The organism is Butyrivibrio sp. ob235 (genome assembly GCF_900109475.1).
Lineage (GTDB): Bacteria > Bacillota > Clostridia > Lachnospirales > Lachnospiraceae > Butyrivibrio.
Genome location: NZ_FOBE01000003.1, coordinates 1 through 57,671, shown reverse-complemented (window position 1 = coordinate 57,671; position 57,671 = coordinate 1). Strand labels below are relative to the sequence as shown.

49 protein-coding genes and 1 pseudogene (1 of these 50 running past the window's edge) are annotated in these 57,671 nt (G+C 46.0%); 10 read left to right on the top strand and 40 right to left on the bottom strand.

Features of this window, described 5'->3' with window-relative positions; genetic code table 11:
* The 10 genes from BMW61_RS04425 to mtaB all read right to left on the bottom strand — a co-directional run.
* Window positions 1–1,150: the 5' portion of an MATE family efflux transporter gene (locus tag BMW61_RS04425; RefSeq protein WP_091820017.1), read on the bottom strand. Its footprint begins 224 nt before the window's first position; the window shows 1,150 of its 1,374 coding nt (coding positions 1–1,150); its start codon is at window positions 1,148–1,150; the stop codon falls past the left edge of the window.
* Between the two features lie 386 nt (window positions 1,151–1,536).
* Window positions 1,537–3,648: a glutamine synthetase III family protein gene (locus BMW61_RS04420; protein WP_091820016.1), complete on the bottom strand. Its 2,112-nt coding sequence runs from the start codon at window positions 3,646–3,648 to the stop codon at window positions 1,537–1,539.
* Between the two features lie 292 nt (window positions 3,649–3,940).
* On the bottom strand, window positions 3,941–5,197 hold the full coding sequence (locus BMW61_RS04415; RefSeq protein WP_026498335.1) for a peptidase U32 family protein: 1,257 nt from the start codon (window positions 5,195–5,197) through the stop codon (window positions 3,941–3,943).
* Window positions 5,198–5,283: 86 nt separating this feature from the next.
* Entirely contained in the window at window positions 5,284–5,925 is a 642-nt protein-coding gene (locus tag BMW61_RS04410; RefSeq protein WP_091820014.1) for an O-methyltransferase, read from the bottom strand.
* The gene (locus BMW61_RS04405; RefSeq protein ID WP_091820013.1) at window positions 5,915–6,313 is read right to left on the bottom strand and encodes an endolytic transglycosylase MltG; all 399 of its coding nucleotides are present in this window, start codon (window positions 6,311–6,313) and stop codon (window positions 5,915–5,917) included. The genes BMW61_RS04410 and BMW61_RS04405 overlap by 11 nt, the downstream gene beginning before the upstream one ends.
* Before the next feature lie 18 nt (window positions 6,314–6,331).
* Window positions 6,332–8,014: a ribonuclease J gene (locus tag BMW61_RS04400; RefSeq protein WP_022760357.1), complete on the bottom strand. Its 1,683-nt coding sequence runs from the start codon at window positions 8,012–8,014 to the stop codon at window positions 6,332–6,334.
* A 120-nt stretch (window positions 8,015–8,134) separates the two neighbouring features.
* Window positions 8,135–8,395, bottom strand: a complete 261-nt coding sequence (locus tag BMW61_RS04395) for a DUF1292 domain-containing protein (protein WP_022760358.1) — start codon at window positions 8,393–8,395, stop codon at window positions 8,135–8,137.
* 3 nt (window positions 8,396–8,398) lie between these two features.
* Window positions 8,399–8,833 (bottom strand): Holliday junction resolvase RuvX, encoded by a 435-nt coding sequence (gene ruvX / locus BMW61_RS04390; protein ID WP_022760359.1) that lies wholly within the window; start codon window positions 8,831–8,833, stop codon window positions 8,399–8,401.
* Window positions 8,833–9,108: an IreB family regulatory phosphoprotein gene (locus BMW61_RS04385; protein ID WP_026498337.1), complete on the bottom strand. Its 276-nt coding sequence runs from the start codon at window positions 9,106–9,108 to the stop codon at window positions 8,833–8,835. The genes ruvX and BMW61_RS04385 overlap by 1 nt, the downstream gene beginning before the upstream one ends.
* A gap of 82 nt (window positions 9,109–9,190) precedes the next feature.
* Window positions 9,191–10,540 (bottom strand): tRNA (N(6)-L-threonylcarbamoyladenosine(37)-C(2))-methylthiotransferase MtaB, encoded by a 1,350-nt coding sequence (mtaB, locus tag BMW61_RS04380; protein WP_091820012.1) that lies wholly within the window; start codon window positions 10,538–10,540, stop codon window positions 9,191–9,193.
* An 89-nt stretch (window positions 10,541–10,629) separates the two neighbouring features.
* Here mtaB and BMW61_RS04375 point away from each other — a divergent pair, with 89 nt between their 5' ends.
* A complete protein-coding gene (locus tag BMW61_RS04375; RefSeq protein ID WP_022760362.1) occupies window positions 10,630–10,860 on the top strand; it encodes an HPr family phosphocarrier protein in 231 nt (76 codons plus the stop codon).
* 117 nt (window positions 10,861–10,977) lie between these two features.
* Here the strand turns inward: BMW61_RS04375 and thiI are convergent, their stop codons facing one another.
* The 15 genes from thiI to asnB form a co-directional block, all read right to left on the bottom strand.
* Entirely contained in the window at window positions 10,978–12,180 is a 1,203-nt protein-coding gene (gene thiI / locus BMW61_RS04370; protein ID WP_022760363.1) for a tRNA uracil 4-sulfurtransferase ThiI, read from the bottom strand.
* 3 nt (window positions 12,181–12,183) lie between these two features.
* Window positions 12,184–13,392 carry a cysteine desulfurase family protein gene (locus BMW61_RS04365; protein ID WP_091820133.1) on the bottom strand — a complete coding sequence of 403 codons (1,209 nt, stop codon included), beginning with the start codon at window positions 13,390–13,392 and terminating at the stop codon, window positions 12,184–12,186.
* Window positions 13,393–13,466: 74 nt separating this feature from the next.
* Entirely contained in the window at window positions 13,467–14,225 is a 759-nt protein-coding gene (locus BMW61_RS04360; protein WP_091820011.1) for an RsmE family RNA methyltransferase, read from the bottom strand.
* A 7-nt stretch (window positions 14,226–14,232) separates the two neighbouring features.
* Entirely contained in the window at window positions 14,233–15,294 is a 1,062-nt protein-coding gene (locus BMW61_RS04355; protein ID WP_091820010.1) for a 50S ribosomal protein L11 methyltransferase, read from the bottom strand.
* 100 nt (window positions 15,295–15,394) lie between these two features.
* On the bottom strand, window positions 15,395–16,573 hold the full coding sequence (gene dnaJ, locus BMW61_RS04350; RefSeq protein WP_022760367.1) for a molecular chaperone DnaJ: 1,179 nt from the start codon (window positions 16,571–16,573) through the stop codon (window positions 15,395–15,397).
* Window positions 16,574–16,766: 193 nt separating this feature from the next.
* A complete protein-coding gene (gene dnaK, locus BMW61_RS04345) occupies window positions 16,767–18,647 on the bottom strand; it encodes a molecular chaperone DnaK (protein WP_022760368.1) in 1,881 nt (626 codons plus the stop codon).
* A 111-nt stretch (window positions 18,648–18,758) separates the two neighbouring features.
* On the bottom strand, window positions 18,759–19,439 hold the full coding sequence (gene grpE / locus BMW61_RS04340) for a nucleotide exchange factor GrpE (protein WP_242829918.1): 681 nt from the start codon (window positions 19,437–19,439) through the stop codon (window positions 18,759–18,761).
* A 19-nt stretch (window positions 19,440–19,458) separates the two neighbouring features.
* On the bottom strand, window positions 19,459–20,490 hold the full coding sequence (hrcA, locus tag BMW61_RS04335) for a heat-inducible transcriptional repressor HrcA (RefSeq protein WP_044959000.1): 1,032 nt from the start codon (window positions 20,488–20,490) through the stop codon (window positions 19,459–19,461).
* A 202-nt stretch (window positions 20,491–20,692) separates the two neighbouring features.
* Complete coding sequence (locus BMW61_RS21800) at window positions 20,693–21,349, bottom strand: DUF6465 family protein (protein WP_175475098.1); 657 nt, start codon at window positions 21,347–21,349, stop codon at window positions 20,693–20,695.
* Window positions 21,350–21,439: 90 nt separating this feature from the next.
* Window positions 21,440–22,636, bottom strand: a complete 1,197-nt coding sequence (locus tag BMW61_RS04325) for a pyridoxal phosphate-dependent aminotransferase (RefSeq protein ID WP_242876617.1) — start codon at window positions 22,634–22,636, stop codon at window positions 21,440–21,442.
* Between the two features lie 72 nt (window positions 22,637–22,708).
* Complete coding sequence (locus BMW61_RS04320) at window positions 22,709–23,662, bottom strand: glycosyltransferase family 17 protein (RefSeq protein ID WP_091820009.1); 954 nt, start codon at window positions 23,660–23,662, stop codon at window positions 22,709–22,711.
* Window positions 23,652–24,707: a glycosyltransferase family 2 protein gene (locus tag BMW61_RS04315; protein WP_091820008.1), complete on the bottom strand. Its 1,056-nt coding sequence runs from the start codon at window positions 24,705–24,707 to the stop codon at window positions 23,652–23,654. The genes BMW61_RS04320 and BMW61_RS04315 overlap by 11 nt, the downstream gene beginning before the upstream one ends.
* A complete protein-coding gene (locus tag BMW61_RS04310) occupies window positions 24,704–25,471 on the bottom strand; it encodes a DUF5672 family protein (protein ID WP_242876616.1) in 768 nt (255 codons plus the stop codon). The genes BMW61_RS04315 and BMW61_RS04310 overlap by 4 nt, the downstream gene beginning before the upstream one ends.
* 11 nt (window positions 25,472–25,482) lie before the next feature.
* A complete protein-coding gene (locus BMW61_RS04305; protein ID WP_091820007.1) occupies window positions 25,483–26,523 on the bottom strand; it encodes an O-fucosyltransferase family protein in 1,041 nt (346 codons plus the stop codon).
* Window positions 26,520–28,403, bottom strand: a complete 1,884-nt coding sequence (asnB, locus tag BMW61_RS04300; RefSeq protein ID WP_091820006.1) for an asparagine synthase (glutamine-hydrolyzing) — start codon at window positions 28,401–28,403, stop codon at window positions 26,520–26,522. The genes BMW61_RS04305 and asnB overlap by 4 nt, the downstream gene beginning before the upstream one ends.
* A gap of 231 nt (window positions 28,404–28,634) precedes the next feature.
* Between asnB and BMW61_RS04295 the strand changes: the two genes are divergently transcribed.
* Window positions 28,635–29,324 carry a hypothetical protein gene (locus BMW61_RS04295; protein ID WP_091820004.1) on the top strand — a complete coding sequence of 230 codons (690 nt, stop codon included), beginning with the start codon at window positions 28,635–28,637 and terminating at the stop codon, window positions 29,322–29,324.
* Window positions 29,325–29,397: 73 nt separating this feature from the next.
* On the opposite strand, the gene BMW61_RS04290 is transcribed toward BMW61_RS04295, so the two are convergent.
* Complete coding sequence (locus tag BMW61_RS04290; protein WP_022760379.1) at window positions 29,398–29,919, bottom strand: DUF4256 domain-containing protein; 522 nt, start codon at window positions 29,917–29,919, stop codon at window positions 29,398–29,400.
* 485 nt (window positions 29,920–30,404) lie between these two features.
* Between BMW61_RS04290 and BMW61_RS04285 the strand changes: the two genes are divergently transcribed.
* Window positions 30,405–32,162 (top strand): MATE family efflux transporter, encoded by a 1,758-nt coding sequence (locus BMW61_RS04285; RefSeq protein ID WP_044959006.1) that lies wholly within the window; start codon window positions 30,405–30,407, stop codon window positions 32,160–32,162.
* A gap of 10 nt (window positions 32,163–32,172) precedes the next feature.
* Here the strand turns inward: BMW61_RS04285 and BMW61_RS23040 are convergent, their stop codons facing one another.
* Complete coding sequence (locus BMW61_RS23040) at window positions 32,173–32,349, bottom strand: TIGR03943 family putative permease subunit (protein WP_442857293.1); 177 nt, start codon at window positions 32,347–32,349, stop codon at window positions 32,173–32,175.
* A 122-nt stretch (window positions 32,350–32,471) separates the two neighbouring features.
* On the opposite strand from BMW61_RS23040, the gene BMW61_RS04280 reads away from it, so the two are divergent.
* Together BMW61_RS04280 and BMW61_RS04275 are read left to right on the top strand one after the other, a co-directional pair.
* Window positions 32,472–32,774, top strand: coding sequence for a hypothetical protein (locus tag BMW61_RS04280; protein WP_022760382.1), 303 nt, complete (start codon window positions 32,472–32,474; stop codon window positions 32,772–32,774).
* A 231-nt stretch (window positions 32,775–33,005) separates the two neighbouring features.
* The gene (locus BMW61_RS04275; protein ID WP_091820003.1) at window positions 33,006–34,691 is read left to right on the top strand and encodes a hypothetical protein; all 1,686 of its coding nucleotides are present in this window, start codon (window positions 33,006–33,008) and stop codon (window positions 34,689–34,691) included.
* An 86-nt stretch (window positions 34,692–34,777) separates the two neighbouring features.
* Here BMW61_RS04275 and BMW61_RS04270 read toward each other — a convergent pair whose 3' ends face one another.
* From BMW61_RS04270 to BMW61_RS04245, 6 genes are all read right to left on the bottom strand, one after another.
* On the bottom strand, window positions 34,778–35,737 hold the full coding sequence (locus BMW61_RS04270) for a prephenate dehydratase (protein ID WP_091820001.1): 960 nt from the start codon (window positions 35,735–35,737) through the stop codon (window positions 34,778–34,780).
* Entirely contained in the window at window positions 35,734–39,303 is a 3,570-nt protein-coding gene (gene mfd, locus BMW61_RS04265; protein ID WP_091820000.1) for a transcription-repair coupling factor, read from the bottom strand. Before mfd ends, BMW61_RS04270 begins: the two co-directional genes overlap by 4 nt.
* Before the next feature lie 7 nt (window positions 39,304–39,310).
* Window positions 39,311–39,886 (bottom strand): aminoacyl-tRNA hydrolase, encoded by a 576-nt coding sequence (gene pth / locus BMW61_RS04260; RefSeq protein ID WP_022760386.1) that lies wholly within the window; start codon window positions 39,884–39,886, stop codon window positions 39,311–39,313.
* Between the two features lie 187 nt (window positions 39,887–40,073).
* Window positions 40,074–40,394, bottom strand: coding sequence for a septation regulator SpoVG (gene spoVG, locus BMW61_RS04255; protein ID WP_022760387.1), 321 nt, complete (start codon window positions 40,392–40,394; stop codon window positions 40,074–40,076).
* A 40-nt stretch (window positions 40,395–40,434) separates the two neighbouring features.
* On the bottom strand, window positions 40,435–41,553 hold the full coding sequence (gene glgD / locus BMW61_RS04250; protein ID WP_022760388.1) for a glucose-1-phosphate adenylyltransferase subunit GlgD: 1,119 nt from the start codon (window positions 41,551–41,553) through the stop codon (window positions 40,435–40,437).
* On the bottom strand, window positions 41,553–42,824 hold the full coding sequence (locus tag BMW61_RS04245; RefSeq protein WP_022760389.1) for a glucose-1-phosphate adenylyltransferase: 1,272 nt from the start codon (window positions 42,822–42,824) through the stop codon (window positions 41,553–41,555). Before BMW61_RS04245 ends, glgD begins: the two co-directional genes overlap by 1 nt.
* Window positions 42,825–43,119: 295 nt before the next feature.
* Here BMW61_RS04245 and murC point away from each other — a divergent pair, with 295 nt between their 5' ends.
* The 4 genes from murC to BMW61_RS04225 all read left to right on the top strand — a co-directional run bounded on the left by murC (window position 43,120) and on the right by BMW61_RS04225 (window position 48,015).
* Window positions 43,120–44,505, top strand: coding sequence for a UDP-N-acetylmuramate--L-alanine ligase (gene murC / locus BMW61_RS04240; RefSeq protein ID WP_091820128.1), 1,386 nt, complete (start codon window positions 43,120–43,122; stop codon window positions 44,503–44,505).
* A 285-nt stretch (window positions 44,506–44,790) separates the two neighbouring features.
* Complete coding sequence (locus BMW61_RS04235; protein ID WP_081646619.1) at window positions 44,791–45,822, top strand: DnaD domain protein; 1,032 nt, start codon at window positions 44,791–44,793, stop codon at window positions 45,820–45,822.
* Between the two features lie 21 nt (window positions 45,823–45,843).
* Complete coding sequence (locus tag BMW61_RS04230) at window positions 45,844–46,812, top strand: ATP-binding protein (protein WP_022760393.1); 969 nt, start codon at window positions 45,844–45,846, stop codon at window positions 46,810–46,812.
* Between the two features lie 12 nt (window positions 46,813–46,824).
* On the top strand, window positions 46,825–48,015 hold the full coding sequence (locus BMW61_RS04225; protein ID WP_022760394.1) for a ribose-phosphate pyrophosphokinase: 1,191 nt from the start codon (window positions 46,825–46,827) through the stop codon (window positions 48,013–48,015).
* Between the two features lie 104 nt (window positions 48,016–48,119).
* On the opposite strand, the gene BMW61_RS04220 is transcribed toward BMW61_RS04225, so the two are convergent.
* Window positions 48,120–50,678, bottom strand: coding sequence for a hypothetical protein (locus tag BMW61_RS04220; RefSeq protein WP_091819998.1), 2,559 nt, complete (start codon window positions 50,676–50,678; stop codon window positions 48,120–48,122).
* Window positions 50,679–50,787: 109 nt separating this feature from the next.
* On the opposite strand from BMW61_RS04220, the gene BMW61_RS04215 reads away from it, so the two are divergent.
* Window positions 50,788–51,267: a ribonuclease FAU-1 family protein gene (locus tag BMW61_RS04215; protein WP_091819997.1), complete on the top strand. Its 480-nt coding sequence runs from the start codon at window positions 50,788–50,790 to the stop codon at window positions 51,265–51,267.
* Here BMW61_RS04215 and BMW61_RS04210 read toward each other — a convergent pair.
* The 6 genes and pseudogenes from BMW61_RS04210 to BMW61_RS22265 all read right to left on the bottom strand — a co-directional run.
* Entirely contained in the window at window positions 51,264–52,481 is a 1,218-nt protein-coding gene (locus BMW61_RS04210; RefSeq protein WP_242876615.1) for a cell wall hydrolase, read from the bottom strand. The genes BMW61_RS04215 and BMW61_RS04210 overlap by 4 nt on opposite strands.
* 14 nt (window positions 52,482–52,495) lie before the next feature.
* A complete protein-coding gene (locus BMW61_RS04205; RefSeq protein ID WP_022760398.1) occupies window positions 52,496–52,978 on the bottom strand; it encodes a deoxycytidylate deaminase in 483 nt (160 codons plus the stop codon).
* A gap of 106 nt (window positions 52,979–53,084) precedes the next feature.
* Window positions 53,085–53,522 carry a ribose 5-phosphate isomerase B gene (gene rpiB, locus BMW61_RS04200; protein ID WP_022760399.1) on the bottom strand — a complete coding sequence of 146 codons (438 nt, stop codon included), beginning with the start codon at window positions 53,520–53,522 and terminating at the stop codon, window positions 53,085–53,087.
* An 80-nt stretch (window positions 53,523–53,602) separates the two neighbouring features.
* The gene (locus BMW61_RS04195) at window positions 53,603–54,661 is read right to left on the bottom strand and encodes an L-threonylcarbamoyladenylate synthase (RefSeq protein ID WP_091819994.1); all 1,059 of its coding nucleotides are present in this window, start codon (window positions 54,659–54,661) and stop codon (window positions 53,603–53,605) included.
* Between the two features lie 120 nt (window positions 54,662–54,781).
* Entirely contained in the window at window positions 54,782–56,500 is a 1,719-nt protein-coding gene (locus BMW61_RS04190; protein ID WP_091819993.1) for a glycosyl hydrolase family 18 protein, read from the bottom strand.
* Between the two features lie 989 nt (window positions 56,501–57,489).
* Window positions 57,490–57,671 (bottom strand): annotated as a pseudogene (locus BMW61_RS22265) (ISNCY family transposase); the annotation flags it as partial.

The window sequence follows — 57,671 nt, the reverse complement described above, 5'->3', positions numbered from 1 at the left end:
TTGTCATCGTGAACTTCGCATCTCCAGCACTCCTAAGCACGCTTGCTATTGTGAAGGACAGTGGCCAGATTGCCATGCAGCAGATGCTGTGATATCTGATTAGCTGCAATGCGTAATGTGTTCCAAGCTCTGTCAGGTTGTACATTCCGGCTATATTTCCCGCCAGTATGAAAAGGATAATATTAAGTGTTATCAAAAATGCGTAGGTGATTTTCAAAAGCTTTTTCACATATCCTCTTGCCAGATCATATCTTCCGGCTCCGACGCACTGACCAACTACTGTTACAAGTGCGAGTCCCATTGCCGATCCGGGGATATCCGCCAGCATCTCAACTGTGTTAGCACAGGCATTTGCGGCAATTGCAGCAGTTCCAAAACCGGAAATGAGCGATTGTGTAAGGAGTTTTCCAATCTGGAACATGCTGTTTTCCATTGCCTGCGGTACTCCGATTGATAAGACCTTCCTAAGCATGTCCGGATGCCATCCGAATCTGAAGTACTTATCTATATGAACCGGAAGCGTCTGCTTCCTGATCATAGTCAGGATCACTGTTGCTGCTACTGCTCTTGATACGAGTGTTGCATAGGCCACACCGGAAACCTGCATTCCCATTTTGAATACCAGGATGTAATTCAGTCCGATGTTAATGCCGTTCATTATTGCTGACATGACCATTGATATATGTGCATTGTTCATTACTCTGAAAAGTGCTGCCCCTGCGTTATAGGTTGCAAGGAAAGGAAAAGAACAAGCTACAATGTAGAAATAGGTGATAGCATTTTTCATTACCAGCTCATCTACATTTCCATATATAAGCTTTAATATCTGTCTGTTGAAAAGAAGTGCCACCACTGTGAGTACCCCTGAAAGGAGTATGCAGATAAACATCTGCTGGTTGGCGCCTTCGCAGGCCTTCTTTTTATCTCCCGCTCCGATGAGCTGTGCTACTACTACAGATCCTCCGGATGCCATAGCTGCAAATGCCATGATCAGGAGTACGCATATGGAATTGACAAGTGATATTCCCGATACTGCTTCCTCACCGGCTCCCGATACCATGATCATGTCTGCCATGCCTACCGTAACTGCCAGGAGCTGTTCTATTACCATCGGGATAATCAGCTTCATAAGTTTTTCTCTGCTAAACATTTCCTGCTCTCCTCCCTGTCAAACTTTCCGTATCTTTATAACAAAAAAGGCGCCGGATGTTTTATCTCCGACGCCGTTGTCTTTGCTATGGGTGTATTATATGGGCATCTGTTTTATATGACAAATACCTGTTAATTTATACCTCATAATTTTTTTGTTATACCGCTATCTTCCGATATTGCCTCCCGCTTTCTCCTATTGGTAAATTACAAATACATTTCAATAAGAGAAAAAGGCGCAACCTCTTACTGAGATTACGCCTTTGCATCTGTAATGCTTGTATTATAATTAGCACAATATTACAAAAATAAATATCTGTTGTTTTATACCTTATAACTATTTAGTTATAGGGCTTTGTCATTATCCGGGATGCGAATATGTTTATATCAGCCTTCAAAGAGAAGATCCGCATAGGTCGGGAACGGCCAGTCGTTCTTATCCACAAGCATTTCAAGCTTATCTGCGGGAGTTCTGAGCGCTGTCATTGCAGGAACTACCTTATCCTTGCAGTAATATGCTCTCTTTCTGGGTTCGGATATGCTTCTTGCCTTCTCCTCTTCCTTAATAAGCTTATCAAGAGCTTTCTTCATTGCTCCGAGCTGCTTTGTAACTTCTGTAAGTTCACTTGTCATAACCGAAACATCGCAGCCTGCTGTCTTAACTTCGTTGATATTTGAAGCAAGCCCGCCTGCGTACTTCATAACCGCAGGAATGATCTGCTTACTTGCCATATCAATCATGGTGAGTGCTTCGATATTGATAGTCTTGGAGTATGTCTCGAAAATAATCTCCTGACGTGCCTCCAGCTCTGTCTTTGTAAATACGCCGAACTTCTTAAAGAGATCGATTGCCTTCTTTGTTGTGAGGACTTCAGCTGCCTCGATGGTTGAAGGGATGTTGGGAAGGCCTCTTCTCTCTGCCTCCTTCTTCCACTCCTCGGAGTAACCGTCGCCGTTGAAGATTACTCTCTGATGCTTTGTCAGGTACTCCTTGATAATATCGTGTACTTCCATATCAAAATCGGAAGCCTTCTCAAGTCTGTCTGCTGCCTCACTGAAAGCCTCTGCAACAATTGTATTAAGCGCTGTATTTGAGCTTGCCATAGAGTCGGAGGAACCAACCATACGGAACTCAAACTTATTTCCGGTAAAGGCGAAGGGTGAAGTACGGTTTCTGTCCGTAGCATCCTTCTCAAATTCGGGAAGGGTTGAAACACCTGTCTTGAGCTTTCCGCCGCGCTTGGATCTCTTGGCTTCACCTGTCTCAATAAGCTGGTGAACAACATCCTCAAGCTGCTCTCCAAGGAACATGGAAATAATAGCCGGAGGTGCCTCATCAGCACCGAGACGGTGGTCGTTTCCAACGTCAGATGCGCTCTGTCTAAGGATATCAGCATGTCTGTCGACAGCCTTAACTATACAGGCAAGTACAAACAAAAACTGAATATTTTCATTTGGTGTATCACCGGGATCAAGGAGATTAACTCCGGTATCCGTGCAAAGTGACCAGTTATCGTGCTTACCCGAACCGTTAACGCCCTGGAACGGCTTTTCGTGCAAAAGACATCTCATGTTGTGATGCTCCGCAACTCTCTTCATGGTCTCCATGATGATCTGGTTGTGATCTACTGCGATATTAGCTTCCTCGTAAATCGGGGCAAGCTCGTGCTGTCCGGGAGCAACCTCGTTGTGCTGAGTTTTTCCGGGAACTCCGAGCTTCCAGAGCTCGTTGTTAAGATCCTTCATGAACTCTCCGACGCGCTCTCTGATTACGCCGAAGTAATGATCCTCCATCTCCTGCCCCTTGGGCGGCTGAGCTCCGAAAAGTGTACGGCCCGTGAAGATAAGGTCGGGGCGCTGCAGGCTCTTCTTCCAGTCCACAAGGAAGTACTCCTGCTCGGGACCAACTGATACATTTATTTTCTTTGCCTCAGTATTGCCGAAAAGATGAACGATCCTTAAAGCCTGCTCACTTACAGCCTGCATGGATCTAAGAAGGGGAGTCTTTTTATCAAGAGCCTCTCCGTTATAAGAACAAAATGCGGTGGGTATGCAGAGTGTTACGCCTGCACCTGTCTCCTTAAGGAAAGCGGGAGATGTGATATCCCATGCTGTATAACCTCTTGCCTCAAAGGTTGCGCGAAGTCCTCCTGAAGGGAAGGATGAAGCATCCGGCTCTCCCTTAATGAGATCTTTTCCTGAAAAAGATGTCATCATGTGTCCGTCGCCTCTGGCGCTTGTGATAAATGCATCGTGCTTCTCGGCAGTAATACCGGTAAGCGGCTGGAACCAGTGAGTATAGTGCGTTGCACCGTGCTCCATTGCCCAGTTTTTCATTGCGTTTGCTACAGCATCCGCAGAAGCCAGTGAGAGATCTCCGCCCTTTTCCATGACCTGGATGACCTCTTTGTACACACTCTTGGGCAGACGCTCGCGCATTCTCTCAAGTGTGAACACATTTTTACCGAAAAGTTCCTCAACCATGACCTGCTTACTCATATACACCTCATTTTCATTTTTTGATATTCAAGAGTATTTCGCCAATGATTGTACTATATTAGTTCGAATTACACAAACTACATTTTGCCTTTCACGTATTCTTTGAAATATGGCAGGCAGAACTGCACTTTACCGTAAGCAGACTCTTTTGAAATGACACCGCTTTTCATTTTGGTATCCCTGTTTTGAAAATTCATGGATACCAAAGTCCCCAAAAAGCCTTTTTATTTACTTTCAACATAAAAACACCGACTAATCTAAATTCAAACTTTAGATTAGTCGGTGACTCAAATCAACACGAAATATTCTCGCTTGAACCGGTATGAACTCTCAAGATATCGTACTTCTCGGTCTCCTGATCAAGCTTGATATAAAGTACCTGCTTGGGATGAGGACAGCTCTCCATCTCATCTCCGTCTTCGTTAATGATCCCGAGGACCTTGGTCTCGATGTCGCGTCCGTCTGGCTTCATTATCTCAATGGTATCGCCCACGCAGAACTTATTTCTCTGCTCGATCTTGGCAAGGCCGCGCTCATTGACCTCACCGACGATGCCGAGGTAGGTATACTCATTGACATAAGTATTTGCATCATAGATTTGGGCGTCGTCAGAGGGCTTGCCAAAATAGAAGCCTGTGGTGAACTGTCTGTAGGTACATCTTGATATTTCATCAAGATACCAGGGCATGTTCTCACGATATTTTTCTTCGGACTCGAAATAATCATCGATAGCCTTGCGATAGGTTCTGGCAACGGTTGCAACATAAAGAGCAGTTTTCATGCGGCCCTCAATCTTGCAGCTGTCGACACCTGCATCCACAAGCTCCGGAATATGCTCAATCATGCACAGATCCTTGGAGTTGAAAATGAAAGAACCTCTCTCGTTCTCGTATACCGGAAGGTATTCTCCCGGTCTTGTCTCCTCAACCACCGCATATTTCCAGCGGCAGGGATGTGTACACTCGCCGTGGTTGGCATCGCGGCCCGTGAAATAGTTTGATAAAAGGCAGCGGCCGGAATAGCTTATGCACATTGCGCCGTGGATAAAGCTCTCAATCTCAAGATCATCGGGGATATTTTCACGGATCTCCTTGATTTCCTTAAGAGAAAGCTCTCTTGCGGCAACTACTCTCTTTGCGCCCTGGTCTGCCCAGAACTTGTAGGTCTCGTAGTTTGTATTATTGGCCTGAGTTGATACGTGGATATCAATTTCGGGACAAATTCTTCTTGCCATCATGAACATGCCGGGATCTGCGATTATAAGTGCGTCAGGTCCAAGCTCCTTTAATTCATGAAAATATTCCTCTGCCCCTTTAAGGTCATCGTTGTGCGCAAGAATATTTGCAGTTACATGCACATGTACTCCATGCTCATGGGCAAACTTAATGCCCTCAGCCATATCGTCGTGGCTGAAGTTTTTAGCCTTTGCGCGAAGGCCAAAGGAGTTTCCGCCGATGTAAACGGCATCTGCTCCGAAAATTACTGCAGTTTTTAATACTTCAAGGCTGCTGGCAGGGATTAGCAGCTCTGGTTTGTGTTTTTCTCTCATATAACCCTCATCCGGCGCTTCGCGCCACCTTCCCCCAGTGGGGGAAGGCATATTATCTACTTCCTACCCTCTCAGGGAAGGCTTGTTTACAATTTCAGCGACATGGCCATGCCGTCGCCTACGTTCAAAATAACACTTTGGAGCTCGGGATCGTGCTTGATTGCAAACAGGTACTCCCGCATTCTCTCGTGGATAGTGCGGTTGCGCCTGGTTACGGCAAATCTCGACTCCATCACATCTCCGTCCTGGAGCACGTTGTCGGACAAAAGGAGTCCTCCCTTTACGAGGAGCTTCTTGCAGTCCGGCAAAAAGTTGATATATTGACCCTTTGCGGCGTCCATAAAAATAAAATCATACTGCCCGGAAAGATCCGCTAAAATATCGGCTGCATCCCCCTCAAGCAGTGTGATTTTATGGTTTGTATCATATTTATCGAAGTTCGCATGAGCAACAGGTATGCGCTTTTCAAACTTCTCTATTGTGGTTATCTTTGTATCATCGTCTGAATAGGTCGCCATCAGAAGTGCGGAGAAACCCACCGCACAGCCGACTTCGAGAATATTCTTCGGATGATTCATCTGAAGGAGGAACCTTATAAGGCTCTGGGTATCCTTCCTTATTATCGGCACGTCATCCGCAAGAGATTTTCTCTCAAGCTCATCAAGAAAAGGGGCATTGCCCTGATCAAGCGAATTGATGAAGGTGCTTATTCTCTCATCACTGATCACCTGAATCCTCCTCGCTCTCTGCGATGGAAGACGCACTCATTATCCCTATAATCTCATCCGGCGTCATTGACGGGCTGAGTTCATAGGTACCGGGTGCTATCATTCCGTGATACTCCGAAAATCTCTCCTGAAGCCAAAACAGCTTGCTGTTATTGATGATTCCCCTGTTTTCAAGGAGCTCCGCTATCTCTCCCACAGACATGCTGTCCGTTATCGATACCGACACGGTTCTGGTATCATACTTAGAAACCGGAACCTGATTATAAATATTGTATCCGTATGTATAGGCCTCAGATGCATACTTACTTATCAGCATCACAGCAACTATTACAAGCAGAACCTTGACTAAAGTATCAAGAATTCCAAGTCCTATTCCCCTTGCGTCCATAGTTCCTCTTTTCTGTCATTAGTAATTAGAATCCATGATAATAGGAAGAATCATGGGTCTTCTCTTTGTCTTCTTCCAGATAAAATCTGATAAAACATCTTTAACTATGTTCTTAAGCTTATTCCAGTCTGTAATATTTCTGTCGAGCGCCTCGGTGACCTCATCAAGCACAAGATCCGTTGCATCCTCGATCAGCTGATCGGACTCTCTAACGTATACGAATCCCCTGGATACAATGCTGGGCCCTGATACGAGCTGCGCATTTTCTCTGTCTATTCCGAACACAACAATTACAATACCATCCTCGGCAAGTCTTTGTCTATCACGGAGCACCACATTTCCAACGTCTCCGACACCGAGACCGTCAACGAGAATTGTACCTACAGGCACTTTTCCAACAACCTTGGCCTTCTCCTCGGTCAGCTCCAGAATATCTCCGGACTTTATTATGAAAATATCATCCTTATCCATTCCGAGGCCCATCGCAATGTTCTTCTGGGCTATCAGATGTTTGTACTCACCGTGAACGGGAATTGCGTACTTAGGATGAACAAGTGTGTAGATAAGCTTTATATCCTCCTGGCAGGCATGCCCGGAAACATGAACATCCTGGAAAATAACATCAGCGCCTCTCACAAGGAGGTCGTTTATGATATTTGTAACCGCCTTCTCATTACCCGGAATCGGATGTGATGAAAAGATGATTGTATCGCCGGGTCTGATGCTTATCTTCTTGTGCTGTCCGCTCGCCATACGGCTAAGAGCAGCCATGGACTCACCCTGGCTTCCCGTTGTGATAATAACTGTCTTGTTATCGGGATAATTGTTAAGCTGATCAATCTCAATCAGCGTATTGTCCGGTATCTTGATGCATTCGAGCTTCTGGGCAATATCGATGATATTGACCATACTTCTGCCCTCGACTACAACCTTCCTGCCAAATTTATAGGCAGTATTTATGATCTGCTGAACACGGTCAACGTTGGATGCAAAGGTTGCGACAATAATTCTCGAATCCGAATGCTCCTCAAAAAGTGAATCGAAGGTCTTACCCACGGTTCTCTCAGACGCCGTAAATCCGGGTCTCTCGGCATTGGTGGAATCACACATAAGTGCAAGAACGCCCTTTTTACCAATCTCTCCAAATCTCTGAAGATCAATGGGATCTCCGAAAACAGGAGTATAATCCACCTTGAAGTCACCGGTGTGAACCACGATTCCTGCAGGTGAATATATAGCAAGTGCAGCCGCATCAACAATCGAATGGTTGGTGCGAATAAACTCAACTCTGAAATCTCCAAGGTTGATGGACTGTCCGAATTTAACAACCTTTCTTCTGACCTTCTTTAAAAGTCCGTGCTCTTCAAGCTTATGCTCAATGATGCCCATTGTAAGCCTTGTGGCGTAAATCGGAACCCCTATCTCTTTAAGTACATAGGGAAGCGCACCGATATGATCCTCATGTCCGTGAGTTATCACAAAGCCCTTTATTTTATCAATGTTGTTCTTAAGATAAGTAATGTCGGGGATTACCAGGTCGATTCCCAGCATATCATCATCGGGGAATGACAAACCGCAATCCACTACAATAATACTGTCCTCATATCTGAAGGCAGTAATGTTCATTCCAATCTGCTCAAGGCCTCCAAGCGGTATAACCTGAAGCCCTGACGCGGATTTATTAGTATTCTTTTTATTCAATCAGTTTTCCTCCAAAATTGTTTCGATGGCCGAAAAGATAATCCCATGATCTGAGCCTGCCGGTCTTTTCCCCAGTCCTGAACTACCGGTATAAAGCGATTCACGGATTAAATCCCCGGATCAATCGAGTCCTATATCATCTTCTTCAAGAAGTTTTCTGAAAACAACAGCAACTGCTTCAAGCTCACTGTCATCATCTACAATTGTATAATTAGCCTCGGTTTCACCCTCAGCTGAATCATCGCGAAGTATCAGCGCCTCGCCGTCTCCATCCTCGACATCAGTCACAAGAATGTAGGATTTGGCACCTATCACAGTCTGTTCCAAAACAAAAAAATCCACCGGCTCCTCACCTTCGGGACGAAATGTTATTTTTTCCATTTATTACTCTTTTACCTCTTTATCCCTGTTATCAAGGTAGTCCTGTAAAATGATCTGAGCTGCGATCATATCCACATACTCCTTGCGGTCTGCTTTTTTAATTCCAACCTCGTCCATTATAGCGTCGGCTTCAACAGTAGTAAGCCTCTCATCCCACATGATCACGGGAAGAGATGTGCGTCTCTCGAGCTTCTCCTTAAACTCCAAGGATAAACCTGAGCGCACAGATTCAGACTGATCCATGTGCAAAGGCAACCCCAAAACTATAAGCTCAACCTTGTACTCCTGAATCAGCTCTTCAATTCTAGCCAGTGTTTTACGAAGCTTATTCTCTTCTTTTCTACGGATAATCTCTTTGGCCTGTGCCGTCATCAAAAGCTCATCACTAAGAGCAACGCCCACAGTCCTTGATCCGTAATCCAATCCCATTATTCGCATTATTTTCTGGACCAGTTATTATTCTTTATATACTCCGTGAGCATCTCTTCCACAAGCTCATCACGCTCAACCTTCATAATAAGACTTCTGGCGCCCATATGGCTCGTAATATATGTAGGATCTCCGGACATGATATATCCGACGATCTGGTTTACCGGATTGTACCCCTTCTCCAGAAGCGCCTCATATACAACGGAGAGAACCTTCTTGACCCCTGTCTCAGGATCAACATCTACTTTAAAAAATTGTGTATTTCCAAGATTAGTATCAGACATATAGCTATCCTCACATATTAAAATTGCGCCTTTTTCTCCATCAATATCGGCACATACTTGATTTTATCATAACGCATAAAGCCTAAATAAGCAATGTATCGTCTCTTAAGAAACTATTAAACGTGTGCTCCGTTATATCTCCGGACTTTATTCCGAGCTCCTCAGCTTTATCCTTCGGCACCGCAATCCTGATGTATCTAGTGGTTAGACCTATCAGATATTCCTTGCCGTCAATGGTTTCAAAGTCCTCCCAGAGCACCTTCTCCGTAGCTCCTATAAAGCTCTCTCTGTAGCGTTTTGACTGCTCTTTGGTCATTGTGAGAAGAACATTACTTCTTGCGGTCTTTTCCCTGTCAGTCAGCTGATCCTCCATCTTGGCAGCCACTGTGCCCTTTCTCGGAGAGTATTTGAACACGTGCATCTCATAAAAATCGATATCCTCTGCGAACTTCCTGCTCTCCTCGAAGGTCTCCTTTGTTTCACCGGGGAATCCAACGATAATATCCGTCGTTATTGCGGGCTTATCGTAAACCTTCCTCAAAAGACGTACGCTCTCGGCATATTCCTCAGCGCTGTAATGTCTGTTCATGCGCTTAAGGGTGTCATTGCTGCCGCTTTGAAGTGAGAGGTGGAAATGCGGACAAACCTTGGGAAGCGCCGCCATACCTTCCGCCATCTCCTCAGTGATAATGCGGGGTTCAAGGGAACTAAGTCTTATTCTGTCGATGCCTTCTATATCATTGAGCTTTTGTAAAAGTGAAAGCAGCGCTGATTCTCCCTTATCAAGGCCATAGGAGCTGATATGTATTCCGGTGAGAACTATCTCCCTGCAGCCATCAGCCGCAAGCTTCCTGACCTCACACAGAATCTCAGCCTCATCCCTGCTCCTGATGCGCCCTCTTGCATAAGGAATTATGCAGTAGCTGCAGAACTGGTTACAGCCGTCCTGAATCTTAATATAGGCTCTTGTGTGCCCGGGCATGCTTTTTAATTCCATGCGCTCATATTCCTGCGCAGGATCGTTAATCTCAGTCATGCTCTCGCCGCCAAGAAGCTTATCCACCTTAAGACCGGTCTGTTCTTCTTTCTTATCAAAATAGTCCCTTAAAATCTCGACTATTTCTGCCTTCTTATTGTTTCCGACAATAAGATCGATGCTGTCATCGGCCTTCACACCCTCTTTATCAGTCTCAACATAACATCCGCATGCCACAACCACGGCCTCGGGGTTCTTCCTCTTAGCCCTGTGGAGCATCTGCCTGCTCTTATGATCCGCGATCGAGGTAACAGAACAGGTATTGATGATATACACATCTGCCTTCTCATCAAATGTAACAATATTGTATCCGCTCTCTTGTAACTTTTGCCCCATAACATCTGTCTCATATCGGTTTACTTTACAACCGAGACTGTGTAAGGCGACACTTTTCATATTAAACCTCCGCTAATTTTGACGTATTATATCATTGACTTTTAACGTCCTTCCGTTTATCATGAAGAAAAGAAGGAGGTATTTGCGCAATGAAAACCGTAAAAATTTCTTTAAATTCTATCGATAAGGTTAAGTCTTTTGTAAACGATATTACAAAGTTCGATTATGATTTCGACCTTGTATCCGGTAGATATGTAATTGACGCAAAGTCCATCATGGGTATTTTCTCACTTGATCTTTCTAAGCCGATTGATCTTAACATCCATGCTGAAGACGGCGCCGATGAAGTGCTTTCAATCTTAAAGCCTTACATGATCTAATTTTAAAATCTACTGAAACCTGCGACAGCGTCGCAGGTTTTTTTAGATTAATAGCCTTCTGGTCCCTTGCCTTCCCCCTGGGGGGAAGGTGTCAGCGAAGCTGACGGATGAGGGGTTTTATGCCTCTAACACAATTATCTCATCCGTATCCAGTGCGGTCTGCACCAGTTCATCAATCTTCTCATCAAGTCTGTGCTCATGAGCCCTGATAACCTCAAGCCTCGGCTTTGTTACGGGATGCTTTGCCACGAAAATTGTACAGCAATCCTCGTAAGGAAGTATCGAAGTCTCATAGGCATCAATTTTCAGTGAAATATCAACAATATCCTGCTTATCAAATGCGATCAAAGGTCTGTATACAGGCATATCCGTTACAACCTCGTTGGTCGCCATAAGGCTCTCCATAGTCTGTGATGCAACCTGCCCGATACTCTCACCGGTTACAAGTCCCATGCACTTATTCTGAGCTGCAATTGTATCTGCAATTCTCATCATATATCTGCGCATGATGATAGTAAGCTCATCGTGCGGACACTGCTTATAGATATACATCTGAATATCGGTAAAGTTGATAACGTGAAGTCTGACTTTCCCCGTAAATCTCGCGATAACCTTAGCAAGGTCAACAACCTTCTGCTTTGCTCTCTCACTTGTATAAGGCGGAGCATTGAAATAAACCGCCTCAATCTCGGCACCGCGCTTTGCGATCATGTAGCCCGCAACGGGAGAATCGATACCGCCTGAAAGAAGAAGGCAAGCCTTGCCGCTGGTTCCTATCGGCATTCCGCCGGGACCGGGAATGATCTCGGAGTATATATTAACCTTCTCACGGATCTCGACACTTACGAGAATATCGGGCTCTCTGACATCAACCTTCATCTCCGGGAATGCATCAAGTACCTGTGCGCCGATTTCGGCTGCTGCCTCCATCGAATCAAGAGGATAGGTCTTATCCACTCGTCTGCACTTAATCTTGAAGGTCTTGTTTTTATCCGGATAAACTCCGTCAAGGAACTTTATAACCTCAGCTGACAAGCCGTTAATATCGGGAAGCTTTCCATCTCCGTCCCTCTCGATGCATACAGCGGGACAAATTCCGGTGATTCCGAACACTGTCTGAAGAGCAGCCACTGTCTCATCAAAGTCAAAGCCCTTCGCATTTAAGTAAATTCTTCCGGAAACCCTGAAAATGCTGAACTCACCCTCGCACTTTTCAAGAACGCGCTCCATCTGTTTTACCAGCGCCTCCTCGAAGAGGTATCTGTTCTTACCCTTAATTCCTATCTCTGCGTACTTAATTATAAATGCATGGTACTGCATGGTTTATCTCCTTGAAAACTGTCTGAGCATAGGCACTATCTCGGCAAATGCTTTCACTGTGGTATCAATCTCTTCCTTAGTCGTAAGTTCCGACATGCTGATTCTGACGGTGCTTCCGTAGAAATCCTTGGAAATCCCGATAGCCTTTAAGGTACCGGATACTGAAGGGTGACTTGACGAGCAGGCGCTTCCCGCTGATACGTAAATCTCCTTATCCTCCAGGGCATGGAGCAACACCTCTGCCCTCACGCCTTTAACAGACACACTGATGATATGCGGAGCTGTCTCCCCGATAGCTTCTGTCAGCTCGTCCTCTGAAAAATCGTAAATGCGCTTTTCCGAGGTATCAAGTCCGTTAATCCTTATATCCTGAAGAGCCCCTGCAAGGCCTGTAATAAGCTGCTTTTTGCGAGCATAGAGAGTCTCTATTTTTTCATCAAAACCCTTGTAAATCTCCTGCGCTGCTCTGCCAAGTCCAACAATTCCGGGAACGTTCAGTGTACCCGAGCGCATGCCGCCCTGCTGGCCGCCGCCGTAGCTTATGGGAAGAATTCGAACTCCGTCTCTTACATATAAAAAGCCGATGCCCTTGGGACCGTGTATCTTATGACCGCTGACGGACATCATATCTATTCCGAGGTTCTTGGGAATAATCATCTGTTTCCCGTATCCCTGAACGGCGTCCACATGGAATAGAATCTTGGGATTAGCCGCATGAATGATTTTTCCTGCTTCCTCAAGAGGCATCACTGAGCCAAGCTCATTGTTGACCGCCATGATTGAGACAAGGATAGTGTCCTCTCTGATAGAATTCTTAAGCTCATCAAGGTCTATGACGCCCTTCTCATTGACGCCAAGGTAAGTCACCTCAAAGCCCTGATCCTCAAGATACTTCATGGAGTTCAGGATTGCCGGATGCTCAACGCTTGTGGTGATGAGGTGCTTCCCCTCTCTGTGATGAGCCATTGCTCCGCCGATTATGGCTGTATTATCGGACTCTGTGCCGCCTGAAGTGAAAAGTATTTCCTTCGGCTTCGCCTTGAGAGTCTTTGCAATTTTCTCTGTTGCTTCCTTTACAAATTGTTCTGCCACAACTCCCTTGTGATGCATGCTGGAAGGATTACCGTAATCCTCGGTCATCATTTGGAGAGTCAGCTTCGCCACGTCGTCATAAACGCGCGTAGTGGCGGAATTATCTAAATATATTTCCATTGTTTGCCTTTCATTCCCCTCATCCGTCAGCTTCGCTGACACCTTCTCCCCTAGAAGAAGGCATAGCATTGTATTCAAACTTCAAGATTATACATTAACCATGCGAGCATTGTAAAGCCTGCGGTTTCTGTGCGCAAAATGCGCTTGCCCATGGTGATGGTCTTAAAACCTGCCTCACCGGCATAGCTTACCTCTTCATCGGCGAAGCCGCCCTCAGGTCCGACGAATATTCCGATGCTCTGTCCTGGCTCAATCGAATCGATGACTTCCCTGGTGTATTCCATGCCCTCTGCCATCTCATAGGGAAGAAGCTTCACATCAAGACTCTCAGCATATTTAACTGCTTCCTTGAAGGTCATGGGCGCTTTAACCTCGGGTATAACTCCGCGCTTACTCTGCTTAGCAGCGGCTTCCGATATGGCATTCCATCTCTTAATTTTATTCGCCGCGCGCTTTTCATCGAGCTTCACAACGCTTCTTTTCATGGAAACCGGTATTATCTCAAAAGCACCAAGCTCCACGGCCTTCTGGATTATGAGTTCCATCTTGTCCGCCTTGGGAAGTCCCTGGAACAGATATATCTTAGAAGGAAGCTCTGCGCCGGATTCCTTAATGAAGCGCAGTTCCCCGATAAGTTCGGTGTCGGAGATCGATTCGATGCCGAATCTGTATTCCTTCTGATCGGCGGCGTCCTCATCCATCAGGCTTACCGAGAATTCCTCGCCCGGTTTCATCCTAAGGACATTGACCATATGATTATAGTCATCGCCTGTGATTACTATTCTTTTTTGGTTGTCTATAAGTTGGGTGCTGCTTGTAAAAAAATGGTACATAGGCCCCTCAATTCTTCTTGGAAATCACACTGACCCACTCGCCCTGCTTGCAGACCTCGATAATATCAAGGCCGGCGTCCTCGTGAGCCTTTCTGATAACATCTTCCTTGGCTTCAATGATTCCGGAGGTAATGTAAATGCCGCCGGTTTTCAGAAGGCCGGGAACGATGGGTGTGAGCGGAACAAGAACGTAGGGAAGGATATTGGCTACGACGATGTCATACTTCTCCTTGCCAACCTCTTCCTGAACCTTCTCATCATCTATAATGTTTCCGATTATAAGGTCAAAATCCTTATCTGCGATGTCGTTGTTTTTCTTATTATCATCTACTGCCGGCTCTGAGCAGGGATCAAGGTCTGTTCCGACGCAGTGGCCTGCTCCGAATTTCATTGCAAGAATGGATAGCACTCCGCTTCCGGTTCCGATGTCGAGCACCTCTGCTTCGGGAGTCATATATTTCCTAAGAGCCCTTATGCAAAGCTGAGTGGTCTCGTGCATTCCTGTACCAAACGCGGTTCCGGGATCAATATGAAGTGTGATGTTCGCTTTTTTCTTATCCTCCTCGTCGGGAGTCTCCCAGGAAGGAATTACCAGAACATCATCCACCAGGAACTTATGGAAATACTGCTTCCAGTTGTTAATCCAGTCGATATCCTCAGTCACATCAACGGAAATCGTTCCGTCGCCTATATCGGAAAAGCTTGAAAGCTCATCGAGAACTCCCCTAATCTCCTGCTTTATCTGATCGGGAGTCTTCTTTATTTCAACCTCTTCACCGTTATCATCATACTCGTGGACGGTCAGCATATTGTCGTCGTCGACTTCGAGAAAAAAGTTCAGATATGCAACACCCTCCTCACCCGGAGCTATTACCGCGCAGCTGTCAACACCTGTCTCCTCATCATCCGCATCCTGAAGATCATCCGTAAACATCTGCTCCTTGTCGGCAGCTGTGAGAGGGGCATTATCCTCTATCTGCGCACCTTCAAGACCGATATCCATCATACTGCTGACAATGATATCCTCTGACTCTTCGTTTGTTCTGATTCTAAAACGCATCCACTTCATAGTTTTACTCCGTTTTTCTAATCTATTTTCAGGAAAAGTATATATAAGTACAATAACAGAAATAGCGGGGAGCTTGTACTCCCCGCTCTGTAATTATGTTTTATTTCTTCTTACCGAAAAATCCGCCCTTTTTCTTACCGCCATCATCATTTCCATCCTTATCTCCGGAAATGCTGTCGGCAGCATGCAAGCTGTCTCCGGTCTTCTCATCAAACTGCTTAAGGAGCTCCTTCGCTTCCTTGGAAAGCTTATCCGGAACCTGAACTACAAGAGTAACATAGTGGTCACCTCTTACATCCTTGTTCCTGAGTGTCGGAACACCCTTTCCGCGAAGTCTTACTCTCGTATCTGTCTGAGTACCTGCCTTAACATCATAGAGCACCTTACCGTCAACGGTATCAATAGCAACCGTTCCGCCGAGTGCAGCTATTGCATAAGACATAGGAACTGTTGAGAAAATATCATAATCCTGTCTCTGGAAAATAGGATGATCCTGTACGATAACCTCTACAAGAAGATCTCCTCTCGGTCCGCCGTTTCTGCCGGGCTCACCCTTTTCACGGATACGAACGCTCTGTCCGTTATCAATACCTGCGGGGATTGAAACCTGAATTCTCTTGTTGCTTGCAACATATCCTGTTCCGCCGCAATCGGTACACTTATCCTTAATTACCTTACCGCTTCCGTTACAGTCGGGACATGTCTGAACATTTCTGACTGTGCCGAAGAAGGACTGCTGTGTGAATACAACCTGACCTTTACCACCGCACTTGGGACACATCTGAGCTGTTGTTCCCGGCTTAGCACCGGTTCCCTTACAGGTCGGGCAGGGATCCTTAAGTCTAAGTTCCAGTTCCTTCTCACATCCGAAAACTGCTTCCTCAAAGGTTATACGAACGCTGGCACGAATATTTGCTCCCTTTGCAGGGCCGCTCCTCGCACCCTGGCTCCTTCTGCCACCTCCGAAGAAATCTCCGAATATATCACCGAATATATCGCCAAAGTCTGCTCCACCGAAGTCGAATCCGCCATATCCGCCGGCACCGCCCTCAAATGCAGCGTGACCGAACTGATCATACTGACGTCTCTTCTCAGGATCGCTCAAAACCGCATACGCCTCGGATGCCTCCTTGAACTTGTCTGCTGCAGCTGCATCTCCGGGGTTCATATCCGGATGGTACTTCTTTGCAAGCACACGGTATGCTTTTTTTATTTCATCATCACTGGCTCCCTTGCTAACTCCAAGGACCTCGTAATAATCGCGCTTCTGATCTGCCATGTGTCTCTCCTAATTTACGCTAATTGCCCAATACATCTTATCTGATGTATTGGGCATTAGCAATCATTAAATTATTAAACTTTTATAAACCCCTCATCCGGCGCTTCGCGCCACCTGTCTACGCTCCGCTTCGGTCCGCGCTAAACCGACGTCCCCCGGACGTCGAGCGCCCCCAGGGGGAAGGCTATGGGTTTTAAACTTCCCTATAGTCGCCGTCAACTACGTCGTCTGCATTACCTGCATCTGAGCTCTGAGCTGAGCCGCCCATGCCGCTCATGTCAGGGCCTGCACCCTGAGCACCTGCTGCGCCCTGAGCACTCTCATAAACCTTAGCGAAGAGAGCCTGAGCATCAGTCATGAGTTTCTCCTTCTGGCTCTTGATTGTGTCGATCTCGCTGTCTGTAAGCTCACGATCCTTAGTCTGCTCAAGAGTATCCTTGAGAGCCTTGAGGTCATCCTCTACAGTCTGCTTCTGAGAAGGATCGATCTTGTCGCCAACTTCCTGAATAGCCTTCTCTGTCTGGAATACGAAGGAATCAGCTTCGTTTCTAGCGTCAATGCCTTCCTTACGCTTCTTATCCTGAGCTTCGTACTCAGCAGCTTCCTTGATAGCCTTATCGATATCCTCGTCAGACATGTTGGAGCCAGCTGTGATTGTGATGTGCTGCTCTTTACCTGTTCCAAGATCCTTAGCGGATACGTTAACGATACCGTTTGCATCGATATCAAATGTAACCTCGATCTGCGGAACACCTCTCATTGCCGGAGGGATTCCATCAAGACGGAACTGTCCGAGTGACTTGTTGTCCTTAGCGAACTGTCTCTCACCCTGAAGAACGTTGATATCAACGGCTGTCTGGTTATCAGCTGCAGTTGAGAATACCTGGCTCTTCTTTGTAGGAATAGTTGTGTTACGCTCGATAAGTCTTGTAGCAACACCACCCATTGTCTCGATTGAAAGTGAAAGAGGTGTTACATCAAGAAGAAGGATATCGCCTGCACCTGTATCGCCTGCAAGTTTACCACCCTGGATACCTGCACCTACTGCTACGCACTCATCGGGATTAAGGTTCTTTGACGGCTCATGTCCTGTGAGCTGCTTAACCTTCTCAACTACGCAGGGAACACGTGTTGAACCACCTACAAGGAGAACTTTTCCAAGGTCTGAATAGTTAAGGCCTGCATCCTTCATAGCGTTCTGTACCGGAATAGCACTTCTCTCTACGAGGTCGTGGATAAGCTCCTCGAACTTAGCTCTTGTGAGATCCATATCAAAGTGCTTGGGGCCTTCTGCTGTAGCTGTGATGAAAGGAAGGTTGATGTTGGTTGTTGTGGAAGAAGAAAGTTCCTTCTTAGCCTTCTCAGCTGCTTCCTTAAGTCTCTGCATAGCCATCTTATCGCTTGAAAGGTCTACGCCTTCCTTAGCCTTGAACTCAGATACCATCCAGTCGATGATCTTCTGGTCAAAGTCGTCACCACCGAGGTGTGTGTCACCGTTTGTTGAAAGAACTTCGATAACACCGTCACCTATATCGATGATTGATACGTCGAAGGTACCACCACCAAGGTCGTATACCATGATCTTCTGCTCTTTTTCGTTATCAAGACCGTAAGCAAGAGCTGCTGCTGTAGGCTCGTTGATAATACGCTTTACTTCAAGACCTGCAATCTTACCTGCATCCTTTGTAGCCTGACGCTGTGCGTCATTGAAGTATGCGGGAACTGTGATTACTGCCTCTGTTACTTTTTCGCCGAGATACTGTTCTGCGTCTGCCTTCAGCTTCTGGAGAATCATAGCTGAAATCTGCTGAGGTGAATACTTCTTGCCGTCGATTGTGCGGCCGTTGTCTGTACCCATATCTCTCTTGATTGATGAGATTGTGTTCTCAGCGTTTGTTACTGCCTGACGCTTAGCGGGCTCACCTACGAGACGCTCGCCATTCTTTGTGAAAGCTACAATTGAAGGTGTTGTTCTTGCACCCTCAGCGTTAGCGATAACGGTGGGCTGACCACCTTCCATAACAGCTACGCAGCTGTTGGTTGTTCCTAAATCGATACCTATGATCTTACTCATTTTATTTTCCTCCGTTTAATTTCAAGACCCCTCATCCGGCACTTCGTGCCACCTTCTCCCAAGGGAGAAGGCTTATTTGAGGTGGCATTTCTTGTAAAATTGTTCTATATATTACTTCGCAACGGCAACCATGCTGTGTCTGAGCACTGTGTCGTGATACATATAACCCTTCTGAAGCTCCTGTGCCACGAATCCTTCCTCGACATCTTCGCTCTCAACCTGCATTACAGCGTTGTGGAAATTAGGATCAAATTCCTTTCCAACGGCTTCGATGGGAGTTACACCAAGATCCTCAATCTGCTTCATAAGCTGCTTGTATATCATATTCATTCCGTCTGCAAAAGCGGAATTCTTCTCTTCTTCAGGGACAGCAGCAAGTCCTCTTTCGAAGTTATCTACAACAGGGAGAATTTTCTCAAGTACACTGGATGCTCCCTGGTTGAACATCTGCGCCTTTTCTCTGTCGGTTCTTGTTCTGAAGTTCTCAAACTCAGCAAGCTGGCGCATGTACTTATCCTGCATCTCTTCAAATTTTTCTTTGTAAGGGTTCTTCTTTTCCTTTTTACCGAAAAGACCTTTCTTCTCACCCTCGGCGTTTTCAGTGTTCTCGGCACCTTCTACGCTCTCAGCAGCCTCTGCTACAGCTTCGGCAGCCTCTTCCTCTGCGGCCTCGGCAACCTTGTTTGCTGCATCAGCTACCTTTTTAGCCTTCTCGGCAACTTCCTGCTGAAGTTCCTTTGCAGTTTTCTTACCGGACACTGTATTTGTATCCTTCTTAACTTCCTTACTCACTTAAATACTCCTTATGGTTCTATTCTTTTTTATATAAATCATCCAGAGCTCTCATCATATTCTTAAGTGCTCCGACAACTTTGTCGTAATCCATTCGCTTAGGTCCGATAACTCCTACCGTTCCTCTCATGCCCTCTCCGAGATCGTAGGTCGCTGTTACAACGCTGCAATCCTTCATGGACTGAACCGGAGACTCATTACCGATGTAAACCTGTATACCTGTCTCCTCTGAGGAGGACTGAAGCGCATTCTCAACGATACTTGTAAGATCGCTCTTATCCTCAAAAGTGGTTATGAGGTCACTTGCTCTCTCCTTATCAGCAAGCTCGGGATATCTGAAAATGTTGTTCGCACCGCTGGTGTAAATCTGAAGGTCCTCATCCTCCGTAATGGCATCTCCGGCTGTATCGAGTATCTTGTCGATTATCTCGCTGTGGATACCCGCCTCCTGCTTCATCGCAGTTATAAGTCCGAGGTTAATGTCCTCTACGGAAAGTCCTGCAAGTCTGGTATTAAGCAGGATATTGAGCTTAAGCATATCCGCTTCGGAAAGCTCCTGCTCCACCTCAACCATTCGGTTCTTAATTACGTTTCCTTCTATTACTATAGTGGTAAGAATGTGTTCCTCATCCACTCTGGAAAGCTGTACGAATTTCAGCTTATTCCTTCTGATCATGGGTGCTGAGATCATTGAAGCGTAGTTGGTATCAACCGCCAGGGTCTTGGCAACCTGCTTAAGGAGCTTCTCAAGCTTCTCTTCTTTATCAAGAAGCATCTCCTTCATGTTCTCAACTTCCTGTTCCTTCTCAGCGAGCATCTCATCTACATAAACTCTGTAGCCCTGATCTGACGGAATACGTCCCGCGGAAGTATGAGGCTGCAATATAAGTCCCATCTCCTCAAGATCCGCCATCTCGTTTCTGATGGTAGCCGAACTGAGATTAAGATCCGTGTACTTGGAAATCGTCCTACTGCCCACCGGCTCGCCTGTCTCGAGGTAATTGCGAACAATTGCATGCAGTATTTTCTTTTTTCTGTCATCCAGTTGCATCACAAACCTCCTTTTTGATGTGTTAGCACTCAACGTCATTGAGTGCTAACATCTTCTGAGAATAAATTACCACTATAAATTATTAATGTCAATAAAAAACCCCAAGGATTTCTCCCTGGGGACGAATAATCTACATATATGTGATAAAGTCCCGGCCTGCAGCAAGCAAGCTTGCCAGGCCGGGACCTTCCATCCTTGTTTATCACATCCCAAAATCAGCATGAACCTCGCCGTTAACAACGAAGTATACTCTTTCCTCTTCGGGCTTTACATAAAGCTCAAGAGTCTTGATCTCGGAAACTTTTCTTCCCATATCATACTGCCATACATTCTTGGCATTCTCGATAAAGGTGTCATATGTAACGCTCTTATCAGCATACTGAAGAACGATATTTGTCTTTGTTGCAGGAGCCTTTGCAGCTGTTGTCTTCTTTGCTGCGGGCTTCTTAGCTGCTGTAGCTTTCTTTGCTGCTGTAGCTTTCTTTGCTGCAGGCTTCTTAGCTGCGGGCTTAGCTGCTGCCTTAGTCTCAGTCTTCTTGGCTGCTGCCTTGGTTGCTGTAGCCTTTTTAGCAGGTGCTGCCTTCTTTGCTGCAGGCTTCTTCTCTTCCTTCTTATCAGCTGCCTTGGTCTCAGTCTTCTTAGCTGCTGCCTTAGTTGCTGTAGCCTTCTTTGCTGCGGGCTTCTTTGCTGCTGCCTTCTTTGCTGCAGGCTTCTTAGCTGCTGTAGCCTTCTTCTCCTCAGCCTTAGGTGCCTCTGCCTCAGCAGGCTTTACTTCATCCTTCTTTTCTGCAGCAATTACCGGTTTCTTGATAGTCGCAATCGGCTTTAAAGCTGCTTCTCTCAACTTGTCTTCAGCCATATCTCCCTCTCTTTCCGTAAGGAACGCGTGTTATGCGTTTTTGCAAATTTATCATTACGTTTTTGAGTTTAGTACATATTCTAAAAAAAGTCAACATTTATGCGCTTTTAGACCAGATTCTATTCTTGAAAGCGCCTTTTTAAGCACTTCCATGGAGGACGCAAACGAAATTCTCACGAATCCTGGGGCAAAATAAGCACTTCCGGGCATCATTGCAACACCATATTTTTCCAATAAATATTCGCATAAACGTGTATCGTCATCTATAATTCCGTAACCCTCATATTCTTTTCCGAGAAAAGCACGGATATCGAAGAACGCATAGAAGGCTCCCTGGATCTCATGGCAGATGACACCGGGTATCCCTCGCAGTTTTTCCTGGACAAAATCTCTGCGCTTCTCAAACTCTGATCTCATGAGCTCGACAGAATCCTGGGGCCCACAAAGCGCCTCAACCGCCGCATACTGTGAGATGCTCGGAGGTGTGGTAGTTGTCTGGCTCTGCACCTTCACCGCAGCGCCAATAACATCGGCTCTGCCGCAGACGTACCCAAGTCTCCAGCCAGTCATGGAATAGGTCTTGGAAAAACCGTTAACCACGATGGTTCTGTCCTTCATCCCTTCAAACGCAGAAATGCTTTTGTGGCGATTCTCACCGTATATTATTTTTTCATAAATTTCATCGGAAATAACAAAGATATCCCTGCTGATTGCAAGGTCAGAGAGCCCCTTCAGCTCATCCTCGCCGTAAACCTTGCCGGTGGGATTGTCCGGGGTACATATTATAACAGCCTTGGTGTGCTCATTTATCGCACTCTCAATGGCTTCAAGATCAAGAGAAAAATCGTCCTTCCTCTTCACAAGAACGGGCTTTGCGCCCGCAAGAGCTACCATATCGGGATAGCTGACATAGCACGGAATGGGGATTATGACTTCATCACCCTCGCCCGCAACAGCGCACAGCGCACCAAACAGCGCCTGCTTCGCACCGACGGTCACCGCCACCTCATTCATCTCATAGGTGACGCCGTTGTCCTTTTTCATCTTCTCGATTATCGCCTCCCGAAGCGGTGCGATACCGTTTCCGGTGGTGTATTTGGTGAAATTCTCATTGATTGCCCGTATTCCCGCTTCTTTGATATTGTCCGGCGTGGGGAAATCGGGCTCGCCCACATTGAGAGAAACTATGTCCTCTCCCTTCCGCCTAAGCTCCTCCACCTTTCCGAAGAGAGCCGTGGTCGGGGACATTTTTACCGCCGCCATTCTGGTAGATAATGTTGTGCTCATACTTTTTTCATACTCCTCATCCGTCAGCTTCGCTGACACCTTCTCCATAAATGGAGAAGGCATAACTACTTGTTACTTTATAAGCATCCTTCTAATTTTATGGTACGCCTTCCTGATGAACCTTCCCACCGTAATATCCAGCTTATGATACAGCCTTGAAAAAGCTGTAATGGGTGGCATTACCAGATAATCATACTCTCCTATATGCTTAAGAAGGTACTCCGGATAACTTCCGTCGACCTCCGTACGCTCAAATCTCGCATCCCTTCCGAAGATGTCTCTGCCAAGAACCAGATTATCCATAGTCTCCGCCAGGATCTCGCGGTCGTTGTACTCCTGGTGCGCAGCCGCTTTTACCTTGACGCCGATTCTCTCTACGGGGTTGGTCTCGTGCCTTCCGCCCATGTAGCCGAAATGCCAGCCGCCGTCAGCGACTCTGACAGACCTTTTATCGCAGGGTGACACCAGATCGCGTAGCCTTACGATTCCCTCGCGCGGAATATTATCTATGGAAGTAATCTTTGTTCCAAGCCACTTCCTGTCGCTCTCCGCAACCTCCGGGAACTCTCCGGTAATCGAGAGCAGCTTTCCTGACTTTTCTTCCATATTGAGGAACACATAAAAATTCCTCTGCGCCAGGTGGTAGACCTTCGTCTTATCAAAATTCTCTATGATTTTCGTAAGAACCTTTGGATTTGGAATCTCATCCACATCGCCGAAAAGAATTATGTCGTCGCTTGTCGCGCCGACTTTCTTCAGACCCTCTATCAGACGGTTTTTCTGAAAATAATCCCTCTCGTGGGTCAACGCATCCACCGGCGAATCGGTGACCACCACATACTCTATGCAGTCCAGATAATCCTTGAAAAGATCCCTGTTCTTTTCAAAGCAAAGCTCCTTCTCTTCACCCGAGAAGGTCATTGTTGACTCTTCTATAATGAACTTATCCACATAGGGACTAAGGATTCCTAACCTCAGCCTCAGGATGTCCACTTCATTAAAAAATGGAATGCAATCATATACCATTTTTTCTGATCCTCGCTTTAATCCGGGATTTCAGGCGCGTCTTCCTGCTAAGAAGCATCAGCCGCAAAACCGGCATACCCGCCACCTGATACCTGTAAACATACGCATCCTCCTCGGATGCCCAGGACGGAAGCTTGCCCTTCCCATACTCTTTATAAAAATCGGAACCCATCATCTCCTTCATCTTCCGCTTGATCTCGGAAAAAGGAAGGTCCGAATAGATAAGCTTTTTCATGCCTATCGTGCAGGTCAGGGTCTTGCGCTCGTTTATAACCTCAGTAAAACCACCCTTTGCCCACTTTTTCGCATAATCGTCCAGAACCTCGAAGGCCTTCTCCTGGTTCTCCATAAAGTTTTCATGATAACCGCCCGTAAGCCCCTCTTCGTTTATTCTGTAAAAATACAGTATCCTGTCGAGATATGCAATGCTTTTTGCTTTATCAATTATTTCAGCGGTCTGCAGAAGGTCCTCTCCGTAATTGAGCTTCCTGTTCACCGTCTCCTCGATGCGGCCCGCAAGCTCCTTCCCTATGCACTTGTTCCACATGGCATTTAGCATATCACCGGAGCACATTATTTCATAGAACTTCTTCTTGCCGTCGCCCGAATAAATCTTGCCCTCTTTAAAGGGAAAAGGAAACATCTTCGACTCGGGAGTGCTCATCTCTGCAGCATTATACAGTATTATCTCAGGCCTCTTACCTTTTCTTTCATATTTAGAAGCCGCTTTCTGAAGCTCAGTGAATATCCCCGGAGCCACGGCGTCATCAGCATCCATGAAAACAAGATAATCTCCCGAAGCTCTCTTTATCCCCTCCTGCCTCGCATCGTAGGCGGACGCAGGGCCCATATGCACCGTCTTTACAAACGGAAAACGGTTTGCAAGTTCGCCGCATATATAGCCGCTTCTGTCTGTGGAGCCGTTTTCAATAAGAAGAACCTCGATACAGTTCTCCATCCCCTCAGCAGCCTTTACTATAGAAGATGTCGCTTCACTTATGTACTTTTCAGCATTGTGAACAGGCACTATTACCGAAAACTTCATGTTATATTGTGCTCCCTCTTCCACTTTTCACTTCTTCTCCAGAACAGCAAGGGCCTTACGGCCATCTTGAATCTCTTTGCAGGGCTGTAGAAATGCGGATATCCCTCATTTTCTCCCCACCATTTATGAAAAACGAAGGGCTCTACTCCCTTGTTCTCCGGAAGCGGATGCTCCCTTCCAAACTTAACTGCGCTATCTAAATCAGCCCACTTAAGGCCGTCCTTTTCCATCTGATTTTTGCAGTGACAACAAAGGAAAATATCCTCATTGAAAAATCCGTCGTACACCTTAACCCAGGGAAGGTCGTGCTCCTTAGGATAATCAAGAAGTCTCTTGGACCTGATGGATACGCTGTTTCCGACTCTGCAGATGTTGCCCTCGCTGTCCCTGTAGGCATAGTTATTTTTCGGAAGAGGCCAGGGGGAGCCTATATAATCGTAGTTAAGAAAGCTCTCGTCCCAGTTTTCCGGATGTATCACAAAGCCGTCCGCATGCACAATAAGAACAAAGTCCGTCTTAATGTGATCGCGAAGCTCATATACCATTTTGTAATTGAATTTGTCGATGTCATCGAGTTTTGATGTGTAGCTGAAGCGTATGTCCTTTGGAAGATAAAACGGCTTTTTATCCGTAATCAGGACCGCGTCGCCGAATTCGATATCGCGCATGCTGTACTTCATCGCCTGCACGGTCTCATATACATCTACACTTGTCATCGCTGCAATCGTGACTCTCGGAAGCTGCAGCTTCTTTGTATTATTCATATATCCTCTATTTATCCGAAGGTTTTTATTATTCCGGTTCTCCTTAAGAAGGAGCGCCACATTTTCTTAAAGAAGAACACTCCATACAAAAGTCTTCTCCTTATATTCTGGAAAAATTCCCTTACTGCTCCCGGCCTTACATTTCTTCTTGCATAAAGTGCTGAGTGCTTCTTGTATTCCGCCAGTTCAGCTCTGCATTCATCGGCGCTAAAGAGCCTTCCCTTTTTATCCTGATAGGTAAGGAAGCTGTAAATATTCTGCTCCGATGACCAAAAACCGTCGGAAATATTGTGTCTTGCCCAGTACTTCGGAGCGATAGCGTATATTAATTCAGTGCTAGACATTACGGGCATCATCGCAAAGGATGAATTCGAAAGAATGAGGTATCTCGCATTTTTTATGGTGACGTAGTCCTTGCCCATGTCGAAGTGGTGACACTCATACTCGGGAAGCACCTTCCTTGCGGCCTCCTCATCCTCGGTTATTATCATGAACCTCATATTCGGGTTCACCTTTTTCATGTTCTCGATGGCATTTAGCCAGTACTTTCTATCAAGGAAAAGCTCAGGGCAGCTTGTATACTCTCCGCCTCTCATGTTAATGATGCAGAGGTCGTCCGCGGTGTATTCGTAGGACTCTGCCTCCTCCTTCACATGGAGCCAGTCCTTAATCTTATCGCGGTACTTCTCAAAATAGGACTGATCCTGGAGATTCCCATATATAAGAGTATTGTCTTCAATTTCAAAAAGCCTCGGGTCAGCCCCCGAAATATAGCAGCCATTGGTCATGTCATGAACCGAATTCCCCATGAAAAGTCTGTCATCCTGCTCATGGAAAATCGTGAATTTATCCATGTCTTCACGCGGGATCTCAGTTCCGAGATCTATGTCCATGAAGTACATGCCCTTATTGGAATGGAAAACGTTGCCGACCTGCCCCGGGTTCACAAACCCGAAGGGGACGCCCCGCTCCTCAGCCATGCATCTTGTGACCACGTAGAAAAACAGCTGATTTCCAAGGCCGTAGCCCTTAATAAATTCTGCACCTATCATAAAAACTCTTCCTCATACCACTGTTGGAACATCAGGATGTACCAGATTTGGATCCTGTAGATGCCCCTCTCGGTAAAGTCTGTCCAGATTTTCTCGACAACCTCCGGGTCAAGAATACCCTGCTGCCTGATTTTTTCCTTATTAAGAAGGCCCTCGGCCCAGTCGCGGAGGTCGCTGTCAAGAAGCCACTTCTCAATCGGAATCGAAAAGCCCTTCTTCGGGCGCTCCATCATTTCCTTCGGAACGTAGCGGTAGAGCACGTCACGAAGAACCTTCTTACCCACCTTGTCGTCGCGAAGGTACTGAATCGGAAGACTCCAGGCGAACTCAATCACATCCCTGTCAAGCATCGGCACACGCGTTTCAAGCGATACCGCCATCGCTGTTCTGTCCACCTTCACAAGGATATCGTCGGGGTGGTAGACCAGCATATCCATAAGCATGCACTGGTGATTTACTTCCTCGAGGAATCCGTTTGGAAGCTCCGTGTATTTATAGGGAATGGTTCCTCTCTTAAGCGCAATCCTCTTTGTAAGCGGATCCGTCTCATGCTCCATTCTATGTATGTCAACGGGTCCCTCGGCGCCAAGGAGTGTCCCCTTTATTCTGTAAATATCTTTATTTTTAAGGGGTGAATTCAAGACTATCGAGCTAGCAACCTTCCTTATAGGATAGGGCACGCCGTGCATCTTCCCCCAGATTCTGCTGATGGATTCATAGGAGGTATAGCCGCAGAACAGCTCATCTCCGCCGTCTCCGGAAAGGGATACGGTCACGTGATCCCTCGTCATCTTGCTCACAAGATATGTGGGAATCTGTGAAGAATCCGCAAAAGGCTCGGCAAACATATGCGCAAGTCCGGGAATAACGGCCTTGGCATCTTTTTCCGTAATATAGAGCTCTGTGTGCTCGGTGCCGAGGTGCTTTGCAATCTCAGCCGCGTAAACCGCCTCGTTGTAGGCCTTGTCCTCCATGCCGATGGTGAAGGTCTTGACCTTCCCGGGCTCAAGTGACTGCATAAGTGCCACCGTCGTGCTGGAGTCGATTCCCGCTGATAAAAAGGCTCCGACAGGAACATCCGCAACCATCTGGCCTTTTATTGATTCCTTCAGAAGTCTTTCAAGCTCGTTCGCCGCTTCCTCGCTGCTGCCGGTAAACGGATTTTCCTGACCTCTCTTGGCGGTCTCCTTCATAGACCAGTAGGTAGTGGTCTGTGTACCAAGGTCCTTTAAGCTGACTGTCATGAAAGTTCCGGCCTCGAGCTTGTTTATTCCTTTATAAATAGTGTAAGGTGCAGGGATATAGCCCTCCACAAAATAGATATCAAGAACGTCAGTGTTTATGGCATTGTCGAAGCCATCCACAACCCTGAGGCACCCCAGATCGGAAGCAAAAGCGAAGGCTCCCGCAACTTTTCCATAATATAAAGGCTTCTCTCCGACTCTGTCTCTGGCAAGAGTAACTGTCTCATTTCTCTTATCATAAACCGCGATGCCGAACATGCCCTTGCACATTGAAAGGGCTTCCTTCATTCCGTAGTGCTCGATCGCCTCAAGAAGAACCTCAGTGTCCGAGCTTCCCCTGAAATCTCCCGCAGCAGCAAAACTGTCATCCAGAAGCTTTTTCTTTACATCTTTGTTGTTATATATCTCGCCGTTGTAGACCATCACAAGGTTCCCGGAATGGCTGACCATAGGCTGGGCACCGTTCTTGGAAAGGTCCACAATAGAAAGGCGCCTGTGTCCAAGCGCCACTTCACTATTTTCACTTACATAAATCCCATCATCATCAGGTCCTCTGTGAATCATGCGGTCATTCATCTTCTGAATATTCGCGCGCGCATCACCTGAGAACTTCAAAAGTCCTGATATTCCACACATATGTAGATGTCCTCATTCCTAGTGCTAACTTTTCCCTAATAGTACCATATATTCGGGGATAATGAAATTTTAATTTGTTCGCGATGCCGCTTGCCTCCTGACTTTTATGCAGTTCCCGTGAAGTAAGGCAGACGTGGTTTTAGCTATTGCAATGTAATTCGCAGAGATATAATAGTAGTATGAAGATGAGATGCAATAAATGATTCAAGCTCAAAAGGAAGCCGGATCTATATGAGTGGTAATGAGAAAAAGATCATTATAATTTTGATAATAACCAGTATCATTGCAATCATTGGGGCACAGATTTATAAGACAGCAACAGTCTTCAAATATGAGGACCATCTTGATGAAGTTATAATTTCCGTGGACGATAACAGTCTGACACTGCGTGAATTTGGCTATTACATATATACGACTGAAGAGTTCGTCCAAAAACAGGCTGTTTTATATGATCCCGAGGACCCGCTGCATTGGTGGAACACGCATTTTTCTGCCGGACTAGATTCACAGTTTGTCAGTGAACTGGCTATGAAAACGGCTATCAATACGTATTTGTCACATGCAATCTATTACGCCGAAGCACAAAAGGCCGGTATGGCATTAAGCTCCTCTGAGGAAGAAGCTGCACAGTCAGAAGCAGATGAAATGTATCAGAAAATGAGTCCTCTTCAGCTTAAGAAAACAGGGCTTAATGAGTCGCTTATTTATTTTGCATTGTGCAGGAAAAAACTTGCATCAAAATATGCCGAAGATTTGGCGACGAATATCGATTTTTCAGGATATGAAGATGATCTGGGATCCCTGCTTAGCGGAGACGGGGATTATTTTCAGAATGTTATCCTGCCGCAGCACAACGTGGTGATAAATGAAAAGCTTATGAAAAATATAAAGATTGGAAGAATTACTGTAAACAACACATGAACTGCTCTCCTCGTAAGACAAACTGCCGAGTTAACGTTCTGATTTATTCTGAAATTTAATCACAAATTTGAATTTATATAAGCGTATAACCTCTGAACCCGCGCACGGAATAGTACGAATCCGCCCCGTTATGGAATGTAAAAACCCTTCCGTAACGTCGTTCGCAGAACAATGCACCGCCCTTGTCGCGAATATCATCCGGCGTAGTGATCCAACTTGACGTTTTCAAATCAAATTCCCCGAGACTTTGCAGTCGGCGATAGAGTTCCTCCGTCATGATCAAAACGCCGATTTCTTTTGCTTTCCATTCGGCGCTGCCTGATGGCGGGTTTTTAGCACGCCCCTGTAATGCCTTTTCGTCATAGCACAGGCTTCTGCGCCCAGAAGGGGACTCCTTTGCGCAGTCGCAGAAAATTAGCTTTCCCGTCTTTTCGTCATAGCCGATGGTATCCGGTTCTCCGCCGCTCTCCTCCATCCTTCTCAAAACATCCATGGAGCCCTGATGCTCAAGCAAACGTTTCTCCACGTCAAGCCAACTCAGTTCCATATGAAGATTCTTATTATCCTGAAACCTCGCTTTTAATATTTCTAACATAGTTTCCCCCTCCAATCTCCGATTGGGAATGAACCATTCCCAAGGATTTTATAACTCGTTACAATTTATTATTTCATCATCCGCAAACCCATGTAAATACTAAATTTGCGGTTGTTTACCTTTCCCTTATGATTTCCCTTGTGTTATATGGTCGACATCCCTGTTTCCCGGTACAAACTGTTCCGAAGAAGGCTGAGCCCGAGGTCAGAAGGATAACAGAATTCGATATGATTATTTTATCCTTTTTTAATTTGTTTTTAGATGAGATGGAATAGATAATAATTATTAGAGGAATGTTATATGACGTATTGTGTTATTGATGTGTTTTTGGTGAAAATCTTATAGAGTATTGTTCTTCACACCTTAAGGAAGTGATTTCTTAGGGTGTGTTTTTTATTGGTACTGAATTGTAGATATATAGTTATGAAGCCTCAATTTAGCCGGCATATTTATGCTATACGTGACAAAAAGGAGAGTGGGCAGATTTGAAAACAAACACTACAACTAAACACGCCATTATATGGAAATCATATGTGAGACTTGCTCTGGTGAATATGGTGGCTTATGTAGTTTCAAATATCTGCTGCTTTATCGATAATATCGTGATTGGCAGATTTCTTGGCGAGCATGCTCTGGCAGCGGTAGGTCTGTTCTCGCCGGTGCTGGTACTTTCGGGACTGGCATTTGTAATAATTGCGGGAGCAGAAATACTGATAGGCACACTTATTGGAGCTGGTAAGCAGGATAAAGTTACTTCACTTTTTACAAGCTCTTTTATAACAATTGCCTTTATCTGGGCTGCTATTTCTATTGCGCTTTTAATTGCAAGAATTCCTCTTGCTGGATTGCTGGGCGCAAGAGGAGAGTCAAAAGAACTTCTTGAACAGTATATTGCCGGATATTCATTTAACTTATTGTTTGCTGCCCTCAGCTCTCTTCTTATTTCAGTTGCTTCTTTTAATAATGCGATTAAAAGGTCTTATATAGCTACAACTGCGCTGTTCTTTTGCGATGTCGTTTTTGATGTCCTTTTTGTTAATATCCTTGGGATATTCGGGGTAGGACTTGCATCTACCCTGAGCAGTCTTGTTGCTTTTCTTATACTTTTACCTGCTTATACGAATAAGGAAAAGACTGTTCACATTGAAAAGACAGCGTTTGATAAAGAATTATTGGCAGAGGCTGTAAGAAGAGGGGCTCCCACTCTTCTGTTTAATATCGGAATTTTTGTCAAAAACAGTCTCATAAATTATTCATTGCTTAGATATGTGGGCGTGGAGAGCATAGCTGTTGCAAGTGTTTTAGTTGCCATGTGCGGTTTGGTGGGGGCTGTCACAGTAGGCTGTTACAGTGCGCATTCTGCGCTTACCAGCCTTTACTATGGTGAAGAGGACCGTGAAGGGTTCATTGATGTGTTTAAGACTGCTTTAGTGGCTGGTGTAGCATGTACTACGCTTGTGGTGACATTTTTGGCTGTCTTTTCATCTCGGCTTTCAGATATTTTCTTCAGTCCGGGTACCGAAATATATGAAATGGGAAGGACTATGTTTACTATAGGTTTCTGGTTTTCCCTGTTTAATGTATTCCTGAACCTTCTTATGAATTCATATAAAATCCAGGGAAGAATGAAGCTTGTAAATATCATCTCTTTTGCTGAGGTGGCCATGATAGGCATTTTAACGCTTCTGACAGTTCCTTTATGGGGAAGCAATGGAGCATGGCTTGCCAATATGTGGAGTGATATTCTTTCAATTATCATTGTGATCATTTCGGTATTTGCATATACAGGCAGTGCCGACTTAAGCATCCCGTCATTATTAAAGCTTCCGCCGGACTTTGGTGCTTCCAAAGAGGAATTTGAGGAATATTCCGTACAAACGAAGGAAGAAGTGTCAGAGATCTCACAGAAAGTGATTGATTTTTGTCGCTCAAGGGATATTGACCATAAAAAGGCGCTATGGGTCGGTTTATGTATTGAAGAGCTTGCTGTAAACATTATTGATCACGGCGGATTTAAGCGTGGGCATAACAGCATAGCAATAAGGGTCGTAAATAAAGAGGAAGGTGAGCTTACAGTAAGGATACAGGACGATTGCATTAGATTTGACCCTAGAAGCTATCTGAATATGTTCAACACCGATTCACCTGAGGAGCATATTGGACTTCGCATGGTAGCAAAGCTGGTAGATAGCATCAATTACTATAACAATGCCGGTATTAACACTTTAATAATGAAATTATAAAGTGCCAATACTAAATCAAAGATATGATCTCCTTATCCGGTTTATCAATTTCCTTAATGTCCGTGACTCTGCATACAGGGATATTTCGTTGCATTTCATCATCAAACCTTATTCTAAGGATTCCTGATATTTCAACCCATTCCCGGTCATCAATTTGTATTTCGGACCGTTGGAAAATTGACTGCATAATCAATTCATTTATCTGATATAATATGTAATAGATGTGATTGTTTTAGCGACAAATATCTATCTGTTTTCAGAAAAGTGTTTGGTCGCGCTAACGGTGCCGGCAATACAGGAGGGGGTATTATGTATATTGCGATGCATTGTATTAATGCAAACAATTCCGAACTGGATGAGATTTGCAAGTTTTACGGAATTCACTACGACAACATGTACAAATCATGTGTGATATCTACCGATCATCAGCATCATGATTTTGTAGTATCTATGCTTGAAGAAGATTACAAGGACTTCTATCGCCAGGTTCTTACGGCGCTTGCAGCTGAGGGCGGTCAGGTAATGGAGATTACCAAGGGCAAGGTTTTCAGGTGCAGGAAAAATGAAATCAGGCACGGTGAGAATCAAAAGTGCGAAATTAAAAGATTGTAATTCATTTTAAAATGAGATCGAAAAGATCACTGAAAGAGACCGAAAAAGGTCTCTTTTTCTTTGTCTTTTTATTGAATGAAAAAAGGCGTTGTGCTAGAATTTCCAAATGAGGGAGCTAATTTAAAAGACTTTTTACTGTCATGGGGAAATCTAATCTATATATTTCCGGGCATTCGTCCGCTCTTTTCCTTGTCAGCAAAAAGAAAAATGTTTTTTGGAGGAAATATTAAGATGTATGAAAAAAGATTTGATCCTATGACAGGGAAACCGCTTAACCCGGATTCTGTCAATCAGCAGGCTGAAAATCAACAGCCTGTCAATCAGCAACCAAACAATCAACAGACTTACGGAACACAGCAGACCTATGGACCCCAGCAGACTTACGGAATGCCGCAGAATAATGCTACCCAGCAGACCTACAGTGCGCCGCAGAATTACACATACGATCCTGCAGCAATCGAGAAGGCACAGTCAGATAAGAACAAGAAGCTTGCTTATGTGCTTCTTGGAGTTTGCGCAGTTTTATTTATGGTAGTTCTTGGCTTTGGTGCGTTTACTGTCATGAAGTTTTTTGCTAAGAATTCTTCCGGCAGCGATGCAGATCAGAGAATAGAAGCAGAGGCAGAGGAGTCGGAAACAAGCGAATTTGCTTTTGATGAAGAAGGCACTACAGAGGAAGTTACAGATGAAGATGCGGCTGATGAAGCAGCTGTAGAAGAAATCCCCGGACTTCAAATGATAGAGGAACCTAACGCTGAAGATTTCCTGAGTGAAGATACGGATTCTTATACAGAAGAGGATTATACCCAGGCTGGTTCTGCAGCGGAGGCTGTTCCGGAAAATATCTACAATCTGTATACTGTTCAGTTGGGAGATGATACCTACCATATTCCTGCTAAATTGACTGATTTTCTTGAAAAGGGCTGGACTCTCCCGGATGAGAAGACAGCACAGGAGGTCCTTGCCAATCGTGAGATGGCCTCTGTTGAACTGTATTCTCCCGACGGCAGTAACAACTACTTAGATGTGGACGTTACGAATTTTGATGTTAATTCGCAGGCACTCAGAGACTGCTATGTTTCAAAAATAAGTCTTGATGACTATGTAACTGAAAAAACAGGCATAGAATTTAAATCCTATAATGGTGACTTGGTAGTTGGTAAGAGTACCAGGGAGGACATAATTGCCGCCGCGGGAGAGCCGAGTGACGTAATAGATAGCGCTGGCCATATATCGCTTTTCTATGAAGGAATAGCTGAAACATATCTTGGATCAGAGGTTATATATTATCTGGATGAAAACGATGTGCTGGACTATGTTGTTGTTCGAAGCGATAATGCTCCGGAAGATTTCGTAGCTACTGAGATAAGTGATGAAGCACCTGCTTATCTTGACCAGTATGTGGCACCTACATCTCTTGGAAATGATCCTTTCTCAGGTAATTACAAGCTTGATGGAGTACTTTACAATCTTCCGACTCCTTTCTATGAGATCACTAATAATGGATGGGATTATCCCGGAAATCCTGATGAAATAGTTGAAGCGGGCCAGATGTACAGTGTTCGTTTCGACAAAGGTGACAGGAGCCTTTATGCAACGGTTTACAATCCCTCTGAAGAGGCTACATATCTTAAGTATTCGATGATCATCAGTGTCAGTGACCCTAGAGGTCTTAGTGCTAACGATTTAGAGTTCCCGGGAGGACTGTCCGGATCCATAACAGAGGAACAGCTTCTGACATATTTGGATAAAAACGGAATCACTAACTATGACTATAACAAGGGACCCGGATGCTACCATATATATTTCGATCAGACCGGAAATGACAGAAGTATGGCAAATGACTGGTATCAGATTTTTGCAGACGGAAATGAAATAATCGACATTGAAATGCAGAACTACGGCTGGCTGAAATAAGAGCATTAAGGAAGAGACTCATACTATAAATGGTATGGGTCTCTTTTTTACATTTTATGCAAGCGTCCCCGCGAACAAATCAAACATCACTCCAGATTCTCTGCGAAGTTGCCGAAAATCCTTATGTCGGTTACGGTGCACATCAGCGCCTCCATAACTCTGTTCATGTCCTCCATCATAAGGTCTCCCGTGAATTCCGCAAAAAACATATACTGCCACTTCTGCTCGGGAATCGGGCGGGACTCAAGCCTTACAAGGTTTAGACCGTAGATTCTGAAAACCGTGAGCGCCTCGTGAAGTGCACCGGCCTTGTGCTCGGTTCTAAAGCTGATACATATCTTGTTTCTGCCCTCGCGAAGCTCCATTCTGGGAGATACAACCACAAATCTTGTGGTGTTGGTGCGGTTAGTATTGATACCTTCCTTGATGATCTTAAGGCCATAGATCTCGGCGGCACGCGATGAGCAGATTGCAGCCTTGGTCTTATCGCCAAGCTCGGCAACCATTCTCGCACTGCCCGCGGTGTCAGCCTGCGGCACGCGAACCCAGTCCCTGTGCTCATTTAAAAACTGCTCGCACTGGAATATTCCCTGCTCATGTGAGAAAACCGTCTGAATATCAGACATCTCCGCATCCGGAAGAACCATCAGACTGTGCTTTACTCTGACTGTGGTTTCGCCCACCATGTAGCACTCGTACTGCGCAAGCAGGTCGTACACCTGGCGGATTGCGCCGGTCGAAGAATTCTCTATAGGAAGAACCGCGTAGTCAGCCGCTCCGCTCTTCAAGGCTTCAAAAGTGTCCTCAAAGTGCACCAATCCCTCGCTGTTTACATCTTTTCCAAAGAAATCAATTGCAGCCATCTCGCTGTAGGCGCCGGGCTCACCCTGGTAGACTACCTTGGGGTTCTGCACGGGCTCCCTGACAACGGCAAGTGCGCTGTCCAAAAGTTCGCAGGCGCCGTCGCTCTCGCCGAGCTTTCGCTCCACGCGCTCGCGGAGCTGGGTTATGTATTTTTCGTTGATTATCTGAATCTCGTCCATCATACCTCCGACAAAACTTCCATCTTCTCCACAATCTCCTCCACATCCAAAAGCAGCTGTTTCTCGGCCTGCTTGGGATTGTTGTCCTTCACATACTTATACAAGAACAGCGAATAGGATGCAGGGCGGAAGGTAATCTTACCCTCGCAGCTCTCGATAAATGCGGGTATATTCTCCGCCTTAAGTCTCGCATTGTTGTTCATCTTGATGGCAACCTCGCCGTTGCCGCCCTTAATCTCAAGGATGTAGAGTTTATGCGCCTTCTCGCGGACAAGCGATATCCTGATCAGATTGTCCACCGACTCAGGCAGCTCGCCGAAGCGATCCCTCAGCTCATCGCGCATGTCATCGCGGTCGCCCTCGTTCTCGATCCCGGCAATTCTCTTGTATATCTCGAGCTTCTGCTCTTCATTAACAATATACTCACTCGGAATGAATGCATCAACATCGATATCGACACTTGTGGAAAAATCTTCCAGAAGGGCATCCTTCTCCTCACCCTTTTTGCGTCTGACTGCCTCTCCGAGCATTTTGCAGTAAAGGTCATATCCAACTGAAGCCATGTGTCCCGACTGGCTCTTTCCGAGAAGATTTCCCGCGCCTCTGATTTCAAGGTCTCGCATCGCAATCTTAAAGCCCGATCCAAGATCCGTGAACTCACGAATTGCAGACAACCTCTTTTCCGCAACCTCTCTTAGCATCTTGTTTCTCTTGTACATAAGAAAAGCGTAGGCGGTTCTTTTTGATCTTCCGACACGGCCTCTTAGCTGATAGAGCTGGGAAAGGCCCATCTGGTCGGAGTCGTGGATAATCATCGTGTTTGCATTGGAGATATCAAGTCCCGTCTCAATAATCGTCGTCGAAACCAGCACATTTATCTCGCCGTCTATAAAGTCGTACATGATTCGCTCAAGCTCCGACTCCTTCATCTGGCCGTGTGCAAAGGATACATTCACCTCAGGCACCAGCTTCTGAATTCTCGCCGCAACATCCGCGATGTCATTTACACGGTTGTAAACATAGTAGACCTGACCGCCGCGCGCAACCTCTCGGGCAATCGCCTCGCGCACCATCTCGTCGTTGTACTCACAGACGAAGGTCTGAATCGGCTGTCTGTCCATCGGCGCTTCCTCAAGTACGCTCATGTCCCTGATTCCAACCAGTGACATGTGAAGAGTTCTCGGAATAGGCGTTGCGGACAATGTCAGCACATCCACATTTTCCTTGAGCTTCTTTATCTTTTCCTTATGAGTTACGCCAAATCTCTGCTCCTCATCAACGACCAGGAGTCCCAAATCCTTGTAGACCACATCCTTTGATAAAAGTCTGTGCGTTCCGATAACGACATCCACGAGACCTTTTCGCAGGTCTACCACAGTCTTCTTCTGCTCGGACGCCGTCCTGAACCTGGACATCATGTCGACCCTCACAGGGAAATCCTTCATTCTCTCCGTGAAGGTGTTGTAATGCTGCTGTGCCAAAATTGTTGTGGGAACAAGTATCGCCACCTGTTTTCCGTCCTGCACCGCTTTGAAAGCTGCGCGGATAGCAATCTCCGTCTTGCCGAATCCAACGTCTCCGCAGATAAGTCTGTCCATGATTCGCTCGGATTCCATGTCGGCTTTGGTGTCCGATATAGCGGTCAGCTGATCTTCTGTCTCATCAAAAGGAAAGGCCTCCTCAAACTCCTGCTGCCATACAGTGTCGGAGCTGAACTGATATCCGCTGCTGTTCTGCCTCTTTGCATAGAGCTCTACCAGATCGTCCGCAATTTCCTCAACTGCAGTCCTTACCTTATTCTTCGTGCGCTTCCAGTCGCCGGTTCCAAGCTTGTTGAGCTTCGGCTTTCTCGCCTTCCCATCGGCTCCGGCATCGCCGCTCGCGTACTTCTGTATTACATTGAGGCCTGTCGCAAGCACGTAGAGATTGCCGCCGTCAGCATAGCTGATCTTGATGTAATCCCTGACCACCTTGTCGGTCTCAATCTTCTCTATTCCCTTGTAAATTCCAAGTCCATGATCCTCGTGAACCACATAGTCGCCCACCGTCAGATCCGAGAAGCCTGAAATCTTCTCGCCGCTGTACTTCGACTTGGAATGCTTTCTCTTTTTCTTCTTATGCTCCGTGAAAATATCGCTCTCTGAAATCACCGCGAATTTCAGGTCGGTGTATTCAAACCCCTTGAGGATTCTGCCGTAATAGGTCATAATCTCCCCGGGCTGGAGCTCGCGCATCGGATTCTCGCTGTAAAAAGCGGTAACGCTCTGGTCGCGAAGATCCTCGACAATTCTCTTGGCTCTCGTTCGGGATCCCGAGAGGATAAGCACCCGGTAACCATTTTTCACAAAGCCCTTGAGGTCGTGTACCAGCGATTCGAAGCTGTTGTTGTAGGGCGCAATACTCCTTGCGTGCACCTCGGTGCTGATGTCGGGCTCAAACTCGTTTAGCCCCTTGGGAGCTGCGAGCGCCGAGAGCATTATGCGTCTCGTGCTCTTCATCCTCGCAATGCACTCGTCCTTCGAGTACAGAAGGTCCATCTGAGACGGCAGCGCATAGCCATTCTCTGACCTGTGGATCATGCTCTCCCTGAATTCGTTCTCCACCGCCGATGCGTGCTCAAGCACATGGAGCGGCTCATCTATGAAAACACAGGATTTTCCTGCAGGGAAAAGCTCCAGGAAGGTCACGGTCTCATCGTAAAAATATCTTATATAGCTCTCGAGATTCACCTCGAGTTCAAGCTCTGTCAGTTCTTCCTTAAGTTCCTCGAAGGAAGTCTTTATGCGGTGCGCCGCCTCGGTCTTAAACTCTTCGCGAAGCTTTTCATAGACGAGCTTCGTCTCGGTCTCCATCTTTTTAAGACCCTTCGTCTTCTCATCATCCGTCAGGATAATCTCGGCCGCAGGATAAATCTCAATCGATTCGAGCTTGTCTATCGACCTCTGTGTCATAATGTCGAAGCTTCGGATGTTCTCGACTTCGTCGCCCCAGAGCTCGATTCTGTAGGGATTCTCTTCTGTCAGATCGAACACGTCGATGATATCGCCCCTTACGGAAAATTCGCCCGGAGCTCCCACCTGATAGACGCGGTTGTATCCGATCCTTGTGAGGATCTTCGCAACCTCGCGCTCATTGACGGGTTTTCTCTTATCTATTTTCAGAATGTTATTTTTAATTATGTCTATGGGAATCTGCGGCGTCATCAGACTTGAGAAGGTTGTGACCACAGTAACGGGACGCCCTTCGATGAGGCGCCTCAAACATTTTATCCTCTCCCTTACGATTTCATTGGAGTGGACATCTGCCTGGTAGAATATCAGATCCTTTGCGGGATAAACAGTGACGTTTCGGTCGTAAAATCTGTAGTCCTCACAGATTTCCTTAACCCGAAGGTCGCTGTAGGTCACAATTATCCTGTACTTGAAATCCTGCGCAAGTCCGCTAATGAAATGGAGTTTCTGAGAATCCATACAGCCGGAGACCTCCGCGCAGGCAAAAGGCTTTTCCAGGTACTTATTTAGTTTGATAAATGCCTCCAGTTCTGAAAGAGGCGCTTCGATTGCTCGCATTTTTACCTCATTCCGGTTTGTATCCGTTCCACTTGTTCATGGCGGAGTTGACGCCATCTTCCATGATAACTCGAACGGCGTCGGCTGCGTGGTCCATCGCTTCCATAACAAGAGCTGTGTCCTCGTCGTCGAAGTGTCCGAGAACCCAGTCTGCAAGGTCTATGCGGGGCGGCTTCTTGCCAACTCCGACTCTGACTCGTGCGAACTCGTCGTGGCCAAGCTGCGCGATTATATTCTTAAGACCGTTGTGGCCACCGGCGCTTCCGCTGGGACGAACTCTGATTCGACCGGGATCAAGATCGATATCGTCGGAGAGCACGATGAGCTCAGTCTTCGTATCAATCTTGAAGTAGTCCGCGACGGGCCTTATGGATTCTCCGCTGAGATTCATGTAGGTCAGCGGCTTTAGGAGAATTACCTTTTCGGAGCCGATCCTGCCCTTTCCATACATACCCTTGAACTTCATCTCGGTCAGGTCTATATCATATTTTTCTGATAAAACATCTATTACGCCAAAGCCAACGTTGTGGCGGGTGGCGTTGTATTTTCGCTCGGGGTTTCCGAGGCCTGCGATTAAGTACATATGAGTCCCCTCTTCCGGCGCTTCGCGCCACCTTGTCTACGCTCCGCTTCGGTCCGCGCTGGACCGACGTCCCCCGGACGTCGAGCGCCCCCAGGGGGAAGGCTTTATTTTAATTAAATAGGGAGCAACGAATTCGTCGCTCCCCATATATTAGCACAATTATTCTTTTTGTAGTATAAAAACCCGCTTAGAAAAGACTTCCCACTCCTGTAGGTGCGGCTTCGGTCTCAACCGGTCTTGAGTCGATCACTTCGTCTGAAGCCTCGTCGTAAGCCTTCAGAATGGTATCCTGAAGCAGCCTTCTCGTATCTGAATTAATCGGATGAGCGATGTCACGATACTCTCCATCGACTGACTTTTTGCTGGGCATTGCGATAAACAAACCCTTGTCGCCCTCGATCACCTTGATGTCATGAACAACGAACTCATTGTCAATGGTGATTGAAACGATGGCACGCATTTTACCCTGCTTTGCAACTTTTCTAACACGAACATCTGTAATATTCATCCTGCTTTGTCCCCCTTTTAGAAATGTAAAAAATGAATACTTAGATTACATACCTCTCATTGTTTTCTACTACTATTTTTATACCGTTCTCTCCCTTGTAATAGGAGTTCGCCTGGATGGTTCCATGGCTCTCGACGATACAATTCTCAATGTGCGTGTTATCTCCGATGTAAACATCATTCAGAATAATCGAATTCTTGATGTAGCAGTTATTTCCGATGAATGCACCCTTGAAAATAACCGAATCCTCAACCATTCCGTTTACGATACAACCGCTGGAGATAAGACTGTTGGCAACCTTGACGCCCACGTTGTACTTTGCGGGAGGAAGGTCCACAACCTTTGTGTAAACACCCGGGTACTCGTTGAAGAAATAATTTCTAACTTCAGGCTTCAGGAAATCCATGTTGGTTCTGAAGTAATCCTCAACGGAAGCGATGTTGTTCCAATAGGACTTAAGCTTGTAACCGTAGATTCTCTTCATATCCTTGTATCGAACCAGGATATCCCTAACGAAATCGAATCTCTCCTCGGTCTGAGCTTTTTCTATGAGCTCTATGAGCTGACGTCTTCTGATGACGTATATACCGCAGGAAATCGTGTTGGATCTCGCCACTACCGGCTTCTCCTCGAACTCCTCGATACGGCTCTCCTCATTCATACGAATGGTTCCGAATCTCTCGGTATCGATGTCTGCCGGCACATCCTTGCATACAACAGTGATGTCAGCCTGCTTATCGATGTGGTACTCAAGGAGCTTGTTGTAATCCATCTTGTACACGCAGTCACCGGAGGTGATAACCACATAGGGTTCATGACAGCTCTTTAAAAAGCTGAGGTTCTGCGCAATGGCATCCGCCGTTCCTCTGTACCAGAGATTTCCGTTTGCCTTGGCTGCGGGAGTGAATACGTAAAGACCTCCCTGCTTACGTCCGAAGTCCCACCACTTCGATGAAGACAGGTGTGTGTTAAGGCTTCCTGCATTGTACTGCGTGAAAACCGCCACCGTCTGAATGTGGGAGTTCGTCATATTACTAAGTGCAAAATCTATGCTTCTGTAAAATCCGGCCACTGGCATAGCACAAACTGCTCTGTTCTTAGAAAGCTCGTGCATGCGGTTACTTCCACCACCGGCAAGAATAATTCCAATCGCTCTCACTACCTATCACCTGCCTTATCCAATGTTCTTCCGCTATCCAAACTTCCGTCAGGATAGTCCTTTTCGGTAGTTACTCCGGAGATCATCGTGTTCTTTCCTACGGATACACCGCTGGGAACCACTGACTTCTCTCCGATTGTTACGATTCCGTCTCTGTAAATTCCGGGCTTGGTCTCGTTCTGAACTTCATCACCCTCACCGAGTCTTACGTTGTTACCAATATCAACATGCTCGGCAATTACAGCCTTCTCAATATTACAATTTTCACCGATGACGGTTCCGTTCATAATGATGGAATGGCTTACAATCGTGCCTCTTCCAATCTTAACTCCGCATCCTATTACGGAGTTGTGTACCTCTCCGTAGATCTCCGATCCCTCGCCGATGATACTTCTTGAGGTAGAACTCTCGGGGCCAAGGTACTGCGGAGGCTGAACATCGTTTCTGGTGTATATCTTCCAATACTCCTCGTAGAGGTTGAACTCCGGAACGATGTCGATGAGTTCCATGTTGGCCTCCCAGTATGATGTAAGAGTTCCTACATCCTTCCAGTAGCCGTCGAATTCATATGCGTAAAGGGACTGACCCTTCTCCTTACAATAAGGAATGATGTGCTTACCAAAATCCAGGCCGGGCTGATCCTGATTGGTAATAAGCGCTTCCTTCAGCGACTCCCATGAGAAAATATAGATACCCATAGAAGCAAGGTTTGATCTGGGCTTCTCGGGTTTCTCCTCAAAGTCCACAATTTTCCTGTCCTCATCGGTAATCATAATACCGAATCTGCTGGCCTCCTCGATCGGCACAGGCATAACCGCGATAGTAACATCTGCGCCGTTAGCCTTATGAAAATCGAGCATTGTCTCATAATCCATCTTATAGATATGATCTCCCGAAAGAATGAGAACATAATCCGGATGGTAATTCTCCATATACTCAAGGTTCTGGAAAATAGCATTCGCAGTACCTGTATACCACTCACTGTTCGCACTCTTCTCGTACGGAGGCAGAATGGTAACGCCACCGATATTACGGTCAAGATCCCACGGAATACCGATTCCGATATGCGAATTAAGACGCAGCGGTCTGTACTGTGTAAGTACGCCCACTGTATCTACACCTGAATTAATGCAATTACTGAGTGGAAAATCAATGATGCGGTATTTACCGCCAAATGAAACTGCCGGTTTCGCCATCTTGGATGTAAGTACACCAAGTCGGCTGCCCTGTCCGCCTGCCAGTAGCATGGCAATCATCTCTTTTTTTATCATGTTAAGACCTCGTTGTCATAAAAAATGTAGAATTTCCTATGAAGTAATATAGTTCCCGCGGTCTATGATCGTGGCTTTTCTATGCCCCCACATAAACCACCATTTAAAGTATATCACACTAATTATTTAAAGGGAACGAGTTTACAAAAATCCTGGCGAGTTTTTCACAAGATTTGGGAGGTATTTCGGGGGAAGGATTTTGACACTTGTACATATTAGATGTATTTTTATAGAAAAGAGGAATCCCCTCATCCGGCGCGCAGCGCCGGATGAGGGGAAATACGAAAGGACGCATATGTATCAGATAAGCTTTGATAACCCAATAAACGTATATTTCATCGGCATCGGCGGCATCTCAATGAGCGGCCTCGCCATGGTACTTGCCGACAGAGGTTTCAAGGTCAGCGGCTCAGACAGAGCCGAGTCTGACGTAACAGAGAATCTCAAGAAGGCCGGAATTAAAGTCTACATCGGACAAAAGGCAGATAACCTCACCGCAGGCGATAAGCCTGAGCTCGTGGTTTACACAGCTGCCATTCATCCCGATAATCCCGAGTTTGCAAAGTCAAAGGAGCTTGAAATCCCGATGCTGACAAGAGCTGAGCTTCTCGGTCAGATAATGAAGCACTACTACCTTCCTATTAATGTTGCGGGAACCCATGGTAAGACCACCACAACCGCGATGGTCTCCAAGATACTTCTTGAGAATAACATGGATCCCACCATTTCAATCGGAGGAAATTTAAAGGACATTGGCGGCAACATCAGAATCGGTGCTTCAAAATACTTCGTAACCGAGGCCTGCGAATACACCAACAGCTTCCTCAGCTTTTTCCCGGGAGTTGGAATTATTCTGAACGTGGATGCGGATCACCTCGACTTCTTCAAGGACCTTGATGACATCAGGAACTCCTTCCACAAGTTTGCAGAGCTCATCCCCGAGGACGGAACTCTTGTTATAAACGGAGAGATCCCGAATCTGTCAGAACTTACAGACGGCTTAAAGTGTGGCATAAAAACCTACGGTTTTACCGATGAATTCGACTACTATCCTACAGATATAACCTACGATGATTTCGGCAACGCTTCTTTCACTATTAATAGAAGAGACGGATCATCCTTCGGTGTAAGTCTCAAGGTTCCCGGAAAGCACAACGTAGGTAACGCCCTCGCTGCTGCTGCTGCAGCCGACGTTTTTGATGTTCCCGAGGCAGAGATCGCCGCTGGTCTTACATCCTTTACAGGAACCGGAAGGCGCTTCGAATACAGAGGATGTGTGGACGGTCTCACCATCATCGACGACTATGCTCATCATCCGACAGAGATAGCTGCGACACTCAGTGCTGCAAAAAATTATCCGCACAAAACTCTCTGGGTAGTTTTCCAGCCTCACACCTTTACACGGACAAAGGCGCTGATGGACGAGTTTGCAAATGCCCTTCTGCCTGCGGATAAGCTCATCATCGCTGACATCTACGCAGCCAGAGAGACCGACAATCTGGGCATCAGCTCCAGAACCCTGAAGGAGAAAATCGAATCCCTCGGACATGAATGTTTCTATTTTCCGTCCTTTGATGAGATAGAAAAATTTCTTCTACAAAATTGCACGAAGGATGACATGTTGATAACCATGGGGGCAGGGAATGTGGTAGATATCGCCAATGACCTTTTGGGTCTTTGATTTTCCACTCTATCCACTTACACCTTATACAATTTAATCGAAATACCATGTGGATAACATCCGCTGACATCATCTGGTCGCCGCCTCTTGATTCAGCGGATTTTTATAAAAAATTTATAAAATAATCCACGTTATCCACAATGTCCACAAGGGTTCGAAAATGTTTAAGCTCAGTCCCCACCTGACATTTCTTCGTCACTTTTCCCATTTGCAGCCGGTCCTCTTCGGTGTATAATTCAAAACGAATTAAGAGAAAAAATATGAAAAAAGTGGGTGAAACAACACATGATGGGGCGAGTAACTATCAATCAAAATTCTATGATGTCAACGACATCACTTTCCAACATTTTTATAGATGAATATCTTGCGGATGCTAACGATGCTCAGATAAAGGTCTATCTTTATCTGCTTCGTATGATGTGCTCAGGCATGGCTACAAGTGTTTGTGACCTTGCCGATAAATTTAACTACACTGAGAAGGATGTTCAGCGAGCCCTCAGGTATTGGGAGGAGCTGGGGCTTATATCCCTCGAGCTCGACGGTTCAGGCATGCTCGTTGGGATTCATATGCAGGACATTTTTCCCAAAAAAGCTGCAAAGATCACAGGTCTGCATTCTGTACGCACACCTGAGCACGAAGCACCATCAAGATATTCTGTAGTGAAAAAAACACCGGAGAAAAAAGCACCTCATAAGGACAATCCTCAGATGCTTTTCGTAGCTGAACAGTATTTTGGAAGAACACTCAACAGTAGCGAAGTCAAGACAATCTACTATATTCAGGATACCCTTGAATTCTCCGAGGACCTTCTTGACTACCTACTTCAGCACTGCGTAGGCAAAGGGAAGACAGATTTCGACTATGTACGCAAGGTAGCTATGGCTTGGCATGAAAAAGGCATCACATCTCCCGAGCAGGCAGCTCTCGAGGTCACAGCCACCAGAACCGCGTATCAGATAATGAAGGAGCTCGGAATGCAGAACGCTCCGACTCCGACAGAGCTTCAGTACTTCGACAGATGGCAGGCTGAATACGGCTTTTCCCTCACCATCATCACAGAGGCTTGCAGACGCACCGTGCTTCAGACACAGGTTAAGCGCGTTCAGTACTGCGACGGCATCCTGAAGAGCTGGTTCAAGGCAGGAGTTAAGGCACTCTCCGATGTAAAGGCACTCGACGGAGCCTTCGGAAAAGAGACAGCCCGCAAAGAGAGCTCCCGCAAGGCAGAAGCCGTAAAAACCAATAACCGTTTTCATCAATTCAAACAAAATGATTATGATCTATCCAGTCTTGAGAATCAGTTACTTGATAATTAATCAGGAAGGTAGGGCAGAATTATGGCATTAACAAATACTCAGTACGACGAAATAATGCACGATTATGAGACGCTTCGCACCATCAAGCGCCGCGAGCTCACCAAGCGCATCAAGTACGTAGAGCAGCATGTTCCCGGATACCTTGTACTCGAGCAGGAAACAGGCAAGAGAAGCGCCGCCTTCGGCCGCAGACTTTTAAATGGCGAGAAACTGGACAGATCCGAGCTCCACAGACAGCTCGTTGAAGTCTCCGAGCAGAAAAAGAGCCTTCTTCGCGAGGCCAATCTGCCCGTAGATTACCTTGAGATGCAGTATGAGTGTCCCCTTTGCAAGGACACAGGCTATGTTGGCAGTGAAAAATGCTCCTGTTTTAAGCAGAGAGTTATAGAGCGTCTCTATGCCCAGTCGAATATCAACAGACTCGCTGAGGACGCCAATTTTGACCTCATGTCCGAGGAATATTACACGGGCGAGGACCTGGATCACTTCCGCGGAGCTGTTAAAACTTCCAAAGAATTTATTAAGAATTTTGAAACTTTATACCCAAATCTGCTCTTTTATGGTACAGTTGGTACTGGTAAATCGTTCCTTTCAATTTGTATAGCCAAGGAGATACTGGATATGGGGCATTCCGTGCTGTATTTCAGCGCTGCTTCCCTGTTCTCGCTTTTGCAGACCAACTCCTTCGATTTCAAGAAATCGGATGAGCTGCGCACACTCCTGGATGACTTGTACAACACAGAGCTGCTCATAATCGATGATCTCGGAACCGAGCATGTTACCAATAACTCGATTCCGCAGCTTTTCACTTGTATTAATGAGAGACTTATCAGGAACAGATCTACCATTATCACTACTAATTTTTCATTGGACGATATCAAGTCCATGTATTCTGAGCGTGTATCTTCGAGAATTGCGAGCACGTATCATCTGTGCAAGCTTACAGGCAGGGATATACGCATCATGAAAAAGGTCCAGAACAGAAAGTGAGGAATTTTGGCAATGCCAAGACGTGAAGAAAAACGTAACCTTGAAACAATCCCCGTTGGTTCTCTGGGAATTATCCCACTCAAGGGGTGCAAGACACTGGGGGAGAAGGTTGACTACTATCTTGTGAAGTGGCGCCAGGAGCGCGAGAACGAGCACAAGGGCAGCCTTGCATTTACAGGTTATGAGCGCCCGTCCTATCTTCTTAAGGCCGAGGTTCCGAGATTCGGAAGCGGCGAGGCCAAGGGTGTTATCAAGCAGTCAGTCAGAGGTGATGACCTCTACATCATGGTCGATGTATGTAACCATTCATTAACTTATTCACTTTTTGGAAAAGAAAATCATATGTCTCCTGACGATCACTATCAGGATCTCAAGAGAATTATCGCAGCCGTAGGCGGTAAAGCGAGAAGAATCACAGTTATCATGCCTTTCCTCTACGAGAGCCGCCAGCATAAGCGCTCCTCAAGAGAATCTCTTGACTGCGCAATCGCTCTTCAGGAGCTTGTGAGCATGGGTGTTGATAACATAATCACCTTCGACGCTCACGATCCCAGAGTACAGAACGCAATCCCGCTCAACGGATTCGAGACAGTTCGTACCACTTATCAGTTTATTAAAGCACTTTTGAGAAATATCAAGGATCTCAAGATTGATTCAGATCACATGATGGTCATCTCCCCCGATGAGGGTGGAATGGGCCGTGCAATCTATCTTGCAAGTGTTATGGGTCTCGATGTCGGAATGTTCTACAAGCGCCGTGACTACACTCAGGTTGTGGACGGACGTAACCCCATCGTATCACACGAGTTCCTCGGCACCTCCGTTGAGGGCAAGGATGTTATCATTGTAGATGACATGATTTCCTCAGGTGAGAGCCTCATCGATGTAGCCAAAGCCCTTAAGCAGAGAAAAGCAGCTCACATCTACGCTTTCTCAACCTTCGGCCTCTTCACCAGCGGTCTTGAGAGATTCGACGAAGCCTACAACGAAGGCCTCATCGACAGAATCCTCACCACCAACCTGATCTACCAGACTCCCGAGCTTCTCTCTAGAGAATGGTACATCAGCTGCGATATGAGTAAGTACATTGCTTACCTCATCGACACACTCAACCACGACGCATCCATCAGCGACCTGCTTAACCCGGTTGAGAGAATAAATAGTATTATTGCCAGATATAATAATGGCGAATTAGATAATTAAAAAGGAAGGCCTGCGAGCGTTGCTCGCAGGCCTTTGAATTTAAAGCCTTCCCCCTCCGGGGGAAGGGAAGAATACTGCCTTCCCCTTGGGGGGGAAGGCTTTTATTAATTCTCTACCCCCGGTAAGTAGGTGACGAAGTGATTTCCGTTGTTCTCAAACAAGTTGTTGGAGTCTTCTCTTCCGAACTTGTAGACTCTTCCGGTGGTGGGTTCCATGAGAACCGTGTTCATCTCATTGAAGCCGATGATAAGGAGGCTGCTGCCGTCGTTTAAGGTTGCCATGACGGGGATGTCCTGATTTACATAATAGAGCATCGCTTCCATCTTGCAGCCATCGAGTTCGAGAACCTTGGCATTCACGAGACTTTCACTCAAAATATCAACAACAGTTTTGCCCTGTTCCAGCATAGAATCAACGTTAACATTGATTCCTCTGTGCTGGAGGATCATATCAAGGCAGACACTCGTTGAATTCTCGGCGGTCATATTCTCTCTGGTCTCAGCCAGATTGGTTATATACATAATCTGGTTCGAAGTCAGCAGATTACCTCTAACCCATACATACTGGTTGATGTCGTTTACTACAACTCCGGCAGCGTCATAGGCATCATTAACCGCTTCGGCAGGGTTGTCATAGATGCTCTTCAAACCATTCAGGCCGTAGACAAAATAGTAGGGATTATCATCCATGCTCCTGTCAGAGTCTATCTGCACATCACGGCTTCCCTCAAACAGCGTCATATTGGGAGTCTGCAGAATAAGCGACTTCTTCTTAACATTACTCTTGACGTTTATCTGCGTGATATTCTTGTAATTCTCGGTTGCAGCAACAGATATGAAATTACTTCCAACCTCTTTTTTCAGAGTGCTCATGATCTGGTCGTCTATGAGCTCGTCGTATAACTGGCTGCCCTCGTTCCACTGTGCACGGGAAAGCCTTATGACATTATCCTCAATCCTGACACCGGTCACAACGCCCTGGTCGGGGCTGTAATTTTCCAGAATATTACCATCGCTGTCTACGATATGAATGCTGTGCATTCCATATACCGTACTTCCCATGCGGTCACTGTGCACATCATATTCATGCGCCATACCATACACGAGATCCTCACCCATAAAACCAAGAACCTTCACAAAATCACCGCTCTCAGCTTCAATATCGGAAGTAACCTGGGTGCTGAGATTCATGATCTGCACCGTCTTTTTATCCTCTGAATGCCATGCAATAATACTTCCCGATTCAGAAATGCAGTATCTGTCCTCAGACAGATTTTCAATGAGCTTCTTCTGACTTCTGGAATCCAGGTCGATCATATACACATCGCCATCAAGCTTTATGAAAAGAGCACCGCTTGTACTTATATAGAGCACCTTCTCAGAATAGGACCTTATGATATCCTGATGAAGTTTGGATGAGATAAACGCCATCTCCTCTATGGTATTTAGCTGTGAATCGTACTTATAAACAGCATTACCAACATAGCCCTCATGATCTCCGCGGTTCATATAGCCAGAAACCACAAATTCCACATTTCCGGCCTCATCCACGCTCAGAATATGAATCGTATTGCCCATAAAGGTCGCGCGGTCATCAGTATATTCATCATTGTAAAAACCGAATACCAGCGCGATTTTGTTACCCGTGCCGTTGTAAACGTAGAGCCTATCCTCACTTACAAAAGCGAAAACACCGCCGCCATCGCTCTCCTTCACGGTAACGTTCGGATCGGTGATCCACAAGCTGATAACATTGTCCGTAATATCCGAAGTGTCCGCATTGAACACATAATTCATCGTTCTGTCAAAATTGAGGAGGTAAATTCTATCCGAAGTATATCTGATTCTGTAAGCCTCTTCTACGTTATAGAGCTTCTCCGTGCCGTCCTCGATTTTCTGAGTAACCTGATAATCCAGAACAATTATGGAAGTCTGGGGATGCACATCCCTCACAAAAACCTTGGGATCTGTACGTGCTACAATGTTAAGACCACCCCAAGTCACCTGCTCGTAGCTACTGTTGATCGTCACATGGCTAAAGGAAGTATTGTCCCCATCCGCATTTGACTCCAGATACTTTGCCAGTTCCTCCGAATGCTCCGCATTATTAAAAGTCATATTCGAGAAATTCAGCGCAAAATCAACGATTTCTCTGGTATGATAAGCGTTATCCTCTTCGGTCCAGATAACCCTCTCATAATATCTTGCAGTTTTGCCGTTTACATTTGCCAGAATAACAAGTATGTACTCTTTTCCCGGATCAATTAGATCCTTCATCTGGAATTTTCCCTTGATAATATCCCCGTCCTGCGAGTAATCGGTGATATCCGAGTTCTCAACCAGGCTGTTGCCCGAGACCTGTCTGACCTCAAATTTCAAATCAGAGATGCTCTCACCATAGGTGTTCATCTGAAAAGAAATCGTTCTCTGCGCATCGGTAGGCATAATCTCCCCGTGCATGTGCGCAACATCCATCTCCTGCGCATAGCCGTGGAGCATATTTATCTGTTTTCCGCCCGATTCAAAGGTCACTGTGGGAAAAGTGGGCGCACCCATCCTGGCAGTCATATCAACTGTCTCAACATTGGTGAAATGCCCAATAAGAAGAAGTGAAACAATAAAAACAACGATTGTATATATAATCTTGATGATTGTTTTTTTCATTATAAATCCTTATGCCTTAATTCCATTGACTTCTTACACTCATCGCGGTAATATTTTTCTAACTTAAAAACGTCAGATAAAAAGCGCAAGTGCGCAGATAGGGGGAATCATGAGTTACCCTGTTCTATATCGTAAACGTATTATTCCGAATGAATGCATTCTGCTAAAGGATGACCGTATCCTGCAATGTGATGATAACACCATTGTCACAGAGTGGGAAGCGATACACCCACGGTCCGATTTGTCACACGGCTATTCCTGTTATTATTTGAAACGCGGTTATAAGATCAGCAAATTCTATCGTGCTGACTCCAGTCTCATGTACTGGTACTGCGATATAGTCGAATATCAGCAGGGTCCCGAGGAAAATTCCATCGTAACCCTGGATCTTCTCGCCGACGTAGTCATCTACCCCGACGGCAAAATCCGCATCCTCGACCTGGATGAACTGGCTGAGGCCTTCGAGCAGAAGCTTATTGATGAAAAACAGCTCAAGACCGCGCTTCATTCATTGGGGAATCTGATGGATGCGATTTATGAAAATAGTATCTCGACGCTTGAGGCGCCGATAATTAAGGCGTTACGTTAATAGAACACATGCCCGCCGATATTGATTCCGGTAAGCCCCGGAATCGGTGTTCTGAAATAAACGCAGTTTCCTACGTTCGTTGCGCCGCTCATAGCGGCATCTGCTGCCTGATAGCAGGCCTCGTTTGCATCTCCGTTTGCAAGCGCAAGCGCGAGTCTTCCGCTACCCACGGGTGAAAACTGTGCATTCTGGTAAATAACACCTACAACAGTATCCGGATAAACAGAGCTAAGCACTCTGTTGATAACAACCGCTCCAACGGCGACTTTTCCCTCGTAGGGTTCTCCACCCGCTTCGCAATATATCAGATTTGCCAGAAGATATCTGTCTCCTTCCGCAAACTGAACATCCGAAATATTTCTCCACTTTGACTTAGCCGCCAATTTTGACAAACGAATTTCCTCAGCGAGCTTCGCCTCAAGAGCCTTTACATCGGCATTCTGCTCAGCTACCTGATTTTCATACTCCTTCGCCTTGCTCTCGATATTCTTGGCCTCTTCCTCTGCGGTCGATATATTCTTCTTGTATTCACTTATGCTGCCACTGGTCTTGCTGACAAGCCCCGATACGCGGCTCTGCTCAGCCTCAACTTCAACCTTACACTGATCGAGCTCAGTCTTCTCTGACTGAAGAGTCTTCTCTTTCTCATCGATCTGCGCACAGGTCTGCTTGTACTGATCAAGCATCTTCCTATCGTAGGAAGAAAGAGACGCAACATAACTGCTATGATTAAGAAAATCCGCAAAGCTGCCCACATCCGTCAGCATATCCATGAGCATGAAGCTCTCCTTTTCATAGATAAACTGCACACGCTTCTTCATCGCTGCGTACTGGGCATCCTTAGTGCTGATTGCGGCCTCAAGCTCAGCCTGGGTCGTGTTGATCTCATCGGTCTTGGCATCGATCTGATTTTCAAGATCCGAAAGATTGTTGCTAACCTCCGTAAGCTGACTGTTCAGGTCGTCGAGCTTATTCTCAAGAACGCTCTTTTCCTGATGCAGATTGGAAATATCTTCCTTCTTGTCATCGAGCTGATCCTGAGTCTCACTCAGCTGTCCCTTGGTCTCATTGAGTTTGTCCTTTGCGTCCTGCAAAGCTTTCTTAGTCTCCTCGGTCGCCTTAACTGTAGTTCCCGCACTCCCCCAATTTATGCACAGAACTATCGCCATTGTTACTGCGACGAGCCGCATGACTCTACCCCAATAACTTTTCACTGGTTTTCCTCTGATTATATTTCTATGTGTATGTTCTTACCTGACCTGCTATAAGGATAATACTTCACTCCCGCCGCATCGAACATCTTCTTGGATGCTCTTGTTGCAGCTGAGGTGCTGTATTTATCGCTGTCATACACGACAGTCCTTATGCCGGCCTGAATTATCGCCTTTGCGCATTCATTACAGGGAAAAAGAGATACATAAAGCTTAGCCCCTTCAAGGCTGCCGCCTCTGTAATTTAAGATGGCATTGAGCTCACTATGGGTTACGAAGGGATATTTTGTGGCAAGCTCATCCTCGCCGTCCCTTTCCCACGGAAAATCATCATCATCACAGCCAATCGGGAAACCGTTGTAGCCCATGGATAAAATCTTATTATCCTCGCTGACAATACAAGTTCCCACCTGCGTGTTGGGATCCTTGGAGCGCATAGCTGCAAGCTTTGCAACGCCCATGAAATACTCGTCCCAGGAAATGTAATCTTCTCGTTTCATACTCTTCCTCCTTTCCCCTCATCCGGCGCTTCGCGCCACCTTCCCCCATTGGGGGAAGGTGGCTGCGTAGCAGCCGGATGAGGGGTTCCTCGCCGGATGAGGGGATTTACGCCTCCGCGTCCGTGATCTCCCCAATTCTTCTCACATGCTTCTCAAGTCCTGAAAACTCTGTGTCCAGGAATGTATCCACAATATCAATTGCCATATCGGGGCCGATAAGCGCGCCGCCCATGGCAAGTACATTCGCATCGTTGTGCTCACGGGTGAGCCTCGCTGAATGAGGCTCTGAGCAAAGAGCGCATCTGATGCCCTTTACCTTGTTGGCGATAATTGAGATACCGATACCTGTTGTGCAGATAACGATTCCCTTCTCACACTCGCCGCTTGCAACAGCCTCTGCTGCCGCCTTTCCGAAAATCGGATAATCACAGGAGTTCTTATCATAGGTACCAAAATCCTTGTACTCTATGCCCCTCTCCTTAAGATGCTCGATTACCACCTGCTTGATGTCAAATCCGCCGTGGTCACTTCCAAGTGCTATCATTTTTTCATTCTCCTCTTCTTTATTTTTTTGCCTTCCCCTTGGGGGGAAGGTGGCGCGTAGCGCCGGATGAGGGGCCAGCTTTACACCCTCACTACCTTATGTCCAGCTGCCTTCAGCAGTCTGTTCATTATTGCCTGTCCGAGTCCCGTATCATCAAAAGCCTCGGAATACATGCATTTTACATCCTCATCGTCGAACTGCCGCAGAATACTGAAAAGATTTCTTGCAATCTCTTCCTCGTCCTCTCGGCTTCCCGCGCATTTTACGACGTCGGCTCTGTATTTATCACGAGTCTCATCTGTTGCGATGACACCGGTTCGCTCTCCGTTTTTGCTGTGCTCCAAGATCTTCTCGTTAATGTATGCCGTAACCTTATCAGGTTCGCCTTCAACTATAGTAAGATCGCCTTTTGGCGCATAATGTCTGTACTTCATCCCGGGAGCCTTGGGCTTAACACCGCTGTCGGCACTGAGAATTGTCTTATCAATGCTAACATCCCCGAGAATATCGGAAAGCATCTTCTGCGTCACATATCCCGGGCGCAGAATCATGGGCGTATCCGAAGTTAAGTCTATTATAGTAGATTCCAGGCCGATTCCAACCTGTCCTCCGTCAATTATCATATCAACTCTGCCGTCTAAGTCCTCGATGCAGTACTTTGCTTCGGTGGGACTTGGTCTTCCCGAGAGATTTGCGCTAGGTGCCGCGATATATCCGCCCGACTGTCTGATCAGCTCAGCTGCGATTTTATTGCTGGGCATCCTTATCGCAACGGTTTCCAGACCTCCTGTCGTCTCATAGGGAACTACCTGCGATTTTTCCATTATCATAGTAAGGGGTCCCGGCCAAAGCACCTCAGCAAGCTTGTAAGCCGCCTCCGGAAGCTTTTTTACTATCTTCTCGATTGATTCCATGTCCGCAACGTGCACTATCAGCGGATTGTCTGAGGGCCTGCCCTTCGCGGAATATATCTTCATGGAAGACTTCGGATTAAGTGCATCTCCACCAAGACCGTAGACCGTCTCTGTTGGAAAAGCGACAAGACCGCCGTTTTTCAGGATTGTGCCGGCTCGCTGCAAGGCCGCAAGGGCGGCGGTGTCTATGTTATTTTCGTTAATTTGAATTAATTCAGTGTTCATGGTTTCCTTTGGTATATCTTTATTCCCCTCATCCGGCGCTTCGCGCCACCTGTCTACGCTCCGCTCCGGTCCGCGCTGGACCGACGTCCCCCGGACGTCGAGCGCCCCCAAGGGGACGGCTTATTTACTCATATACTCCGCAATTACATCCCAAACATCTGCGGTTTCGAACCCGAGGGCCCACTCCGCAACTCCGGCGATGCCGGCGCTCTGCATTACATTCAGCTTAGCCTCAAGGGATCTCGCATCCTCGTTCCATATCTGGTAGAAGTCGCCGTTTTCAGCGGTTGCTTCGCCGTAGTACTGGCATGTGTTCTCATCCCACTTAAGCTCAATTCCCTTTTCGGAAATCACATTTGCTACGCCGTCCATATGAAAAGCCTTACTTGAAAGCTCTCCGCCGCTGGTCGTCCACAATCTTGTATAGAAAGGCACGGAATTTACAAGCTTCTCTGCCGGAACCTGCTCGAGGGCTTTTTGGATACCGCTCTCAACATATCCGATGGATGCAACAGAGCCTGCCTCGGACGAACCGGAATAGTGCTCGTCATATCCCATTATAATTACGTAATCGCAGACAATTCCCTGCTCGGTAAGGTCATAGTGATCGTTAAAATCCATCGGCACATAGTCATCGACAGACAAAACAATCTGATTCTGGCGGCATGCCACCGACAGCTCTCTCAAAAACTCCAGATAAGAACGGCTATAGCTCTCATCGATAAGCTCGAAGTCCACATTTATTCCGTCAAAGCCAAACTCAGCCTGCTGCGCCATGAGGTTCGCAATAAGATTCGCTCTGGAAGCCGCATGTGAAACCACAGCCTCCGTATCACAGCCATTCGGATTATTGAAATTATCAACAGCCGCCCAGACCTGCACTCCTGCCGCATGCGCTGCAGTGACATAATCATGAGTTGCATAGCTCGAGATATTTCCTTCATTTCCATCAAGCGAAAACCAGGTGGGTGAAATGACGTTCAAGGATTTAGCCTGCGCAAGAATACCGGAAACCGTCTCATTTCCCTGGATGCCACCTATCGGATGGAATCCCATGTTAACTTTTGATCCAAGTGACATAGAAGTATACTCTCCAAGGGCAACTTTTCCCTCACCGTCGTCCACGCTCACTACTACGGGCGCAATATCCTTGATATGCTTGTTCTCTACATATCCGATATGACCGTTGGATGAGATGACTCTGGACCACTCCTCCATCTCCTCGATCACAGTAACCGTGCCGGCAGGAGCCTCGGTTACAACCTCACTCTTCCTACCGCCAAGCTTCCTGATAGCAATATCCTTCTTAAGGGTTCCGTTCTGGCTCTCCCCGGCAGCCGCCGTATAAATCCTGATTCTGGCAGGGCCTTCATCAGCGAAACTCTCATATTTCATGGAAGCGAATTTTTTCAGATAATCCACAGACACATAGAGCTTATCGCCCTCAAGCAGAGATGCCGGAAAGCCCAGATCCTCGCTGTCTCCCGCGGAAGAGGTGATGGTGTTCTCACCGACCGTGGCAGTATAAATCGCGTTCGGACCTGTATAAATCAGAATCCCGTCATCAGCGCCGTAGTAAAATCTGTTGCTTATGTCTGTCTGGACGAGGTCATAGTCCAGGTAATATCTATCATTGTAATATCCGGCCTTCTCCTCCATGAGCTTGTCATTTAGGATCAAAACAGCCTGTGTAGGGTCAGTAAGGCCATAGTATTCATTAAGGTCCACACGTTCCTTCGTATAGGAAAAACGCTCGAAGGCAAGCTGACCCGCATATATAAGTCCAAATAATATAATAAGAGCGATTATGAAAATCACCGGTTTAATCTTTTTCTTCATCTGTGACTCCTTCCAATCGCTTATTATACCATATTATGTAGTTTAATTGCCATTTTGCCGGCGGCTCTGTAATCCGCACCCCGCATACCAAATTTGACACATTTTATTTGTCTTAATTATGCGTGTCGTAACCGGTGGTGGGGCCTCCAGTTCAATATTTATCAACTAAAATTCGAATATCAAAGGTTAGATTCCAAAAGAAGGCTCAAAAGTTAGATGTAACATTAGTGATAGTTTCCTTAACCGCTTTTAAAAAATCTAATTGCTATTTCAAAAATTTTTTGATATGCGAAGTGGGATTACGAGCCGAGGCTATTGGCACTGGTGCCTCTTCTCGTATCACAATTCATTCCTATAGTAAAAATTCATTTCTATAGTTAAAACAATTCCTGCAAGTTAATACTTTGTTGTAAGTTTGTACTAATTAAAAAATAATTCACAGGGATTTCATTTCTTCCGATGATTCTCGGATGAACTTGTAAGACATTCCGTCAAGAACGACGGAACAATCGTAATATTCAAATGTTGTGTACCATGCCTCCTCTCCGATACGTACTCTCAGAGGCACCACGATTATGTAATATACACGACCAAAATCATATTGTCAACACCTAATTTCAATTTTATATTTTTTTATAATTCTAACCTATATATTAAATTACTAAACATGTCGATAGAAGTATTGACACATGCAGTTGTTTCCTATAACATTTAATAACTATATATACATATATAACAACCTTTTAGGTAATTGCGAAACTCGCTTTGCTCGTTCGCAATCTTGAATTTAGACAAGGAAAATTCATGCAGGGCATGAATCCTCTGAAATAAAATGTAAGCCGACAGTTTTAGGCGCACTTTAATAAGCATATGGCTTAATGAAGTTGGTAAGTCCTACGCGATTAGCGGTTTTACACTGCGGATATACTCATGATGTTTGATTTTGTCAGCTAGAACGACGGTGATGAGCTGAGTGATACCTGCAAGAATTAGATCAGCATGCAATGTTTTTTCATTTTGTGTGCGACGCCCTGCAAGACAGAGATTCTCTTTCATGTGATTGATATCTCTTTCAACGACGGTTCTGATTTTATAGGTGTTATCCCATTCTTCAGTACCGCGCAGTATCCCTGGATATGCACGTAGATTCTTTTCGGGATAGATATATATC

Excerpts from the sequence above, each read along its gene's own strand:
- BMW61_RS04420 (WP_091820016.1), bottom strand. The coding sequence starts at position 3,648 with ATGAGTAAGCAGGTCATGGTTGAGGAACTTTTCGGTAAAAATGTGTTC.
- BMW61_RS04415 (WP_026498335.1), bottom strand. The coding sequence starts at position 5,197 with ATGAGAGAAAAACACAAACCAGAGCTGCTAATCCCTGCCAGCAGCCTT.
- BMW61_RS04405 (WP_091820013.1), bottom strand. The coding sequence starts at position 6,313 with ATGGACGCAAGGGGAATAGGACTTGGAATTCTTGATACTTTAGTCAAG.
- BMW61_RS04395 (WP_022760358.1), bottom strand. The coding sequence starts at position 8,395 with ATGGAAAAAATAACATTTCGTCCCGAAGGTGAGGAGCCGGTGGATTTT.
- ruvX (WP_022760359.1), bottom strand. The coding sequence starts at position 8,833 with ATGCGAATAATGGGATTGGATTACGGATCAAGGACTGTGGGCGTTGCT.
- BMW61_RS04385 (WP_026498337.1), bottom strand. The coding sequence starts at position 9,108 with ATGTCTGATACTAATCTTGGAAATACACAATTTTTTAAAGTAGATGTT.
- mtaB (WP_091820012.1), bottom strand. The coding sequence starts at position 10,540 with ATGAAAAGTGTCGCCTTACACAGTCTCGGTTGTAAAGTAAACCGATAT.
- BMW61_RS04375 (WP_022760362.1), top strand. The coding sequence starts at position 10,630 with ATGAAAACCGTAAAAATTTCTTTAAATTCTATCGATAAGGTTAAGTCT.
- thiI (WP_022760363.1), bottom strand. The coding sequence starts at position 12,180 with ATGCAGTACCATGCATTTATAATTAAGTACGCAGAGATAGGAATTAAG.
- BMW61_RS04365 (WP_091820133.1), bottom strand. The coding sequence starts at position 13,392 with ATGGAAATATATTTAGATAATTCCGCCACTACGCGCGTTTATGACGAC.
- BMW61_RS04360 (WP_091820011.1), bottom strand. The coding sequence starts at position 14,225 with ATGTACCATTTTTTTACAAGCAGCACCCAACTTATAGACAACCAAAAA.
- BMW61_RS04355 (WP_091820010.1), bottom strand. The coding sequence starts at position 15,294 with ATGAAGTGGATGCGTTTTAGAATCAGAACAAACGAAGAGTCAGAGGAT.
- dnaJ (WP_022760367.1), bottom strand. The coding sequence starts at position 16,573 with ATGGCAGATCAGAAGCGCGATTATTACGAGGTCCTTGGAGTTAGCAAG.
- dnaK (WP_022760368.1), bottom strand. The coding sequence starts at position 18,647 with ATGAGTAAGATCATAGGTATCGATTTAGGAACAACCAACAGCTGCGTA.
- hrcA (WP_044959000.1), bottom strand. The coding sequence starts at position 20,490 with ATGCAACTGGATGACAGAAAAAAGAAAATACTGCATGCAATTGTTCGC.
- BMW61_RS21800 (WP_175475098.1), bottom strand. The coding sequence starts at position 21,349 with ATGGCTGAAGACAAGTTGAGAGAAGCAGCTTTAAAGCCGATTGCGACT.
- BMW61_RS04325 (WP_242876617.1), bottom strand. The coding sequence starts at position 22,636 with ATGAGCACAACATTATCTACCAGAATGGCGGCGGTAAAAATGTCCCCG.
- BMW61_RS04320 (WP_091820009.1), bottom strand. The coding sequence starts at position 23,662 with ATGGTATATGATTGCATTCCATTTTTTAATGAAGTGGACATCCTGAGG.
- BMW61_RS04315 (WP_091820008.1), bottom strand. The coding sequence starts at position 24,707 with ATGAAGTTTTCGGTAATAGTGCCTGTTCACAATGCTGAAAAGTACATA.
- BMW61_RS04310 (WP_242876616.1), bottom strand. The coding sequence starts at position 25,471 with ATGAATAATACAAAGAAGCTGCAGCTTCCGAGAGTCACGATTGCAGCG.
- BMW61_RS04305 (WP_091820007.1), bottom strand. The coding sequence starts at position 26,523 with ATGATAGGTGCAGAATTTATTAAGGGCTACGGCCTTGGAAATCAGCTG.
- asnB (WP_091820006.1), bottom strand. The coding sequence starts at position 28,403 with ATGTGTGGAATATCAGGACTTTTGAAGTTCTCAGGTGATGCGCGCGCG.
- BMW61_RS04295 (WP_091820004.1), top strand. The coding sequence starts at position 28,635 with ATGAGTGGTAATGAGAAAAAGATCATTATAATTTTGATAATAACCAGT.
- BMW61_RS04290 (WP_022760379.1), bottom strand. The coding sequence starts at position 29,919 with ATGTTAGAAATATTAAAAGCGAGGTTTCAGGATAATAAGAATCTTCAT.
- BMW61_RS23040 (WP_442857293.1), bottom strand. The coding sequence starts at position 32,349 with ATGCAGTCAATTTTCCAACGGTCCGAAATACAAATTGATGACCGGGAA.
- BMW61_RS04280 (WP_022760382.1), top strand. The coding sequence starts at position 32,472 with ATGTATATTGCGATGCATTGTATTAATGCAAACAATTCCGAACTGGAT.
- BMW61_RS04275 (WP_091820003.1), top strand. The coding sequence starts at position 33,006 with ATGTATGAAAAAAGATTTGATCCTATGACAGGGAAACCGCTTAACCCG.
- BMW61_RS04270 (WP_091820001.1), bottom strand. The coding sequence starts at position 35,737 with ATGATGGACGAGATTCAGATAATCAACGAAAAATACATAACCCAGCTC.
- mfd (WP_091820000.1), bottom strand. The coding sequence starts at position 39,303 with ATGCGAGCAATCGAAGCGCCTCTTTCAGAACTGGAGGCATTTATCAAA.
- pth (WP_022760386.1), bottom strand. The coding sequence starts at position 39,886 with ATGTACTTAATCGCAGGCCTCGGAAACCCCGAGCGAAAATACAACGCC.
- spoVG (WP_022760387.1), bottom strand. The coding sequence starts at position 40,394 with ATGAATATTACAGATGTTCGTGTTAGAAAAGTTGCAAAGCAGGGTAAA.
- BMW61_RS04245 (WP_022760389.1), bottom strand. The coding sequence starts at position 42,824 with ATGATAAAAAAAGAGATGATTGCCATGCTACTGGCAGGCGGACAGGGC.
- murC (WP_091820128.1), top strand. The coding sequence starts at position 43,120 with ATGTATCAGATAAGCTTTGATAACCCAATAAACGTATATTTCATCGGC.
- BMW61_RS04235 (WP_081646619.1), top strand. The coding sequence starts at position 44,791 with ATGATGGGGCGAGTAACTATCAATCAAAATTCTATGATGTCAACGACA.
- BMW61_RS04230 (WP_022760393.1), top strand. The coding sequence starts at position 45,844 with ATGGCATTAACAAATACTCAGTACGACGAAATAATGCACGATTATGAG.
- BMW61_RS04225 (WP_022760394.1), top strand. The coding sequence starts at position 46,825 with ATGCCAAGACGTGAAGAAAAACGTAACCTTGAAACAATCCCCGTTGGT.
- BMW61_RS04220 (WP_091819998.1), bottom strand. The coding sequence starts at position 50,678 with ATGAAAAAAACAATCATCAAGATTATATATACAATCGTTGTTTTTATT.
- BMW61_RS04215 (WP_091819997.1), top strand. The coding sequence starts at position 50,788 with ATGAGTTACCCTGTTCTATATCGTAAACGTATTATTCCGAATGAATGC.
- BMW61_RS04205 (WP_022760398.1), bottom strand. The coding sequence starts at position 52,978 with ATGAAACGAGAAGATTACATTTCCTGGGACGAGTATTTCATGGGCGTT.
- rpiB (WP_022760399.1), bottom strand. The coding sequence starts at position 53,522 with ATGATAGCACTTGGAAGTGACCACGGCGGATTTGACATCAAGCAGGTG.
- BMW61_RS04195 (WP_091819994.1), bottom strand. The coding sequence starts at position 54,661 with ATGAACACTGAATTAATTCAAATTAACGAAAATAACATAGACACCGCC.
- BMW61_RS04190 (WP_091819993.1), bottom strand. The coding sequence starts at position 56,500 with ATGAAGAAAAAGATTAAACCGGTGATTTTCATAATCGCTCTTATTATA.